The 55,999-nt window shown below is 68.1% G+C and carries 54 protein-coding genes (1 of these 54 cut by a window edge); 10 read left to right on the top strand and 44 right to left on the bottom strand.

Annotated elements, in window-relative coordinates; translation table 11 throughout:
* Window positions 1-404 precede the first annotated feature (404 nt).
* The 11 genes from ACQ3HB_RS16995 to ACQ3HB_RS17045 form a co-directional block, all read right to left on the bottom strand.
* The gene (locus ACQ3HB_RS16995; RefSeq protein ID WP_430921605.1) at window positions 405-2,276 is read right to left on the bottom strand and encodes an outer membrane protein assembly factor BamB family protein; all 1,872 of its coding nucleotides are present in this window, start codon (window positions 2,274-2,276) and stop codon (window positions 405-407) included.
* Window positions 2,277-2,375: 99 nt separating this feature from the next.
* Window positions 2,376-3,704 carry a tyrosine--tRNA ligase gene (gene tyrS / locus ACQ3HB_RS17000; RefSeq protein ID WP_430921606.1) on the bottom strand — a complete coding sequence of 443 codons (1,329 nt, stop codon included), beginning with the start codon at window positions 3,702-3,704 and terminating at the stop codon, window positions 2,376-2,378.
* Window positions 3,705-3,801: 97 nt separating this feature from the next.
* Window positions 3,802-4,419, bottom strand: a complete 618-nt coding sequence (locus ACQ3HB_RS17005; RefSeq protein WP_430921607.1) for a DNA-3-methyladenine glycosylase — start codon at window positions 4,417-4,419, stop codon at window positions 3,802-3,804.
* Window positions 4,420-4,462: 43 nt separating this feature from the next.
* Window positions 4,463-5,893, bottom strand: a complete 1,431-nt coding sequence (gene argH / locus ACQ3HB_RS17010) for an argininosuccinate lyase (protein WP_430921609.1) — start codon at window positions 5,891-5,893, stop codon at window positions 4,463-4,465.
* 80 nt (window positions 5,894-5,973) lie between these two features.
* The gene (gene argF, locus ACQ3HB_RS17015; RefSeq protein ID WP_430921611.1) at window positions 5,974-6,903 is read right to left on the bottom strand and encodes an ornithine carbamoyltransferase; all 930 of its coding nucleotides are present in this window, start codon (window positions 6,901-6,903) and stop codon (window positions 5,974-5,976) included.
* 44 nt (window positions 6,904-6,947) lie between these two features.
* Window positions 6,948-8,132, bottom strand: a complete 1,185-nt coding sequence (locus ACQ3HB_RS17020; RefSeq protein ID WP_430921612.1) for an acetylornithine transaminase — start codon at window positions 8,130-8,132, stop codon at window positions 6,948-6,950.
* Entirely contained in the window at window positions 8,129-9,034 is a 906-nt protein-coding gene (gene argB, locus ACQ3HB_RS17025) for an acetylglutamate kinase (protein ID WP_430921614.1), read from the bottom strand. Before argB ends, ACQ3HB_RS17020 begins: the two co-directional genes overlap by 4 nt.
* Window positions 9,034-10,200 carry a bifunctional glutamate N-acetyltransferase/amino-acid acetyltransferase ArgJ gene (argJ, locus tag ACQ3HB_RS17030; protein WP_430921616.1) on the bottom strand — a complete coding sequence of 389 codons (1,167 nt, stop codon included), beginning with the start codon at window positions 10,198-10,200 and terminating at the stop codon, window positions 9,034-9,036. The genes argB and argJ overlap by 1 nt, the downstream gene beginning before the upstream one ends.
* Window positions 10,197-11,240 carry an N-acetyl-gamma-glutamyl-phosphate reductase gene (gene argC / locus ACQ3HB_RS17035; protein WP_430921618.1) on the bottom strand — a complete coding sequence of 348 codons (1,044 nt, stop codon included), beginning with the start codon at window positions 11,238-11,240 and terminating at the stop codon, window positions 10,197-10,199. The genes argJ and argC overlap by 4 nt, the downstream gene beginning before the upstream one ends.
* Window positions 11,241-11,443: 203 nt before the next feature.
* Window positions 11,444-12,142 carry a response regulator gene (locus ACQ3HB_RS17040; protein ID WP_430921619.1) on the bottom strand — a complete coding sequence of 233 codons (699 nt, stop codon included), beginning with the start codon at window positions 12,140-12,142 and terminating at the stop codon, window positions 11,444-11,446.
* Window positions 12,139-13,506 carry a sensor histidine kinase gene (locus tag ACQ3HB_RS17045; RefSeq protein WP_430921621.1) on the bottom strand — a complete coding sequence of 456 codons (1,368 nt, stop codon included), beginning with the start codon at window positions 13,504-13,506 and terminating at the stop codon, window positions 12,139-12,141. Before ACQ3HB_RS17045 ends, ACQ3HB_RS17040 begins: the two co-directional genes overlap by 4 nt.
* A 151-nt stretch (window positions 13,507-13,657) precedes the next feature.
* On the opposite strand from ACQ3HB_RS17045, the gene ACQ3HB_RS17050 reads away from it, so the two are divergent.
* Together ACQ3HB_RS17050 and ACQ3HB_RS17055 are read left to right on the top strand one after the other, a co-directional pair.
* The gene (locus ACQ3HB_RS17050) at window positions 13,658-14,290 is read left to right on the top strand and encodes a hypothetical protein (protein WP_430921623.1); all 633 of its coding nucleotides are present in this window, start codon (window positions 13,658-13,660) and stop codon (window positions 14,288-14,290) included.
* 45 nt (window positions 14,291-14,335) lie between these two features.
* The gene (locus tag ACQ3HB_RS17055; RefSeq protein WP_430921624.1) at window positions 14,336-15,895 is read left to right on the top strand and encodes a helix-turn-helix domain-containing protein; all 1,560 of its coding nucleotides are present in this window, start codon (window positions 14,336-14,338) and stop codon (window positions 15,893-15,895) included.
* A gap of 224 nt (window positions 15,896-16,119) precedes the next feature.
* Here ACQ3HB_RS17055 and pheT read toward each other — a convergent pair whose 3' ends face one another.
* From pheT to infC, 10 genes are all read right to left on the bottom strand, one after another.
* A complete protein-coding gene (gene pheT / locus ACQ3HB_RS17060) occupies window positions 16,120-18,633 on the bottom strand; it encodes a phenylalanine--tRNA ligase subunit beta (protein ID WP_430921625.1) in 2,514 nt (837 codons plus the stop codon).
* Between the two features lie 2 nt (window positions 18,634-18,635).
* Window positions 18,636-19,676 (bottom strand): phenylalanine--tRNA ligase subunit alpha, encoded by a 1,041-nt coding sequence (pheS, locus tag ACQ3HB_RS17065; protein WP_430921627.1) that lies wholly within the window; start codon window positions 19,674-19,676, stop codon window positions 18,636-18,638.
* Between the two features lie 105 nt (window positions 19,677-19,781).
* The gene (locus tag ACQ3HB_RS17070) at window positions 19,782-20,660 is read right to left on the bottom strand and encodes an amino acid ABC transporter permease (RefSeq protein ID WP_430921629.1); all 879 of its coding nucleotides are present in this window, start codon (window positions 20,658-20,660) and stop codon (window positions 19,782-19,784) included.
* Window positions 20,657-21,304: an amino acid ABC transporter permease gene (locus tag ACQ3HB_RS17075; RefSeq protein ID WP_430921630.1), complete on the bottom strand. Its 648-nt coding sequence runs from the start codon at window positions 21,302-21,304 to the stop codon at window positions 20,657-20,659. Before ACQ3HB_RS17075 ends, ACQ3HB_RS17070 begins: the two co-directional genes overlap by 4 nt.
* A gap of 107 nt (window positions 21,305-21,411) precedes the next feature.
* Window positions 21,412-22,311, bottom strand: a complete 900-nt coding sequence (locus ACQ3HB_RS17080; RefSeq protein WP_430921631.1) for a glutamate ABC transporter substrate-binding protein — start codon at window positions 22,309-22,311, stop codon at window positions 21,412-21,414.
* 246 nt (window positions 22,312-22,557) lie between these two features.
* Window positions 22,558-23,277 carry an amino acid ABC transporter ATP-binding protein gene (locus tag ACQ3HB_RS17085; protein WP_430921774.1) on the bottom strand — a complete coding sequence of 240 codons (720 nt, stop codon included), beginning with the start codon at window positions 23,275-23,277 and terminating at the stop codon, window positions 22,558-22,560.
* A gap of 200 nt (window positions 23,278-23,477) precedes the next feature.
* Window positions 23,478-24,278, bottom strand: a complete 801-nt coding sequence (locus tag ACQ3HB_RS17090; protein ID WP_430921632.1) for a TrmH family RNA methyltransferase — start codon at window positions 24,276-24,278, stop codon at window positions 23,478-23,480.
* A 162-nt stretch (window positions 24,279-24,440) separates the two neighbouring features.
* Entirely contained in the window at window positions 24,441-24,830 is a 390-nt protein-coding gene (gene rplT, locus ACQ3HB_RS17095; protein WP_430921634.1) for a 50S ribosomal protein L20, read from the bottom strand.
* A 30-nt stretch (window positions 24,831-24,860) separates the two neighbouring features.
* Window positions 24,861-25,055, bottom strand: a complete 195-nt coding sequence (gene rpmI, locus ACQ3HB_RS17100) for a 50S ribosomal protein L35 (protein ID WP_056012069.1) — start codon at window positions 25,053-25,055, stop codon at window positions 24,861-24,863.
* Window positions 25,056-25,069: 14 nt separating this feature from the next.
* On the bottom strand, window positions 25,070-25,726 hold the full coding sequence (gene infC, locus ACQ3HB_RS17105; RefSeq protein ID WP_430921635.1) for a translation initiation factor IF-3: 657 nt from the start codon (window positions 25,724-25,726) through the stop codon (window positions 25,070-25,072).
* Between the two features lie 227 nt (window positions 25,727-25,953).
* Here infC and ACQ3HB_RS17110 point away from each other — a divergent pair, with 227 nt between their 5' ends.
* Complete coding sequence (locus ACQ3HB_RS17110) at window positions 25,954-26,328, top strand: DUF1844 domain-containing protein (protein WP_430921637.1); 375 nt, start codon at window positions 25,954-25,956, stop codon at window positions 26,326-26,328.
* Window positions 26,329-26,460: 132 nt separating this feature from the next.
* Here ACQ3HB_RS17110 and ACQ3HB_RS17115 read toward each other — a convergent pair whose 3' ends face one another.
* The 4 genes from ACQ3HB_RS17115 to hisB form a co-directional block, all read right to left on the bottom strand.
* Window positions 26,461-27,270 carry an SseB family protein gene (locus ACQ3HB_RS17115; protein ID WP_430921638.1) on the bottom strand — a complete coding sequence of 270 codons (810 nt, stop codon included), beginning with the start codon at window positions 27,268-27,270 and terminating at the stop codon, window positions 26,461-26,463.
* Window positions 27,254-28,000, bottom strand: a complete 747-nt coding sequence (gene priA, locus ACQ3HB_RS17120) for a bifunctional 1-(5-phosphoribosyl)-5-((5-phosphoribosylamino)methylideneamino)imidazole-4-carboxamide isomerase/phosphoribosylanthranilate isomerase PriA (RefSeq protein WP_430921640.1) — start codon at window positions 27,998-28,000, stop codon at window positions 27,254-27,256. The genes ACQ3HB_RS17115 and priA overlap by 17 nt, the downstream gene beginning before the upstream one ends.
* A 65-nt stretch (window positions 28,001-28,065) precedes the next feature.
* Window positions 28,066-28,704, bottom strand: a complete 639-nt coding sequence (gene hisH, locus ACQ3HB_RS17125; protein ID WP_430921642.1) for an imidazole glycerol phosphate synthase subunit HisH — start codon at window positions 28,702-28,704, stop codon at window positions 28,066-28,068.
* A complete protein-coding gene (hisB, locus tag ACQ3HB_RS17130) occupies window positions 28,701-29,309 on the bottom strand; it encodes an imidazoleglycerol-phosphate dehydratase HisB (protein ID WP_430921644.1) in 609 nt (202 codons plus the stop codon). Before hisB ends, hisH begins: the two co-directional genes overlap by 4 nt.
* Window positions 29,310-29,402: 93 nt before the next feature.
* On the opposite strand from hisB, the gene ACQ3HB_RS17135 reads away from it, so the two are divergent.
* The gene (locus tag ACQ3HB_RS17135) at window positions 29,403-30,707 is read left to right on the top strand and encodes a cysteine desulfurase (protein ID WP_430921646.1); all 1,305 of its coding nucleotides are present in this window, start codon (window positions 29,403-29,405) and stop codon (window positions 30,705-30,707) included.
* Entirely contained in the window at window positions 30,704-31,147 is a 444-nt protein-coding gene (gene sufU, locus ACQ3HB_RS17140) for a Fe-S cluster assembly sulfur transfer protein SufU (protein WP_430921648.1), read from the top strand. Before ACQ3HB_RS17135 ends, sufU begins: the two co-directional genes overlap by 4 nt.
* Window positions 31,148-31,283: 136 nt before the next feature.
* On the opposite strand, the gene ACQ3HB_RS17145 is transcribed toward sufU, so the two are convergent.
* Both ACQ3HB_RS17145 and ACQ3HB_RS17150 read right to left on the bottom strand, forming a co-directional pair.
* The gene (locus tag ACQ3HB_RS17145) at window positions 31,284-32,363 is read right to left on the bottom strand and encodes a histidinol-phosphate transaminase (protein WP_430921650.1); all 1,080 of its coding nucleotides are present in this window, start codon (window positions 32,361-32,363) and stop codon (window positions 31,284-31,286) included.
* 75 nt (window positions 32,364-32,438) lie between these two features.
* The gene (locus ACQ3HB_RS17150; RefSeq protein WP_430921651.1) at window positions 32,439-32,906 is read right to left on the bottom strand and encodes a LysM peptidoglycan-binding domain-containing protein; all 468 of its coding nucleotides are present in this window, start codon (window positions 32,904-32,906) and stop codon (window positions 32,439-32,441) included.
* A 269-nt stretch (window positions 32,907-33,175) separates the two neighbouring features.
* Between ACQ3HB_RS17150 and lexA the strand changes: the two genes are divergently transcribed.
* Window positions 33,176-33,868, top strand: a complete 693-nt coding sequence (lexA, locus tag ACQ3HB_RS17155; RefSeq protein WP_430921653.1) for a transcriptional repressor LexA — start codon at window positions 33,176-33,178, stop codon at window positions 33,866-33,868.
* A gap of 179 nt (window positions 33,869-34,047) precedes the next feature.
* Here the strand turns inward: lexA and hflX are convergent, their stop codons facing one another.
* The gene (gene hflX / locus ACQ3HB_RS17160) at window positions 34,048-35,625 is read right to left on the bottom strand and encodes a GTPase HflX (RefSeq protein ID WP_430921654.1); all 1,578 of its coding nucleotides are present in this window, start codon (window positions 35,623-35,625) and stop codon (window positions 34,048-34,050) included.
* A 41-nt stretch (window positions 35,626-35,666) separates the two neighbouring features.
* Here hflX and ACQ3HB_RS17165 point away from each other — a divergent pair, with 41 nt between their 5' ends.
* Window positions 35,667-36,308: a class I SAM-dependent methyltransferase gene (locus ACQ3HB_RS17165; RefSeq protein WP_430921656.1), complete on the top strand. Its 642-nt coding sequence runs from the start codon at window positions 35,667-35,669 to the stop codon at window positions 36,306-36,308.
* A gap of 180 nt (window positions 36,309-36,488) precedes the next feature.
* Here the strand turns inward: ACQ3HB_RS17165 and dapF are convergent, their stop codons facing one another.
* The 16 genes from dapF to dapA form a co-directional block, all read right to left on the bottom strand.
* Window positions 36,489-37,370 carry a diaminopimelate epimerase gene (gene dapF, locus ACQ3HB_RS17170; protein ID WP_430921657.1) on the bottom strand — a complete coding sequence of 294 codons (882 nt, stop codon included), beginning with the start codon at window positions 37,368-37,370 and terminating at the stop codon, window positions 36,489-36,491.
* Between the two features lie 64 nt (window positions 37,371-37,434).
* Window positions 37,435-38,349, bottom strand: a complete 915-nt coding sequence (miaA, locus tag ACQ3HB_RS17175; RefSeq protein WP_430921659.1) for a tRNA (adenosine(37)-N6)-dimethylallyltransferase MiaA — start codon at window positions 38,347-38,349, stop codon at window positions 37,435-37,437.
* A gap of 46 nt (window positions 38,350-38,395) precedes the next feature.
* Window positions 38,396-40,009, bottom strand: a complete 1,614-nt coding sequence (gene miaB / locus ACQ3HB_RS17180) for a tRNA (N6-isopentenyl adenosine(37)-C2)-methylthiotransferase MiaB (RefSeq protein WP_430921661.1) — start codon at window positions 40,007-40,009, stop codon at window positions 38,396-38,398.
* A gap of 41 nt (window positions 40,010-40,050) precedes the next feature.
* On the bottom strand, window positions 40,051-41,115 hold the full coding sequence (locus tag ACQ3HB_RS17185; RefSeq protein ID WP_430921663.1) for a regulatory protein RecX: 1,065 nt from the start codon (window positions 41,113-41,115) through the stop codon (window positions 40,051-40,053).
* Between the two features lie 135 nt (window positions 41,116-41,250).
* The gene (recA, locus tag ACQ3HB_RS17190) at window positions 41,251-42,354 is read right to left on the bottom strand and encodes a recombinase RecA (protein ID WP_430921665.1); all 1,104 of its coding nucleotides are present in this window, start codon (window positions 42,352-42,354) and stop codon (window positions 41,251-41,253) included.
* 301 nt (window positions 42,355-42,655) lie between these two features.
* Window positions 42,656-42,880 carry a DUF3046 domain-containing protein gene (locus ACQ3HB_RS17195; protein ID WP_430921667.1) on the bottom strand — a complete coding sequence of 75 codons (225 nt, stop codon included), beginning with the start codon at window positions 42,878-42,880 and terminating at the stop codon, window positions 42,656-42,658.
* Window positions 42,881-43,039: 159 nt separating this feature from the next.
* Window positions 43,040-43,351 (bottom strand): helix-turn-helix domain-containing protein, encoded by a 312-nt coding sequence (locus ACQ3HB_RS17200; RefSeq protein WP_422781353.1) that lies wholly within the window; start codon window positions 43,349-43,351, stop codon window positions 43,040-43,042.
* 210 nt (window positions 43,352-43,561) lie between these two features.
* The gene (locus ACQ3HB_RS17205; protein ID WP_430921668.1) at window positions 43,562-44,056 is read right to left on the bottom strand and encodes a CinA family protein; all 495 of its coding nucleotides are present in this window, start codon (window positions 44,054-44,056) and stop codon (window positions 43,562-43,564) included.
* Entirely contained in the window at window positions 44,053-44,673 is a 621-nt protein-coding gene (gene pgsA, locus ACQ3HB_RS17210) for a CDP-diacylglycerol--glycerol-3-phosphate 3-phosphatidyltransferase (RefSeq protein ID WP_430921670.1), read from the bottom strand. Before pgsA ends, ACQ3HB_RS17205 begins: the two co-directional genes overlap by 4 nt.
* A 2-nt stretch (window positions 44,674-44,675) precedes the next feature.
* Complete coding sequence (locus ACQ3HB_RS17215) at window positions 44,676-47,639, bottom strand: FtsK/SpoIIIE family DNA translocase (RefSeq protein ID WP_430921672.1); 2,964 nt, start codon at window positions 47,637-47,639, stop codon at window positions 44,676-44,678.
* 157 nt (window positions 47,640-47,796) lie between these two features.
* A complete protein-coding gene (locus tag ACQ3HB_RS17220) occupies window positions 47,797-48,288 on the bottom strand; it encodes a GNAT family N-acetyltransferase (RefSeq protein WP_430921673.1) in 492 nt (163 codons plus the stop codon).
* Between the two features lie 74 nt (window positions 48,289-48,362).
* On the bottom strand, window positions 48,363-49,637 hold the full coding sequence (locus tag ACQ3HB_RS17225; RefSeq protein ID WP_430921675.1) for an ABC transporter permease: 1,275 nt from the start codon (window positions 49,635-49,637) through the stop codon (window positions 48,363-48,365).
* A complete protein-coding gene (locus ACQ3HB_RS17230) occupies window positions 49,630-50,457 on the bottom strand; it encodes an ABC transporter ATP-binding protein (protein WP_430921677.1) in 828 nt (275 codons plus the stop codon). Before ACQ3HB_RS17230 ends, ACQ3HB_RS17225 begins: the two co-directional genes overlap by 8 nt.
* Window positions 50,454-51,434: a permuted SH3 domain-containing protein gene (locus ACQ3HB_RS17235; protein ID WP_430921678.1), complete on the bottom strand. Its 981-nt coding sequence runs from the start codon at window positions 51,432-51,434 to the stop codon at window positions 50,454-50,456. Before ACQ3HB_RS17235 ends, ACQ3HB_RS17230 begins: the two co-directional genes overlap by 4 nt.
* A gap of 301 nt (window positions 51,435-51,735) precedes the next feature.
* Window positions 51,736-53,412, bottom strand: a complete 1,677-nt coding sequence (locus tag ACQ3HB_RS17240; protein ID WP_430921679.1) for a ribonuclease J — start codon at window positions 53,410-53,412, stop codon at window positions 51,736-51,738.
* A 27-nt stretch (window positions 53,413-53,439) separates the two neighbouring features.
* On the bottom strand, window positions 53,440-54,417 hold the full coding sequence (dapA, locus tag ACQ3HB_RS17245) for a 4-hydroxy-tetrahydrodipicolinate synthase (RefSeq protein ID WP_430921680.1): 978 nt from the start codon (window positions 54,415-54,417) through the stop codon (window positions 53,440-53,442).
* A 130-nt stretch (window positions 54,418-54,547) separates the two neighbouring features.
* Here dapA and ACQ3HB_RS17250 point away from each other — a divergent pair, with 130 nt between their 5' ends.
* The 3 genes from ACQ3HB_RS17250 to ACQ3HB_RS17260 form a co-directional block, all read left to right on the top strand.
* Complete coding sequence (locus tag ACQ3HB_RS17250; RefSeq protein ID WP_430921682.1) at window positions 54,548-54,985, top strand: TlpA family protein disulfide reductase; 438 nt, start codon at window positions 54,548-54,550, stop codon at window positions 54,983-54,985.
* A gap of 20 nt (window positions 54,986-55,005) precedes the next feature.
* Window positions 55,006-55,578 carry a DUF4395 domain-containing protein gene (locus tag ACQ3HB_RS17255; protein ID WP_430921684.1) on the top strand — a complete coding sequence of 191 codons (573 nt, stop codon included), beginning with the start codon at window positions 55,006-55,008 and terminating at the stop codon, window positions 55,576-55,578.
* An 86-nt stretch (window positions 55,579-55,664) separates the two neighbouring features.
* Window positions 55,665-55,999, top strand: partial view of an OsmC family peroxiredoxin gene (locus tag ACQ3HB_RS17260; protein WP_430921686.1) — the 5' portion only. The gene runs 91 nt beyond the window's last position; 335 of the gene's 426 nt are visible here — the first part of the coding sequence; its start codon is at window positions 55,665-55,667; its stop codon lies off the right edge, out of view.

Consider the following 55,999-nt stretch of genomic DNA (forward strand, 5'->3'; position numbering starts at 1 on the left):
GGTTTTTGGCATTTGACATTGTGCACGCTGTTGAGTTCTCAAGGATCGGATGCTCCTGCCTTTGGCCATCACGACCGCCCTGCAGGGCAACTTCTCTAGCTTACCACTCTCGCTCGCCGTGTCAAATCGGGGCTGGAGAGGATCTGAACGACCACTCTCCGCCCGATCCTCAGCTGAGGAGGGGAAGTTTTAGCCTAGTCTTGAAGGAAGCGTTTCTCAAGTGTGGCACGGCCCGAATCTGGACTCAATGCTCACTGAGAGCTTCACTTTTGGCTGGGTATCAGTCCCGCTTGAGGCCGGGAAGCTCTTCCGCTTCCCGCACCTTTGGGGTGACGAGTGATTACTTTACGTGTGTCCCGGGTGCCCCGCAAATCCCAGACGCATCCCGGGCGTGTCGGGCTCGGTCACTTGGCCCCGAGGCCCAGAACGGCGGGCTTCTCGGAACCGGCGGGCAGCTGGGCGGCGACGGCGAGAGGCGTTCCGCCCCACGCGCTGAAGCCGTACTCGTCACCGGGTGCGTTGATCCGCCACTGACGATCGCCCGTCCGGACGTCGTATGCGACGAGTCGATCATCGAGCGTGAGGAACAACGTGCGATCACTGAACCCGACGAGACTTCCGTCTGCGGTGCTCGAGCGGTACCGCCCCTCCCCGGACCCGGCATCGATACCGGTGTACCCGCCATCGCCGTCACTGAGCATGATCATCTCGCCCACTGTGTATGCGCCGTTCCAGGTACTCGTGACATCGCTCTTCCACTCGACGCTTCCATCGGAGGGGTCGAGGCGCCGGACGTTCCCGCCGGCCTGATCGGCGACGACGAGCAGACCGGTCGTGTCCAGCACGACGGGGAGCGACTGCTTCGAGGTCCACGTCGGTTCGCCCGTGTTCTCGTCCACTCCACGGATCGTCGTCTCGTTCCCCGAGTAGTCGATCGCGATGAGGTGGTCTCCGACGCTCTGGTAGTACCAGTCGAGGTCGCCCTTCCAGGCGAGCTCCTTCCCCGTGGTGAGCGAGAAGACACGATCGTCGAAGAACAACTTGTCGCCGGCGACGACGGGACGCTCGCCCGGTTCGCCTTCGACCTCCCAGATCGGCTTCGTCAGATCGGTCGAGGCGTACCGGCCGACCTTGCCGGAACCGTCACGCGTCGACGTGATGAGCAGATCGCCCCCGAGCGTCGGGACGAAGCTCGACGGCGCCGAGAAATCGGGGAATCCGATGCCCTCGACGCTCGAGTGCGCATCGGAGCGGGACACGACCGCGCCGTCGGCACGACTGATCGAGACCATGAGGTCGCCCAGGCTCAGGACGATCGCCGCCGAGTCGGGCGGAGAGACGACGACGGGGGTGTCGTACGGATCGAAGTCGGTCGAGAGGTCCGTCACCCGGCGCTCCCACAGCTGCTTGCCCGACACCGTGTCGACGAGGCTCATGCGAGTCTCCCCCGCGGGCGACGACGTGGTCGTGCCGCTCGGACGGTCCGCGGACCAGACGAAGAGCGCCGATTCCGCGCCGACGGTGTACCCGTTGACGTACACGCTGGTCCCCGATGGAACGGCATCCGCGAGCGGGTTGTCGAGCTGCCAGTCCCCCACGGTCGGACGGTCCTGGATGTCGCGCAACAACACGAGTCCTTCGGCGTGGGCCGGCGCGACGGACGACGTCACGATGAGGACGACGGCGACGATCGCGGCGATGAGGGCGACGACCGCGCCACCGATGATCCACCAGAAGGTCCGTTTGGATCGCTGGTGCTGCGGTTTCGGCAGCGAATCCGGGTGCCAGTAGACGGGCCGCTCGCCGGTCTGCGTCTCCACGGGCGCGTCCGTCGGTGCTCCGGCGGCATTCGAGTCGGCGATGTTCGGGCCGGGCGCAGTCAGCACGGCGGGCTCCGGTTCCGTGGAGTTCGCCTCGGCAAGCGACGCGACGGCCGCGGCTCCCGTGACGATGGACGCCGGCGAGGCGGAGGCCGCGACCGCGGGACTCTGGGCTTCGGGACTCTCTGGCACGGAGGGCGCTTCAACCGGCGCGGACTCCTCTGGTGTCACGCCGTCAGCGCTGTCCTCGGACAGCGCCTCCTCGGGAGTCGGCCCCTCGGACAGCAGCTCCTCGGCAGTCGGCTCCTCGGTGAGGGCGTCATCGGTTGCGGCGACATCGTCGTCAAGGACGACATCGCCGCCCACGTCATCCGCGCCAGCAGGCTCGTCGGCGTCTGCAGCGTCCTCGGCCGCCGACTCGTCGTCGCGCGGCCGGGTGGGATCCGGCGTCACCATCGCACCACACGACGGGCACACGCCCGCGCGCGCGTCGACGATCTCGGTACCGCAGGCTTCACACAGCTGCACGCGGAACGACCCCCTTGGTCTCAGGACTCAGGACGTGGTGTTCGCCGGAGCCGCGGCCTCACTCGCGACGACTCCCGCGAGCGTGCGCTTCCCACGGCGGAGCACGGCGACTCCCCCGGTGAGGAATCGTCCGTCGAAGGTGCTCTCGGCATCCTCGATCTTCACGTTGTTGACCGAGACGCCGCCCTGGGCGATGGCGCGACGCGCTTCACCGAGGCTGGCGGTGAGCTTCGTGTCGACGAGGGCCTGGACGATCGTGGTCGACGCGTCCGCTGCGGCGTGGGGCAGCTCGAGGACGGCGGCTTGCAGCGTCGCCGGGTCGAGCGCGGTCAGATCGCCCTGGCCGAAGAGCGCTTGCGATGCCGCGATGGCGGCATCCGTCGCTTTCGTTCCGTGCACGAGCGACGTCACGGCGTAGGCGAGCTCGCGCTGCGCCTCCCGTTTGAACGGCTCGGCCGCGACTGCTGCTTCGAACCGCTCGATTTCGGTGCGATCGAAGAAGGTGAAGATCTTGAGTCGCTGCACGACGTCGGCGTCGTCCGTGTTCAGCCAGAACTGGTAGAACGCGTACGGACTCGTCATCGTGGGGTTCAACCAGATGGCGTTGCCCTCGCTCTTGCCGAACTTCGTTCCGTCGCTGTTCGTGATGAGCGGCGTCCCGATGGCGTGCGCGTTCCCGCGCTCCACCCGGTGGATGAGGTCGGTGCCGCTCGTGAGGTTGCCCCACTGGTCGCTGCCACCGGTCTGCAGGACGCAGCCGTAGCTCCGGTAGAGCTCGAGGAAGTCGAGGCCCTGGAGGATCTGGTAGCTGAACTCCGTGTAGCTGATGCCGGCCTCGGAATTGAGGCGGGCGCTCACGGCGTCCTTCTTGATCATCGTTCCGACGCGGTAGTGCTTGCCGATCTCGCGCAGGAAGTCGATGGCGGACAGTGGGGCCGTCCAGTCGAGGTTGTTGACCATGCGCGCGGCGTTGTCGCCTTCGAAGCTCAGGAGCGGCTCGATCTGGGCGCGCAGGTAGCCGACCCACTCCTCGACCGTGTCCTTCGTGTTGAGCGTGCGCTCGGCGGACGGACGTGGATCGCCGATGAGGCCGGTCGAGCCGCCGACGAGGCCGAGCGGCTTGTGCCCGGCGAGCTGCAGACGTCGGAGCACGAGGATCTGCACGAGGTTCCCGAGGTGCAGGCTGGGAGCGGTGGGGTCGAAGCCGCAGTAGTACGTGATGGGCGGACCGGCCAGGAGGGTCTTCAGTTCCGCGGCGTCCGTGGACACCTGGACGAGACCGCGCCAGACGAGTTCGTCCCAGACGTCGTCGAAGGTCGGATCGTTGTGTTGGGTTGCAAGAGCGAGGTTCGACACGCATGCAACAGTACCAGCGCCCGGCTGCGCGGTCGGGTCCGCCGAGCGGGCGACGCCGCACCGGTCGCCGTGTCGAACCGAGCCGCCCAACAACCCCTCAGTCGTCGGATTTGGGATGGCGTTTGTAGGGCGACACGCTGCGCTCGTCAGGCAGCCAGAACCGCCACGGGAAGGCCGCGCCACCACCCGGACCGCTCACGCCGGTCCGCGGTCCCGATCGGAACGGCAGCGGCTCGGGCGGAAGCGTGATGGAGAAGGGCTCGGCGGCGAGATCGGCACCCGTCTGGGACAGCGACACCCCGAGCGCGACGACGAGACGGGCCGGACCGCGGGCCAGATCACGATCCGTGGATCGCGGGCCGCGGCGCATGCGCGCGAGGTCGACGCCATCGACCACTTCGCCGCCCCGGAGGAGCACCGCGGAGGCCTGCCCACGCGGCGAGCACACGACGTTCATGCACGTGTGCATCCCATAGGTGAAGTACGTGTACAGATGCCCGGGCGGACCGAACATCGGCACGGTGCGCGGAGTCTGGCCGCGGTGCGCATGCGAACCGGGGTCCTCACCCGTCCCCAGGTACGCCTCGACCTCCGTCAGGCGGACGGCGACGACGCCCTCATCGGTGCGATGCGAGACGACCGCCCCGAGGAGGCGCGGAGCGACGTCGACCGCCGAAGCGGCCGTCAGCTCGTGCAGCGCTCCTCGGGACGTCATCGGATGGTCATCGCAGGATCACGCAGCGGCGGTCGCCGGCGACTCAGAGTCCGAGCGCGCCGGTCAGCTCGCCGACGCGGCCGACGATCGTGCGCAGCTGATCCTCGACGCGCTCCGGGGCGGTTCCGCCGGCGCCGACACGGCTGCCGATCGAACCGTCGACCGTCAGGACGCTGCGAACGGCGGGCGTGAGGTGTTCGGAGACCGAGGCGAGCGCTGCGTCATCAGGTTCGTGGAGGTCGAGCCCGCGCTCCTCGCAGTACCGAACGAGCGAACCGCTGATCTCGTGCGCATCACGGAACGCCACGCCCTGCTTGACGAGCCATTCCGCGACGTCGGTCGCGAGCGAGAAGCCCTGCGGCGCGAGCGAGCGCATCCGATCGGTGTCGAATCGCAGCGTCGCCACCATCCCCGTGAACGCGGGAAGGAGCACTTCGAGCGTCGCGACCGAGTCGAAGACGGGTTCCTTGTCCTCCTGCAGGTCGCGGTTGTACGCGAGCGGGAGGGCTTTGAGCGTCGCGAGCAGGCCGGTGAGGTTGCCGATGAGGCGGCCGGACTTGCCGCGCGCGAGTTCTGCGATGTCCGGGTTCTTCTTCTGGGGCATGATGCTCGACCCCGTCGAGTACCCGTCATCGAGCGTGACGAAGCCGAACTCGCGGGTGTTCCAGAGAATGATCTCCTCGGCGAACCGGGACAGGTTGATGCCGATGAGCGAGGTGATGAACGCGAACTCGGCGACGACGTCGCGGCTCGCGGTCGCGTCGATCGAGTTCTCGGTCGGCCGGTCGAGACCGAGTTCCGATGCCACGAGCACGGGATCGAGGCCGAGCGAGCTGCCGGCGAGGGCGCCGGAACCGTACGGCGAAGCGCTCGCGCGGGCCAGCCAGTCGCGCACCCGTTCGAGGTCGCGCGTCAGCGGCCAGGCGTGGGCGAGCAGGTGGTGCGAGAGGAGCACCGGCTGCGCGTGCTGCAGGTGCGTGCGGCCGGGCATCGCGGCGGCCGGGTGCGCCTCGGCCTGCGAGACGATCGCGTCGACCAGATCGACGACCAGACGCGAGATCGCCCGCGCGTGATCGATGAGGTACAGGCGCACGAGCGTCGCGATCTGGTCGTTGCGGCTCCGGCCGGCGCGCAGCTTGCCGCCGAGCTCCTTGCCCGCGCGCTCCACGAGCCCGCGTTCGAGCGCCGAGTGCACGTCCTCGTCATCCTGGGCGGCGACGAACGCACCGCTCCGCACGTCCTCGTCGAGCACGTCGAGTGCGCGCAGCATCCCGTCGAGCTCCGCGTCGTCGAGATAGCCGGCGGAGGCGAGCGCCTTGGCATGTGCGCGCGACCCCGCGATGTCGTATCCCGCGAGCACCCAGTCGAAGTGCGTCGACTTGCTGAGACGGGCGAGCTCCGGCGACGGTCCCGTCGTGAAACGGCCGCCCCAGAGGGCTCCCGACTCTCCCGCTCGGTTCTGCTGTTCGGTCACGAGGTCACTCCTGGTCCTGGAAAACGGTTGTGGTGCTGATCACGACGCATCGGCGCAGCGATCGGATGTGGTCGCGGCGCTCAGGCCGCGTTCTGTTCGAGCAGCCAGACGAGCAGCGCCTTCTGAGCGTGCAGACGGTTCTCCGCCTCGTCCCAGATGATGCTCTGCGGACCGTCGATGACATCGGCGGACACCTCGAAGCCGCGGTCGGCGGGGAGGCAGTGCATGAACACGGCGTCTTCCTGCGCGAGCGACATGAGCGCCTGGTCGACGCGGTACGAGCCGAACGTGGCGACGCGTGCCGCCTTCTCGTCCTCTTTGCCCATCGAGACCCACGTGTCGGTGATCATGACGTCGGCGCCCGCGGCGGCTTCGGCCGGTTCGGTCGTGACGAGCACGGATCCGCCGGTCGTCGCGGCGATGGCTGCTGCATCGACCACCACGGCATCGGACGGCGAGAACTCCGCCGGCGCAGCGATGCGCACGTGCATGCCGGCGGTCGCGCCGCCCAGCAGGTAGGAGTGCGCCATGTTGCTCGCGCCGTCGCCGAAGAAGGAGAGCGTGAGGCCCTTGAGTGATCCCTTGTGCTCGCGGATCGTGAGCAGGTCGGCGAGGATCTGGCACGGGTGGAAGTCGTCGGACAGCGCGTTGACCACGGGGACCGTCGTGCCCTGGGAGATCTCCTCGAGGCCGGACTGGGCGTAGGTGCGCCACACGATCGCGGCGACCTGGCGTTCGAGCACCCGGGCGGTGTCCGCAGCGGTCTCCTTGCCGCCGAGCTGGCTGCTCGCCGTCGAGATGATGAGCGGCGATCCGCCGAGGTCGGCGATGCCCACCGCGAACGAGACGCGGGTGCGCGTCGAGGACTTGTCGAAGATGACGGCGACCGTCTGCGGGCCGGCGAGCGGCTTCTTCGAGAAACGGTCGAGCTTCAGTTCGGCGGCGAGGTCGAGGATGTGCGCCTGCTCCGCCGGGGAGAGGTCGTCGTCGCGCAGGAAGTGGCGGGTCATGGTGGAAGGATCCGTTCGTTGTGGGAGGAAGTCGGTGCGGGGAGTCAGACGTCGACGGCGGCGAGGGCCGCGCGGAAGAGGGTCGTGAACTCTTCGATCTCGGGGTCGCCGATGATGAGGGGCGGGGCGATGCGGAGGCTCGTCGCGTTGGGTGCGTTGATGATGAGTCCTCGTTCGAACGCCGCGGTGGATATCTCGGCGGCGACGGGACGCGAGAGCGCGACGCCGATGAGGAGGCCGCGGCCTCGCACCTCGGTGATGAGCTCGGTGCCCAGCGAGCGGAGGAAGTCGCTGATCTCCGCGCCGCGCTTCACGGCGTTGTCGAGCAGTTCAGCACGCTCGATCTCCTCGAGGACGGCGTTGGCCGTCGCGGTTGCGAGCGGGTTGCCGCCGAACGTGCTGCCGTGCTGGCCTGGGCCGAACAGTTCGGACGCCGCACCGAAGGTGATGAGCGCACCGATCGGCATGCCGCCGCCGATGCCCTTCGCCACGGTGATCGCGTCCGGCACGATGCCGTCGTGCTGGAACGCGAACCACTCGCCCGTGCGACCCGCGCCCGTCTGGATCTCGTCGATGATGAGGAGCACGCCGTGCTGCTCGGTGAGCTCGCGCGCCTTCGCGAGGTAGCCCTCCGGCAGGTAGAGCACGCCGGCCTCGCCCTTGATCGGTTCGATGACGATGGCCGCGACGGTCTCGTCGATCGTCCGTTCGAGCGCTTCGATCGTGGTCTCGATGTGCTCGACGCCGCCGGGCAGCGGTTGGAACGCCTCCTGCAGGGCGGGCTTGCCGGTGAGTGCGAGCGCGCCCATCGTGCGGCCGTGGAACGAGTTCTCGAGCGTGATGATGCGCGTCCGCGAGCCGTCGCCGCGGTTCAGGCGCGCGAGCTTCATCGCGGCTTCGTTCGCTTCCGCACCGGAGTTCGCGAAGTAGACCCGGCCGGACTCCCCCGCGCCGGCGAGGCGCTTGAGCCGTTCGGCGAGTTCGAGCTGCGGCGGGGAAGAGAAGTAGTTCGAGACGTGCGCGATCGTGCCGGCCTGCCGGGTGATCGCGTTCACGAACGCCGGGTGCGCGTGCCCGAGCGCGTTGACCGCGATGCCGGCGAGGAAGTCGAGGTAGCGTGTGCCCTCGGCGTCCCAGACGTGGCAGCCCTCGCCGCGCGTCAGCATCGCGATGGGTGTGTTGAAGGTGCGCATCATGTCGCGCTCGACGCGCGTCCGCCAGTCGGTCATGAGTCCTCCGGGACCACTTCGGTTCCCGAGCCGTTCTGGGTGAACACCTCGAGCAGGATGGAATGGGGTGTGCGGCCATCGATGATGGCCGCCTTCGCGACGCCGCCGTCGACGGCGTCCAGGCACGCGCGCATCTTCGGGATCATGCCCGATTCGAGCGATGGCAGCAGCTCGCGCAGCTCCGTCGTCGTGATCTGGGAGACGAGCGATTCGCGGTTCGGCCAGTCGCTGTAGAGGCCCGCGACATCGGTCAGGATGACGAGCTTCGCGGCGCCGAGGGCGACGGCGAGTGCCGCGGCGGCCGAGTCCGCATTGACGTTGAGCGTCTGGCCCGGGTGGTCGAGGTCCGGCGCGATCGAGGAGACCACGGGGATGTTCCCGGACGCCAGGTATGCCTCGACCGACGACGGATCGACCTCGACGACGTCGCCGACGAGACCGATGTCGACCGTTTCCCCGTCGACGACGACGCTGCGACGGCGAGCCCCGAACAGTCCGGCGTCCTCACCGGACAGACCGGCGGCGAGCGGACCGTGCTCGTTGATCCGGCCGACGAGCTCCGGATTCACCTGGCCGGTCAGCACCATCCGGACGACGTTCATCGCCTCGGGGGTCGTGACGCGGTACCCGGCCCGGAACTCGCTGTGGATGTCGAGCCGTTCGAGCATGGCGGAGATCTGCGGGCCGCCGCCGTGGACGACGACGGGACGGAGCCCCGCGTACCGCAAGTAGACCATGTCCTCGGCGAACGCCTGGGCGAGCTCCTCGCTCACCATCGCGTTGCCACCGAACTTCACGACGATGATCTGGTCGTGGAACGCCTTCAACCAGGGCAGCGACTCGATGAGGGTCGCGGCCTTCGTGGCCGCCTCCTCTGGCGAATTCTCGCGATACTCGGCCATCAGCTGGAGTACGCGCTGTTCTCGTGCACGTAGTCGTGCGTGAGGTCGTTCGTCCACACGGTCGCCGTCTCAGGTCCTGCGTGCAGGTCGATGAGGACGTGCACGGCGCGAGGCGCGAGGTCGACGAGCTCGCGCGGCTGGTCCGGCTCGCCCGCCGTGCAGACCTGCACGCCGTTGATGGCGACGTCGATGCCGTACGGGTCGAACTCGGCCGAGGTCGTCCCGACCGCCGCGAGCACCCGGCCCCAGTTGGGGTCGTTGCCGAAGATCGCGGCCTTGAAGAGGTTGCTGCGGGACACCGCTCTGGCGACGTCGACGGCCTCGTCCTCCGAATGCGCGTTCGCGACCTCGATCGCGACGTCGTGCGCGGCGCCCTCGGCATCGGCCTGCAGCTGGAGCGTGAGGTTCCGGCACACCTCCGTCAGCGCTTCCGCGAACTCGTCGACCGTCGGGGTGACGCCGCTCGACCCGGAGGCGAGGAGCGCGACCGTGTCGTTCGTGGACATGCAGCCGTCGGAGTCGAGCCGGTCGAAGGTGACACGGGTCGCGCGGCGGAGGGCCGCATCGAGCTGTTCGGATTCGAGCACCGCATCGGTCGTGATGACCACGAGCATCGTCGCGAGCCCGGGGGCCAGCATGCCCGCGCCCTTCGCCATGCCGCCGACGGTCCACCCGCCGGTCGACACCCGCGCCTGCTTCGGTGTGGTGTCGGTGGTCATGATCGCCTGGGCCGCCGCGAGGCCGGCGGCTTCGCTCGCACCGTCCTCGGTGGTCGCGCGAGTCGCGTCCCAGACGCCGGCCTTGAGCTTGTCGAGGTCGAGCTGGTCGCCGATGAGGCCCGTCGAGCAGACGAGCACGTCACCCGAGGAGACCTCGAGGCGTTCCGCGACCGCTTCGGCCGTCGCGTGCGTCGTCTGGAACCCGATCGCACCCGTGTAGCAGTTCGCGCCGCCCGAGTTCAGGACGATCGCCGAGACGATCCCGTCGGTCATGACCTGCTCGCTCCAGAGCACGGGGTTCGCCTTGCAGCGGTTGCTCGTGAAGACGGCCGCCGCGTTCTGGATCGGGCCGACGTTGTGGACGACCGCCAGGTCGAGCCCGCCCGAGTTCTTGAGCCCGCATTCGACACCCGCCGCGACGAATCCTGCTGCTGCTGTCACACTCACGGTGCCACTCCATTCACACTCAGTCCGGTCGTCTCGGGGAGTCCGAGCGCGAGGTTCGCCGATTGGATCGCCGCTCCGGCGGTCCCCTTCACGAGGTTGTCGACGGCGGTCACGACGACCACCCGTCCGGCGGCCTCGTCCACCGCGAGGCCGATGAGGGCCGTGTTCGCTCCGAGGACGTCGGCCGTCCGCGGGAAGGAGCCGTCGGGCAGGAGCTGCACGAACGGCTCGTCGGCGTACGCCGTCTCCCATGCTGCGCGGACCTGGTCCGGCGTCGTGCCCGGCACGATGCGAGCCGTGGAGGTGGCGAGGATGCCGCGCGACATCGGCACGAGCACCGGCGTGAACGAGATCGACACCCGCTCGGCGCCCGCCGCCCGCAGGCCCTGCGCGATCTCGGGGATGTGCCGGTGGGTGCCGCCGACCGCGTACGGGTTGGCGGAACCGAGGATCTCGCTCGCCAGGAGGTTCACCTTGAGGCTCTTGCCAGCGCCGGACGGGCCGACGGCGAGGACCGAGACCAGGTCGAGCGGCTCGATGACGCCTGCCGCGATGCCGGGCGCCAGGGAGAGCGCGACCGTGCTGGCGTTGCAACCGGGGGCGGCGATGCGCGTGGCGCCGACGAGCGCATCACGTCCTTTGCCGGTGCCGACGGGCAGTTCCGGGACGCCGTACGTCCACGCGCCGTAGTAGTCGCCGCCGTAGAACGCGGCCCAGTCGGCCTCGTCGGTCAACCGGTGGTCTGCACCGCAATCGATCACGAGGGTCTCGGCCGGGAGCGCCGCGGTGAACTCCCCTGACTTGCCGTGCGGCAGGGCGAGGAAGACGACGTCGTGTCCGGCGAGCGCCTCTGGCGTCGTGGGGCTGAGAGTCAGATGACGGAGGGACCGCAGGTGCGGCTGGACGGCGATGAGCGGCTGACCCGCGTTCGCGTTGGCCGTCACCGTCCTGACGTCGAAGTCGGGGTGGTCGGCGAGCAGCCGCAGCAGCTCGCCTCCTGCGTAGCCGGACGCTCCGGCTACCGCTACAGAGAAAGACATGGCTCTACCTTATTGAGTGGACGACGATGGTGGATTCGGCGACTCCCGGTGCGGTCCGGAGCGTGAGGGATCACGGCTCCGGGAACCAGGGTCGCCTATCGTCGCTCCGCGGTAGTGCGGGTCTGGACGTCACGGCGGAGGGCGCGGAGCAGAAACGCCCGCGAAGAACCCTGTACCTGGAAACGTGCCATGGCGAGAGCGTACTATGCGGGAGGCGTGCCGAGCGAATCGCGGGCGATGCCGGCCCGGTGCGCGATGATCGCCGCCTGCACCCGGGAGGCCACTCCGAGCTTCGCGAGCACGCGCGAGACGTGCGTCCTCGCGGTCGCCTCGGAGAGGACGAGCGTCGCGGCGATGTCCGCGTTGCTGAGGCCGGCCCCCATGAGCGAGAGCACCTCGGTCTCCCTCGGCGTCAGCTGGTCGAGTCCGCGGAACGACTCCCGCGGCACGGGCACGGGCGCCGGCGCCTCCGGCACGAGACCGGACGTCAGCCGTTCGATGACCCGACGCGTCACCTCCGGCGCGAGGACCGCCTCCCCCGCGTGCACTCGTCTGATCGCGTCGACCAGAGCGCCGGAGGAGACCGTCTTCACGAGGAACGCGCTCGCCCCCGCGGCGAGCGCCTCGTCCACGTACCGGTCGATCGCGAACGTCGTGAGGATGATGACGCGTGGGCCGCCGCTCTGCGCCACGAGTGCGCTCGTCGCCTCGACCCCGGACATGCGCGGCATCTGGACGTCGAGGAGCACGATGTCCGGGCGGACGCGCGCCGACAGGTCGACGGCTTCCACACCGTCGCCGGCCTCCCCGACGATCACGATGTCGTCGGCGTCGTCGAGCAGGACCCGGAGGCCCGCGCGGACGGCCGAGTGGTCGTCGGCGAGCAGCAATCTGATGGTCATCGGGAGGCCTCCGCCTGGTCGGGTTCGGTTCGGTTCCGGGTCGATCCGGAGGGCGACTGTTTCCGCCCGTCGGCCATGGGGATGCTCGCGCACACGCTCCATCGGCCGTCGGTCGCACCGGACGACAACGTCCCTCCCGCGATCCTGGCGCGTTCGGCGAGCCCGACGAGACCGACGCCACCGGACAGCGAGGTCTTCACTGCATCGACCCCCATCACCGTGCTGCGGGCATCGCCACCGCTCCTTCTGACCTCGCCCCCGGTGCCCCGAACGGCGCCTCTGACGCCGGTTCGCCCGCTCGGCGGCATCGCGTTCACGACGAGGATCCCGAGATCGGAGCCGTCGGCCGTGATCGTCAGCTCGGTCCGAGCCCCTGGAGCGTGCTTCGCGACGTTCGTGAGGCACTCGACGACGATGCGGTAGCCGATCGTCGAGGGGACGGCGGGGAGCGCCGCGAGCTGGTCCACGGGCGGAGCGTCCACCTCGACGTGCAGCCCGTTGGCCCGCGCGACCTCGAGTGCCCGGTCGAGGTCGGTGAGCGAGCCGGGGGCGCCCGGATCGGTCGCGCCCGCCACCGAGTCGTGGCCGTCCGCGCGGAGCACGTCGATCATGACGCGCATGTCCGCGAGCGCCTCGACGCTGCTCAGGCGGATGGCCTCCATACTCCTGCGCAGGCGTTCGACGTCTGTCGACGACCGCTCGAGGGACGCGCTCGACTGCATCGCGATCGCGGAGAGGTGCCCGGCGATCACATCGTGGAGGTCACGGCTGATGCCGAGGCGTTCCTGAATGATCGCGTCGTTGCGGAGGGCGTCCGCGGCCCGCTCGATCGTGTCGGCCCGTGCGCGTTCCCGCTCCGCCTCGAGCCTCGGCGAGCGCACCGCCCTCCCCCACCACACCGAGGTGGCGCAGAGCAGCGGGAGCGTCGCCGCGGCCGCACCGACGATCGCGTCACCCCACACCACCGAGAAACCGAGACTCAGCAGGATTCCGACGCCGCCGAGGACGATGCCGGCGACGTCGATCCAGCGGGCCGGTGAGTACAGCGCCGCCGCGTACAGGAGATCGGCGAGGAAGATGATGGTCGCGAGGCTCGAACTCCCCGTCGTCAGTCCCTCCACCAGTACCACCGCGGCGCCCGCGAGCAGCATCGTCTGCGGGCGCCGCTGACGGAACAGGTGGATCGCGACGAACACGGCCAGAACGACGAACCCGACCGCGAGCGGAGGGGACTCGAACCCGCGGTTCCACTGGATGCGCAGACCTGCCGCGGCGCCCAGGAACCCGAGCAGGGCACAGCACACCGTGGCGAGGCCCACACGGTGCGCGCGCACGAACCCGCCGATGGATCGCTCGTGTGCCATTCCCCCATCCAATCAGCGGAGGCCCCCGTACGCGAGCGCCGAACGGACGAGACGCCCTACGCAGTTCTGCGTAGCTCGCCCGATGCGACCGCTCTCGGAGATCGGCCGCACTGCGGATGTGCGGAGGGAACGCCTCCCGGAGGATCGAAGCATGGACGCATTCACGGAACTGTTCGGCTCGAGCCCGCTCATCTGGGCCATCCTCGGCGCGGAGGCGGCGTTCTGGATCCTGCTCTTCGGCGGCCTCGCCGTCCGCTACCTGTTCAAGCAGCGCCGTCTCTCGACGATCATGCTCATCGGCGTCCCGGTCGTCGACCTCGTGCTCCTCGCCCTCACCGCGATCGACCTCGCCGGCGGCCAGGAGCCCAACTTCAGCCACATCCTCGCGGCCGTGTACCTCGGCTTCACGATCGGCTTCGGCCACGCGCTCATCACGAAGACCGACCGCTGGTTCGCGTACAAGTTCGCCGGTGGCCCGGAGCCCGTCAAGCAGCCGAAGTCCGGCCCCGCCTATGTCCGCAACGCGTGGCTCGAGTGGCGCCGCCTCGTCATCGCCTGGGCGATCGCCGTCATCGTCATCGTCGCGATGAAGGCCTTCTCCGGCTGGTCGGTCCCGACGTCGATCGCCGAGGCGAACAACGACCCGATGTGGGGTATGGCACTTCGTCTCACCCTCATCGTCGGCGTCTGGCTCGTCGCCGGGCCCGTCTACGCCACCTTCTTCCGCAACACACCTACTAACACCACAGCGGGGGTAGACGCCGCTCGAATGTCGGGAAAATAGCGCGCTGAGGGAGGTCCTATCTCATATCTGAGATAGAGTGCGAACATGGCAGACACCACGACAGTCGAACGAACCGACGCGACAGCACCGCTCCGTCAGGTCGGCGCCCTCATCAGAGGCGCCCGCCAAGGACGCAAACTCACCCAGGCGCAGCTCGCCGAACGAGTGGGCACCAGCCAGAGCGCGATCAACCGCATCGAGCAGGGCAGCCAGAACATCAGCATCGACCTCCTCAGCCGCATCAGCACGGCGCTCGACTCCGAGATCGTGTCGTTCGGGGAGCAGAAGAAGAACTCGCACCTGCGCGTCCAGGGCGGGACGCAGCTCCACGGCAGCATCGCGGTGCGCTCCAGCAAGAACGCCTCGGTGGCGCTCCTGTGCGCAGCGCTCATGAACCGCGGGCGCACGACGCTCCACGGCATCGCCCGCATCGTCGAGGTCGACCGCATCATCGACGTGCTCCGCAGCATGGACGTCTCGGTCACCTGGTCCGCGGACGGCAACGACGTCGAGGTCGTCGTGCCGGAACGCCTCAAGCTCGACGCCATCGACGAGGACGCCGGACGCCGCACCCGCAGCGTGCTCATGTTCCTCGGTCCGCTCCTCGGCCGGTACAACAGCTTCTCGCTCCCCTACGCCGGCGGCTGCGACCTCGGCACGCGCACGGTCGAACCACACCTCATCGCCCTGCGCCCCTTCGGTCTCTCGATCGAGGCGACTGGCGGCTGGTACGAGGCGAGCGTCGCGCCGGACTCCCTCGAGGAGATCACCGTCGTCCTCACGGAACGCGGCGACACCGTCACGGAGAACGCGATCATGGCCGCCGCGGTCCGCGACGGCAAGACGGTCATCCGCAACGCGAGCCCCAACTACATGGTCCAGGACCTGTGCTTCTACCTGGAGCTCCTCGGCATCACCGTCGAGGGGATCGGCACCACCACCCTCCGCATCCAGGGCCGCTCCGTCATCAACGAGGACGTCGACTACTGGCCGAGCGAGGACCCGGTGGAGGCCATGAGCCTCCTCACCGCCGGCATCGTCACTGGCTCGGAGATCACGGTCACGCGCGTCCCGATCGAGTTCATGGAGATCGAGCTCGCGACACTCGGCGAGATGGGGCTCACATACACCCGCACGCCAGAGTACGCGGCGGCCAACGGCAAGACGCGGCTCGTCGACGTCACCGTGCACCCGTCAGAGCTGCACGCTCCGATCGACAAGATCCACCCGATGCCGTTCCCCGGCCTCAACATCGACAACCTGCCGTTCTTCGCGGTCATCGCCGCATGCGCCGAGGGCGACACGCTCATCCACGACTGGGTGTACGAGGGTCGCGCGATCCACCTGACGGACCTCACGCGCCTCGGCGCAAACGTCCGGCTGCGCGATCCGCACCGCCTCGACATCTCCGGACCGACGCACTGGTCCGGCGCCGAGGTCAGCTGCCCGCCTGCCCTGCGCCCTGCGGTCGTCATCCTGCTCGCGATGCTGGCGGCGAAGGGCACGAGCGTGCTCCGGAACGTCGACATCATCGCACGCGGCTACGAGCAGCTGCAGGAGCGGTTGATCTCGCTCGGTGCGTCGATCGAGACGTTCCGCGACTGACGCGACCGCATCCGCGGGCCCGGCACCACGGCGCCCCGCACCACGAGGATGTTCACAACTCAGGACGGCTCCGGCGCGTCGCCGCCGACACGCCGTCGCGGGACCGCGACACGCCGCGGCGCTCCTGAGTTGTGAACACCCGACACGGCCGCAGCGCACGTCGGACCCACACGAGAACGGCCCCGAGCAGACGCTCGGGGCCGTTCTCGTGTGCGGGGTGCGCGTCAGTCGCGGACCGTCGCGCCGAAGCGCTCGGCGGCCAGCGCTGCGCCGGCGAGCTTCGCGTCGCTCGCCTCCGCCGCGGTCAGCGTGCGGTCGGCGGCACGGAAGCGCAGCGCGAAGGTGAGGCTCTTCTCCCCCTCGGCCACGCCCTGCCCGCGGTAGTCGTCGACGAGCTGGATGTGTTCCAGCAGCTCGCCAGCGCCCTCACGGACGGCGGCGAGGACGTCGCCGGCAGCGGCATCGGCCGGGACGACGATCGACAGATCCTGCGTCGCCGCGGGGAACGTGCCGATCGTGGTCGCCTCGACGGGCTTGTCGCCCAGTTCGATGAGGCGGTCGAGGTCGAGCTCGGCGACGGCGACGACACGCGGCAGGTGCGCCTCCTCGGCGATCGCCGGGTGCAGTTCGCCCGCGTAGCCGACGTGGTGTCCGTCGACGAGCAGTTCGGCCGTGCGTCCCGGATGGAACGCCTGGTGTGAACCCTGCTTGACCTCGATCTCGACGCCGAGTGCGCGAGCGACGGCGTGCACGGCGTCGAGGGCGTCGGCGATCCCGACGGCCACGGCGGCCTGTCCCGGCTGCTTCGGCGTGCTGTTGCCGAAGGCGAGTACGGCGACGTGGTGCGGCTGAGGCGGAACGCCGTCCTCCAGCTCGCGCAGCTGCTCCTGCGTCGGCAGCGCGGCCCCGGCGGGCAGCGTCTCCTGACCGTAGGAACCGTGGCGCGAGGGACGGAAGACCAGCCCGATCTCCGAGATCGACACGTCCGTCATCCCACGGGAGAGGTTGCGGTGCGCGACCTCGAGCAGGCCAGGCAGAAGCGAGGTGCGCAGGAACGGCGATCGGGCGTCGAGCGGGTTCGCGAGCTTGATCGCGGGGACCTCTCGCACCTCCGCGGAGCCGTAGCGGTTGTTCGCTTCAGCCGTGACGAACGGGTACGCGAGCACCTCGGTCGCCCCGGAGTATGCCAGCGCGTCAGCCGTGCTGCGACGCAGACGCTGCGAACGCGTGAGTCCGCGTCCGGGAGGCGCGACGGGCAGGATCGACGGGATGCGATCGTAGCCGAGGATACGGGCCACTTCCTCTGCGAGATCCGACTTGTCCGTGATGTCGGGACGCCAGGTGGGCGGCGTCACGAGCAGCCCGTCATCGGTCTCCTCGATGCGTCCGCCGACTTCTGCGAGGGCGCCGCGCGACTCCTCATCGCCGAACTCGACGCCCACGAGCCCCGTGATGTAGCCGTTCGGCAGAAGGATCGGTTCGCGGTCCGGTGACGCCTGGTAGACGGAGCCGACGCTGTCGGGCGTCCCACCGGCGAGGTCGACGAGGAGCTGGGTGACCCGGCCCGCAGCGGCGACGGCGACCTGCGGGTCGACGCCGCGCTCGAAGCGCTTGGACGCCTCGCTCGGCAGCTTGTGCCGACGGGCCGTGCGCGCGATCGACACGGAGTCGAAGTTCGCCGCCTCGATGAGGACGTTGCGGGTCTCTGCGCCGATCTCGGTCGACTGCCCTCCCATCACGCCCGCGAGGCCGATGGGACCGGACTCGTCCGTGATGAGGAGGTCCTCCCCGTGCAGCGTGCGCTCCTGCTCGTCGAGCGTGACGATCGTCTCGCCGTGCACTGCACGACGGACGGTGAGGCCCCCCGACAGCTTGTCGAGGTCGTACCCGTGGATCGGCTGGCCGAGTTCGAGCATGACGTAGTTCGTGATGTCCACGATGAGCGAGATCGACCGGATGCCGGCGAGTTTCAGACGCGCGACCATCCACGGCGGCGTCGGCCGTGTGGGGTCCACGTCGCGGACGACGCGCGTGACGAAGACGGCGGAGCCGACGCGGCCACGGATGGGCGCCTGATCGTCGATCGTGACGGTGAAGCCTTCGAGCGCGCCCGTGAACGCTTCCGGCACGGCCGATGCGGGGTCGCGGAATGCGGCGCCCGTCGCGTGCGAGTACTCGCGGGCGACGCCGCGGATCGAGAACGCGTACCCGCGGTCCGGCGTGACGTTCAGCTCGACCGCGGTGTCGTCGAGACCGAGCAGCGCGATGGCGTCGGTGCCGACGGGCGCGTCGACGCCGATCGTCGACAGGCGGAGGATGCCGTCGTGGTCGTCTCCGAGACCGAGCTCACGGGAGGAGGCGATCATGCCGTCCGAGACGTGACCGTAGGTCTTGCGCGCGGCGATCGGGAACGGCCCGGGCAGCACGGCGCCAGGAAGCGTCACCACGACCTTGTCGCCGGGGAAGAAGTTGCCCGCGCCACAGACGATGCCGCGGACGGCGTCGTCGGCATCGCCCTCGGCGACGCGCACCTGGCACCACCGGATGGTCTTGCCGTTCGACTGCGGTTCCTCGACGAATTCGAGGACCTCGCCGACGACGATCGGACCCGTCAGCTCGAAACTGTGCAGGTCCTCCTCTTCGAGCCCGACGCGGACGAGCGCCGCGTGGACGTCCTCCGGAGTGGTTCCCGGAGCGAGGTCGACGTACTCGCCGAGCCAGCTGAGTGGAACACGCACGATCAGACCACCATTCCGAATTGCTGGGAGAAGCGGACGTCGCCCTCCACCATCTCCCTCATGTCCTGCACGCCGTCGCGCAGCATCAGGCCGCGCTCGACTCCCATGCCGAAGGCGAACCCGGAGTAGACCTCCGGGTCGATGCCGGCCGAGCGGAGGACGTTGGGGTTGATCATGCCGCAGCCGCCCCACTCGATCCAGCGCGGGCCGTCCTTGAACGTGGGGTGCCAGAAGTCGAGCTCGGCGCTCGGCTCCGTGAACGGGAAGAAGCTCGGACGCAGGCGCACTTCGGCGTCGTCGCCGAAGACGGACTTCACGAAGTGGTCGAGCGTCCCGCGGAGGTGCGCCATCGTCAGGCCCTTGTCCACCGCGAGGCCCTCGAACTGCATGAAGACGGGGGTGTGCGTCGCGTCGAGCTCGTCGGTGCGGTAGACCCGGCCCGGCGCGAGGACGTACACGGGAAGTTCGCGCTCGAGGAGCGACCGTACCTGCACGGGCGAGGTGTGGGTGCGCAGCACGAGGTGCGACTCGGGCGGCTCCACGAAGAAGGTGTCCTGCATCGCGCGGGCGGGGTGGTCCGCGTCGAAGTTGAGCGCGTCGAAGTTGAACCACTCGCTCTCGACCTCCGGACCCTCCGCGATCTCCCAGCCCATGCCGATGAAGATGTCGGACACGCGGTCCTGGAGGAGGGTCAACGGGTGGCGCGCACCCGGCTGACGACGCGACGGCACCGCAGTGACGTCGATCGTCTCGGCTGCGAGGCGGGCTTCCGTCTCCGCCGCGACGATCTCGGTCTCCCGGGCGGCGATCGCCTGGGAGACACGACCGCGCGCCTGGCCGACGAGCTTGCCGAGAGCGGCCTTCTGGTCGGCGGGCGCACTGCGGAGCGATCCGTTGAGCGTCGCGAGGGTCGAGGACTCGCCGGCGTGAGCCGATCGAGCCGCTTTGAGGGCCGTGGAGTCGGTTGCAGCGGCGACCGCTGCGAGCGCGGACTCGACGGCTGCGTTCACCGTTTCCGGAGTGATGGGGGTTGCGTCAGACACGAGAAGCAAGTCTACCCAGGTGGGCGGCGGGGCGGGCGGAGCGGAGGCCCCGAGCCGGTTTCGGTTCGGGGCCTCCGGCTGCAGCAAGGATGCTCTCGGGCGAGATCACGCCCGCTGTTGCGCGATGACCTGCGTGTCCGTCACCTCGAGCGTCGTGTCGAGTCTCGCTCCACGCACCCGGGGCGACCGCCTCGTCCGGATCTCGACCCACTTCGCGATGCCGGAGAGGATGAGGCAGAGCACGATGTAGATCGAACCCATCACGATGATCGACGGGATGATCGGGCTGCCGTACAGCGCCTGCGAACCGAACTGCTTCGCGAGGTACAGAAGCTCCTGGTAGGTGATGAGGAAGCCGAGCGCCGTGTCCTTGAGGGTGACGACGAGCTGCGCGATGATGACGGGCATCATCGCCCGGATCGCCTGCGGGAACAGGATGATGCGCATCACACCGGACTTCCGGAGCCCGATCGCGTAGCCCGCTTCCTTCTGGCCTCGCGGGAGCGACTCGATGCCGGCCCGGAAGATCTCGGAGAACACCGCGGCGTTGTAGAGCGTGAGGCCGACGACGACGGCGATGAACGGGGTCACCTTCACCCCGAGCGGCGGCAGCCCGTAGTACATGAGCATCATCAGGATGAGCACGGGGACGGCTCGGAAGAACTCGATGAAGATCGTGAACGGAACGCTGACGATCTTGTGGTCGGAGAGCCGGCCGATCGCGAGCACGAGCCCGAGGACGAGACTGAGCACCGCAGCGACCGCGAATGCCGAGAGCGTCGCGCCCGTCGCCTGCAGGATCTGCTCCCACACGCGCGGGAAGGTGAAGAGCTTCCACTTCGATGCGGTGAACTGGCCGGTCTCGATGAAGCGGTAGACGATGAACGCGAAGATCGCCACAACGACGATCACGGTCGCGAGACCGATCCAGCGGTAGCGGACGACGGCTTTCGGGCCGGGGGTGTCGAACAGGACGGAGCTCATCGCGCCACCTTCCATTTCTTCTCGAACGCTCGTTGAGCGAGCGAGAGCAGCGAGACGAGTGCGACGAAGATCAGCGCGACCCACAGGAGCCCGATGAGGAGCGGTTCACCGCGCTCGGACAGGTTCGCTCGGATGGCCCCGGCTTCTGCGACGGAGAACCCTGCGGCGACGGTGGTGTTCTTGAGGAGCGCGATGAGCACGCTGAAGAGGGGCGGCAGCACCGCCCGGAACGCCTGCGGGAGGATGATCAGCGTCATGGTCAGACCGAAGGGCAGGCCGATCGCCCTGGCCGCCTCCGCCTGGCCGAGGGGAACCGTGTTGACGCCGGAGCGCAGCACCTCGGCCACGTACGTCGCCGTGTAGAGGCTGAGGCCGATGATCGCGAGGGTCGTGTAGTTGACGTCCGGCAGGCCGAGCTTCGGGTAGCCGAACGCGAAGAAGAAGAGGATGAGGGTCAGCGGGGTGTTGCGCACCGTGTTGACGTACAGCGTGCCGAAGAAGCGCATGGACGGGACGGGCGAGACCCGCATCGCCCCGACGATCGTGCCGAGGATCAGGGCGAAGAACCCCGAGACGACGAACAGCAGGAGGGTGTTCTTGAACCCCGTGACGAAGAGGTCGAGGTTGTCGAGGAGGACGTTCATGTCCAGCGCGCCTTTCCGAGATGGTCGCCCGATGCTGGAAGCAGGGGCGGAGTCGACGGGACAGCTCCCCCGGACGGCCGCTGGTCGGCGGCCGCCCGGGGCGCTGCTTAGTAGTCGTCGACCTTCGGCTGCGTCACCTTGGTGCCGGAGGCGCCGAGGGTGGAGTCGTAGATCGCCGTCCAGGTGTCGCCACCATCGGTGAACATCGTGTTGATGAAGTGCCGGAGGGCGTCGTCGCCCTTCGGCAGGCCGACGCCGTACAGCTCGGTGCTGAACGGCTTCCCGACGACCTTGAGCGTGTCGGGCGATGCCGACGCATAGCCGATGAGGATGGCCTGGTCGGTCGTGACCGCATCGGCCTTGCCATCGGTCAGGGCTTCCACGCACTGCGAGTACGTGTCGAACTCGACCGTCTTCGTGTCCGGGAAGTTGTCCTTGATGTTCTGGATCGGCGTGGAGCCTGTCGCAGAGCAGACCGTCTTGCCGGCGAGATCGTCCTCGGACGTGATGTCCTTGTTGTCGGACGCGACCAGCAGACCCTGTCCGGTCTCGAAGTACGGGCCGGCGAAGTCGATCTGCGTCTTGCGCTTGTCGGTGATCGAGTAGGTGCCGACGTAGTAGTCGATGTCACCGTTCACGATCGCGGATTCGCGGTTCGCGCTCGGGATCGCCTTGAACTCGATCTTGTCGGCGTCGAAGCCGAGCGATGCCGCGATCCACGTCGCGATCTGGATGTCGAATCCACTGCGCTCCCCCGTCGCCGCGTCGAGGTAGCCGAGTCCCGGCTGGTCCTCCTTGACGCCGATCCGCACCTTGTCGGCGGACTTCATCTTGTCGAACGTGGGGCTGCCTTCGAGCGTGACGTCCTTCGCGACCTCGAAGGTGGGAGCGCTGTCGCTCGATCCTTCGGTCGATCCGGGGCTGCCTGCGTCGCCGCTCGAGCAGCCGGCGAGTGCGAGGGTCACGGCTGCGACCCCTGCGGTAATGAACATGAGCCTCTTGCGCATGTTTTCCTTCCTTCCTTGGTGCCCTGTGTCGGGCCGATCGGTTGGTGAGGTCTGCCGCGGGCGATGGCCCATGGCAGGAGTTGTGCGGTCGGGTGTTCGGGTGTCTCGGGGCTTCGGTGGTCGGTGAACTGGTCGGTGAACTGGTCGGGCGGGGCGGCGGGTCAGGCGGGGCGGCTGGTGGGACGGGGTCGTGGGTTGACCGGCAAGCGGTTCAGTTCGGGCGGCTGTTCCGCCGACGCGGCGGCGTCAGTGCGTCAGGAGCTTCGAGAGGAAGTCCTTCGCGCGGTCCGTCTCCGGTTTCGTGAAGAACGTCTCCGGGTCGGTGTCCTCGAGGATCTCGCCATCGGCCATGAAGACGACGCGGTCGGCGGCCTTCCTGGCGAAGCCCATCTCGTGCGTGACGACGATCATCGTCATGCCCTCGCTTGCGAGCTGGACCATCACGTCGAGGACCTCGTTGATCATCTCGGGGTCGAGCGCCGATGTCGGCTCGTCGAAGAGCATGACCTTGGGCTTCATGGCGAGCGCACGGGCGATCGCGACGCGCTGCTGCTGGCCGCCGGAGAGTTGGGCGGGCAGCTTGTCCGCCTGCACGCCGACGCCGACGCGTTCGAGGAGCACCTTCGCGGCCTCGTCGGCATCGGCGCGCTTCTGCTTGCGGACCTTGATGGGACCGAGCGTCACGTTCTCGCGGATGGTCTTGTGGGCGAAGAGGTTGAACGACTGGAAGACCATCCCGACGTCGGCGCGCAACTCGGCGAGCTGCTTGCCTTCCTCTGGAAGCTTCTTCCCGTCGATGCGGATCTCACCCGAGGTGATGGTCTCGAGCCGGTTGATCGTGCGGCAGAGGGTCGATTTCCCTGACCCGGAGGGTCCGATGACGACGACGACCTCACCCTTGTTGACGGTGAGGTTGATGTTCTTCAACGCCTGGAAATCGCCGTAGTGCTTGTCCACGTTCTGCATGACGACGAGGGGTTCGCCATGATCGGCGACGATGGGGTTGCTCGTCGTTTCGTAGGGATTGCGCTGCGCGGACGGGTTGACCGGTTCGGAGTTCGGCACTGTTGGCTCCATGGCCCCCACGTTAGGGGAACGGAACCGCCGAGCACCGTTTTGTCACATGACGGTTACACGTTTGTGACCGAATCGGCAACGGATGTTGCTCAAGCGTGCTGGGCGAACGCACTCTCGAAGACGCACACGGACGCGGCAGTCGCAAGGTTCATGCTCTCCGCATGGCCGTAGATCGGTACCGTAAGTGCACGGTCCACAACGAGCAGCTGCTCGTCGGTGAGCCCGCGAGCCTCATTGCCGAAGACCCAGGCCGTCGGCTGGGCGAGGATGCCCTCCGAACGCGCGACCAGGAGGTCGTCGCCCTTCACATCGGCGGCGAGGACCTGGAGTCCGGCGCCGCGGGCGCGCTCGACGACCGAGGAGAGCTCTGCATCCACGGCGACGGGCAGGTGGAAGAGGGAACCGGTCGTGGACCGGACCACCTTCGGGTTGTACAGATCGACCGTGCGACCGCTCAGGACGACGGCGTCGGCCCCCGCGGCATCGGCGGCGCGGATGATCGTACCGAGGTTGCCCGGGTCCCGGACCTCCTCGAGGATCACGACGAGCTTCGGCTGGCCGGCGAAGATGTCCTTGACCGAGGTCGGGAACTGGTGCGCGACCGCGACGAACCCCTGCGGCGTGACGGTGTCCGCCATCGACTCGAGGACCTGCTCGGTGACGAACTCCACCTCGATGTCCGCGTCGGCCGCGGCCTGGGCGATGTCCCCGTAGCGTTCGAGCGCCGTCGGCGTCGCGAAGAGGTCGACGACCAACTGGGGTCGGTAGGTGAGCGCCTCAGAGACCGCTTGGGGTCCTTCGAGGAGGAACAGGCCGGTTTCCAGTCTCGCCGGGCGTTTGGCGAGCTTGGCTACGGCACGGACGCGTGGTGAACGCGGATTGTCGAGCACGATCCCAGTCTAGGCCGAGGGCGCCCTGCCCGACGAATGCCGGAGAGTCCTGAGCAGGAAAACACGGTGGCGCCCCTGGGAGAACACGAACGGCCCGGTTCCGCAGGGGAACCGGGCCGTTCGAAGTGTTGCCGTCCGCAGAGGACGCAGGAGTCGTGACGACTACGCTGCGGTGACCTTGGGAGCCGAGGTGTCGGCGGGCAGGGCTGCCTTGGCAGCCTTCACGAGCGTCGTGAACGTCGCTGCGTCGTTGACCGCGAGGTCGGCGAGGATACGACGGTCGACCTCGATGCCGGCAAGGCTGAGACCCTGGATGAGGCGGTTGTACGTGAGGCCGTTGGCGCGCGATGCAGCGTTGATGCGCTGGATCCACAGGCGACGGAAGTCACCCTTCCGTGCGCGACGGTCACGGTACGAGTAGACGAGCGAGTGCGTGACCTGCTCTTTGGCCTTGCGGTACAGGCGCGAACGCTGTCCGCGGTAGCCGGAGGCGCGCTCGAGGATGACGCGACGCTTCTTGTGAGCGTTGACCGCCCTTTTGACTCTTGCCATGTTCTGTGTGTTCCTTCGGTGTAGCGGTCGTTAGCGACCGAGCAGCTTCTTCATGACCTTGGCGTCGGCCGGAGCCAGCACCTGGTCCTGGTTCAGGCGACGGGTACGACGGCTGGACTTGCTCTCCAGGTTGTGGCGCATACCGGCCTGCTGCTTCATCAGCTTGCCGCTGCCGGTGACCTTGAATCGCTTCTTGGCCCCGGAGTGGGTCTTCTGCTTCGGCATTCGATTCCTCTTTCTTATCGGTTCTCGTCGGCAGATGACTCTGCCTCAGCGGTCTCGACGGCTTCCGGCTCCTCGGCCGGACGCGCCTTCGATGCCGCACGGTGTGCGTTGGCCTCGGCCTTGGCTTCCGCTTTGTTCTTCAGCGGGCCGATGACCATGACCATGTTGCGTCCGTCGACGGTGGGGGTGGATTCGATGGTTCCGAATTCCGACACGTCTTCGGCAAACTTGCGGAGCAGGCGTACGCCCTGCTCTGGACGGGACTGCTCGCGGCCGCGGAACTGGATCATGGCTTTCACCTTGTCACCGGTCTTGAGGAAGCCCTCAGCCCGCTTGCGCTTGGTCTCGTAGTCGTGAGCGTCGATCTTGAGGCGGAAACGAACCTCTTTGAGGATCGTGTTCGCCTGGTTGCGCCGGGCTTCTTTCGCCTTCTGCGCAGCTTCGTACTTGAACTTGCCGTAGTCCATGATCTTCGCGACGGGCGGCTTGGAATTGGGTGCGACTTCGACGAGGTCGAGGTCAGCTTCCTGCGCGAGGCGAAGGGCGACCTCGATTTTGACGACGCCGACCTGTTCTCCGCCTGGGCCGACGAGACGGACCTCCGGGACGCGGATACGGTCATTGGTACGGGGATCGCTGATGCGGAACTCCTCTACTGGGTGGGTTGCCACACGCCCGAATGGATATCCGCACGTGACGAAAGTGGATCAACACACACCCGTACCCCCGAACAGAATTCGGTGAGTACACACACCCTTGCTACCGAACGTGAAACACGTCTGGCGGAGCGTGACAACCCGGTAACCTTGTCTAGCGGTCAAGCGCGGGTGGGAGAATCTCCTCTTTCGTACCGGAACCAAAGTCCCGGAGCACCGCACAAGACTACCAGAGGATTGACGTGAACGACAGCACTACTCCGCACACTTCCCCGTACGACGATGACGACGAGACGTTCCAGGCCACACGAGACATCGCGGAGGTGCCTGCGGTGGAGGTCATCACGACCGCAGCGGTGCACCTCATGAGCGCCGCTGCGATCAAGTGCGGCCTCGCCGACGACCCGGATCAGCAGCTCGATCTGGATGAAGCGCGCAAGCTCATCAACGCGCTCGCGGGCCTCATCACGGCCGGTGCGCCGGAGATCGCCGACATGCACGCGCGGTCGTTGCGCGACGGTCTGCGGTCACTGCAGCTCGCCTTCCGTGAGGCGTCGAGCATCCCGGACCCGATCGGTCAGGGGCCCGGCGAGAAGTGGACGGGTCCCGTCAACTAGCTCCGCCGTCCTCCCACCCCACCCCACCCCACCCAAACCTCCGTTTTCGTGCAAGAAGTGCCCTCGAAAAGGGTCGTATTGCACGAAAACGGAGGTTTGGGGTGTGCAGGGCGGGCTCAACCGGCGGCGGGATCAGGCCGCGGAGAGCTTGACGGCGAGCGAGTCGACGCGGGTCGCGATGACCTCGTCGGCGGCCCAGCGCTGCGCGAGTCGCGCGAGCACGGCGTCCAGTTCCGTCTGCGTCAGTCCGGCGAGGAGTCGCAGGCCGATGACGAGCTCGGACGCAGCGAGTCGCGCACCCGGGTCTCCGGCGGAGAGGTCCACGCCCACGACCGCCAACTCGGACTCGATCGACCGCTCGAAGGCCTCGATGACCGAACGGTCCGCATAACTCGGCGTCCATGGCAGTGACTGCGCGATCGCCCAGAGCGCCGGGCGACGGATCGCGAACTCGGTCGGACTCGTGGGGTCGAGGACGACCACGTCGGTCTGCTCGCTCGCCGCCGCAAGCGCGACTCGAACACCGTCGGCCGGGATCGGCCGCGCTTTCGCGTTCCACGACGACATCGCGTCCACCGAGCTGAACACCGGCAGGACGGTGCGCCCGTCGGGGCCGTCGACCGTCACGATCGAGAGCTCCTGCGACTTGTCGACGAGCTCGCCGTGATGATTCTCCCCCGCTTCGCCCAGGTGGGCGACGAGTGGGATGAGGAGCCGCGATTCACGGAACGCGTCGACGACCTCTGCTTCCCCGACCTCGCGCGCTTGGAACCGGCGGATGGCTTCGATCAAGCGCTCTGGAGCGCTACCGTCGTCCGTCGAGGGAGGAGTGGACGGGAAGCTGCGTCCGGCCCACGGCTGGCCCGCGGAGTCCGCGTGGTTGCCGTGGTCGTGACGTGCTCCGGTCGGTTCCTCCCGACCGGGATCAGTCGGACGCGACATCCAGCGCCTCGGCGAGGGTGAACGCGCCCGCGTAGAGGGCCTTGCCGATGATGGCACCCTCGAGGCCCTTGGGGACGAGCGCGCGAAGCGCCGTGAGGTCGTCGAGGCTCGACACGCCGCCGGAAGCGACGACGGGGCGGTGCGTGCGCTCCATGACCTGTTTGAGGAGCTCGATGTTGGGGCCCTGCAGCGTGCCGTCCTTCGTGACGTCGGTCACCACGTAGCGCGCGCAACCGGCCTGCTCGAGGCGGTCAAGCACGGTCCAGAGGTCGCCGGCGTCCTGCGTCCAGCCACGGGCGGCGAGCGTCGTTCCACGAACGTCCAGCCCGACGGCGATCGCTTCGCCGTACTGACCGATGACGTTCGCGGCCCACTCGGGATTCTCGAGCGCGGCGGTGCCGAGGTTGATGCGCTTGGCACCGGTCTCGAGGGCCTGCTCCAGCGAGGCGTCGTCGCGGATGCCGCCGGACAGCTCGATGTTCACGCCGCGGGTCTGCTTGATGACCTTCTTGAGGATCGAACGGTTGTTGCCCCGGCCGAACGCCGCATCGAGGTCGACGAGGTGGATCCACTCGGCGCCCTGGTCGGCCCAGTCCATGGCCGCGTCGACGGGGTCGCCGTAGTTGGTCTCCGTGCCGGCCTCACCCTGGGTGAGGCGGACGGCCTTTCCTCCGGCGATGTCGACCGCGGGGAGCAGCACCAGTCCGGGGGTCGTGTTGAACTCGCTCATCACTCACTGTCTCTCTTGGATGCGGCCGGATCGTCGCACCGGCACAAGCACAAGATCCTAGTCCTCTAGAGGGTGCCGAGCCAGTTGGAGAGGAGGCGGATGCCGGCCGTGCCGGACTTCTCCGGGTGGAACTGCGTCGCGGAGAGCGGACCGTTCTCCACTGCGGCGAGGAACGGGGTTCCGTGGGTCGCCCAGGTCAGGCGTGGTTTGGGGAACGGCGGCATGACGTCGAGCGTCCAGTCCTGGGCACCATAGGAGTGCACGAAGTAGAAGCGTTCGTCTGCGATGCCCTCGAACAGGACCGATTCCGGATCCGAGTCGACCGTGTTCCAGCCCATGTGCGGGATGACGGGCGCGTCGAGCCGTGTGACGGCTCCTGGCCATTCTCCGAGGCCTTCCGACTCCACGCCGCGCTCGACGCCGCGCTCGAAGAGCACCTGCATGCCGACGCAGATGCCGAGGACGGGACGGCCGCCCGCGAGGCGGCGGTCGATCAGTTCGTCTCCGCGGGAGGCCTTGAGCGCATCGATGACGGCGCTGAACGCACCGACACCGGGCACGACGAGGCCGTCAGCATTCTGCGCGGCCGCGCGGTCGCCCGTGAGCTCGACATCGGCCCCCGCCAGCTCCAGGGCCTTGACGGCGGAGTGGACGTTGCCGGAGCCGTAGTCGAGGACGACGACGCGTGGGCGAGCCGAGGTCACAGGGCGCCCTTGGTCGACGGGATGCCGGTCACGAGCGGGTCGAGCGCCTTCGCCTGGCGGAACGCGCGCGCGAACGCCTTGAGTTCCGCTTCGGCGATGTGGTGCGGGTCGCGGCCGGAGAGCACGCGGACGTGCACGGTGAGCGCCGCGTTGTACGCGATCGCCTCGAAGACGTGGCGGACCATCGAGCCGGTGAAGTGTCCGCCGATCAGGTGGAACTCGAAGCCCTCTGGCTCGCCCTCGTGCACGAGGTACGGGCGACCGGAGATATCGACGACGGCCTGCACGAGAGCCTCATCCAGCGGCACGAGCGCGTCGCCGTAGCGCGAGATGCCCGACTTGTCGCCGAGCGCCTGACGGATCGCCTGACCGAGAACGATCGCGACGTCCTCGACCGTGTGGTGCACGTCGATCTCGATGTCGCCTTTCGCGCGCACCGTGAGGTCGGTGAGCGAGTGCTTCGCGAACGCCGTCAGCAGGTGGTCGTAGAACGGAACGGAGGTGTCGATGTGGCTGACGCCCGTGCCGTCGAGGTTCAGTTCCAGTTCGATGCTGGATTCACTCGTCTCGCGCTGCAGACGGGCGGTGCGCTGCTGGGTGCTCATGCGGCCAGTCTATCGGCGGCGGACGCGGGATCGGCATCCGTCACACGGGTCGCGAAGCGGATGGATGCACCTATCGTTGAAGGTGAGGTGACCATGACCAGAACCATCGACCACACCACGTCCCCGCTCGATCAGCACGAGATCGAAGCGATCCGGACGCGGTTCCCCCTGCTCACGAGCGTCGTCAACGGACATCCGCTCGTCTATCTGGACTCCGGAGCGACCTCGCAACGACCGGAATCGGTCATCGACGCGGAGGCCGACTACGCGAGGCGGTCGAACTCCGCCGTGCACCGCGGTGCGCACACGCTCGCCGCAGAGGCCACCGAACTCTTCGAGCAGGCCCGCGAGCGGGTGGCGACGTTCATCGGCGCGGACCCGCGGGAGGTCGTCTGGACGTCGGGCGCCACCGGCGCCCTCAACCTCCTCGCCTACGCGATCGGCAACGCGAGCGCCGGCCTCGGCGGTCCGGAAGCCGATCGGTTCCGGCTCAGAGCGGGCGACGAGATCGTCGTGACCGAGGCCGAGCACCACGCGAACCTCATCCCCTGGCAGCAGCTCGCGGCGCGCACCGGCGCGGTCCTCCGCTTCATCCCGGTCGACGACCACGGGATCATCGATGCCGACGCCGCGGCCGGCATCATCGGGGAACGCACGCGCATCGTCGCGTTCGCCCACGTCTCGAACGTCACTGGCGCAATCGCGCCCGTCGAACGGTTCACCTCGCTCGCGCACGCCGTCGGCGCCCTCGTCGTCCTGGACGCGTGCCAGTCCGTACCGCACCTCCCCATCGACGTGACCGAGCTCGGCGTGGACTTCCTCGTCTTCTCCGGCCACAAGATGCTCGGACCCACCGGGATCGGCGTCCTCTGGGGCCGCCGCGCACTGCTCGACGCCCTGCCGCCGTTCCTCACGGGCGGATCGATGATCCAGACCGTGACGATGGAGGGAGCCACCTTCCTGCCCTCGCCGCAGCGGTTCGAGGCCGGGACACAGCCCGTCTCGCAGGCCATCGCTCTCGCAGCGGCTATCGACGTGCTCGGCGCCTACGGGATGGACCGCATCCACGCGACCGAGTCCGCCTACGGTCAGCGACTGGCCTCGGGCCTCGCAGCCATCCCGGGCGTCCGGCTCATCGGTCCCCGCCCGGGCGACGAACGCGTCGGACTCGCGGCCTTCGATCTGGAGGGCGTCCACGCCCACGACGTGGGGCAGTTCCTCGACGACCAGGGCATCGCGATCCGCGTCGGCCACCACTGCGCGCAGCCGCTCCACAGAAGACTCGGCCTCACCGCATCGACACGAGCGAGCACCTACCTCTACACCACGGAAGCGGAGATCGACGCGTTCCTCGAATCGACGAGCCGGGTCGCCGCGTTCTTCGGAGCCGAGCGATGAGCGGCCTCGAGAGCCTGTACCAGCAGCTCATCCTCGACCATGCGAAGGAGCGCCACGGCTTCGGCCTACACGACGGCGCCGCAGCGGAAGCGCATCAGCTGAACCCGACGTGCGGCGACGAGGTCACCCTGCAGCTCCACCTCGCCGCCGACGGCGAGCACCTCGAATCGATCGCCTGGGAAGGCCACGGCTGCTCGATCTCCCAGGCATCCACGTCATGCCTGTCCGATCTCGCTCCCGGACTCACGATCGCGGAGCTCACCCAGCTCGCAGACGAGTTCAGAGAGGTCATCCGGTCACGCGGCAAGCTGGAGTTCGATGAGGACCGCTTCGGGGACGCCGCGGCCTTCAGCGGTGTTTCGAAGTACATCGCGCGCGTGAAGTGCGCAATGCTCCCCTGGGTCGCCGCGGAGGAAGCCGTGACGAAGCTCCCCGCCTGAGCGACGCTCGACGGAACGTGACGAGCCCGGCTGCGCGATTCGCTCAGGCGGGCTCGTCCCGTTGCACCGCGGTTCGATGAACGTGAGCGGACCGTCGTGAGCGGACCGTCGTGAGCGGTCAGCGGTCAGCGGGCGGTCAGCGGGCGGTGACGGAGGCCAGGGCTTCGAGGAACGCTGTCGTCTCCGCCTCTGTCCCTGCAGTCACCCGCAGGTGGTTCGGGATGCCGACGTCACGGATGAGGATGCCACGAGCGAAGAGCTCCTCGAAGACCGCGTTCGGATCGTCGACCCCGCCGAAGAGGACGAAGTTCGACCCGCTCCGGTGCGGCTGGTAGCCGAGCGCTTCGAGCTCGACCACGAGGCGATCGCGCTGGCCGCGGATGTCGTCGACCATCGCGAGCATCTCCGCGGAGTGGCGGAGCGCCGCCGTGGCCGCCGCCTGGGTCAGAGCGCTGAGGTGGTAGGGCAGCCGGACGAGCCGGAGGGCGTCGATCACGGCAGGGTCGGCCGCGAGGTAGCCGACGCGGACGCCTGCGAATGCGAACGCCTTGCTCATGGTGCGCGAGACGAGGAGACGCGGACGGCCTTCGAGGAGCGTCAGCGCGCTCGCCTCTCCGTCGGGCGCGAACTCGGCGTACGCCTCGTCGACGACGACGATTCCGCTCGACGCCTCGTAGACGGCCTCGATCGTCTCGAGGGAGAGCGGCGTGCCCGTCGGGTTGTTCGGCGAGCACAGGAAGATGACGTCCGGATCCGATTCGCGCACCTGGGCTGCGGCCGTCTCCGGGGAGAGCTCGAAATCGGCGTCTCGGGTCGCTGCGATCCAGGTGGAGCCGACGCCCGCGGCGAGCAGCGGATACATCGAGTAGGTCGGGGTGAACCCGAGCAGCGAACGGCCGGGTCCGCCGAACGCCTGGAGGATGTGCTGCAGGACCTCGTTCGATCCGTTTCCGGCCCACACCTGTTCGGCGGTCACGCCGTGGCCGAGGTAGCGGGCGAGCGACTCGCGCAGTTCGGTGAACTCGCGGTCCGGGTACCGGTTGACGGTCAGGACTGCGGCGGCAAGGGAGGCGACGATGTCGTGTGCGACGTCCTCAGGGATGGGGTGCGTGTTCTCATTGACGTTGAGGGCAACGGGCACGTGGGCCTGCGGAGCGCCGTAGGGGATCTTCCCCCGAAGGTCGTCGCGGATGGGGAGGTCGTCGAGAGCGGTCACCCGTCAATCGTACCGACTACACCGCCGCAGACCGGCGAAACAGCCGTCTCATCGACCGACGCATCGACCGGCTGCTCAGCTCGCGTACTGCTGCGGGATGGCGAGACGCTGCCCCGGCTCCACACGAGCGGTGGACAGCTGATTCAGGTTCATGATCTCCGCGATGACATCCCTCGGGTCCGCCGACGGCGCGATCGACTCGGCGAGCTCCCAGAGGGACTCCCCCGGGTCGACCGTCACGTAGGTGAACTGGACGGACTGACCGGCTACCCCGGGCCCCGACGCCGCAGCGGATCCTGCGCCGACGGACAGCACGGCTACGGCGACGACGAGCGGGAGGGCTGCGAGCACGGTGAAGACCACGCGGCCTCGTCGTGTGAGACGGAGTCGCGAGTGCGACAGTGCCGTGCGTGAGGGCGTCGATGCGGATCCGGGCACGGCCCGTGCGGACATCGCTTGTGTCGGCATCGCTTGTGTCGGCATCGCTTGTGTCGGCATCGCTTGTGTCGGCATCGACGGGAATCCGATGAGTGCTGCAGTCATGACTACCTCCAAGTGCTCGTCTGCAGGAAGTGCGGGTCTTCCTGACGAGGTTTCGCATCCGGTGTTCGGCCAGGAGCACCGGATGCGAAGCTATGTTCCGAATATATCTTCGATTGTTCGAATGTTCAAGCACGTCTTCGGATCTATTTCCTCGAAAACCTGCGACACGCTCGAACGAATGTTTGTCTCTGGCACTCGGGTTGGATACAGTTTCGAGTGTTGGAACGAGTACACCAGCACCCACTGACACTGGTCCGGGCAGGAGCGACATGGCAGCGAACGGTAGGAGCGACGGGGCTCAGGAACGAACGGGCACACGCCGGAGGAAGAGCCTGAGCGACAAGCAGCTCGCCATCCTCGACGTGATCCAGCGCGCCGTCGCATCCCAGGGGTACCCGCCGAGCATGCGGGAGATCGGCGACGCGGTCGGTCTCGCCTCCCTGTCGAGCGTGACCCACCAGCTCAACCAGCTCGAACTGAGCGGGTACCTGCGTCGCGACCCCAACCGGCCGCGTGCGCTCGAGATCCTCATCGATCTCCCGAGCGCCGTCGAGGGCAGCGTCCCGGAGACGGCCCCGCCCGTCGGCGACGCAGCCATGGTCCCGCTCGTCGGCCGCATCGCAGCCGGCATCCCCATCACCGCTGAGCAGCAGGTCGAGGAGATCTTCCCACTCCCCCGCCAGCTCGTCGGCAAGGGCGAGCTCTTCATGTTGAAGGTCGTCGGCGAATCGATGATCGACGCCGCGATCTGCGACGGCGACTGGGTCGTCGTACGCGAGCAGAAGACGGCGGAGAACGGTGACATCGTCGCGGCCATGCTCGACGAGGAGGCCACGGTGAAGGTCTTCCGCCAGCGCGACGGCCACACCTGGCTGCTCCCGCGAAACTCCGCGTTCGAACCCATCCTGGGCGACCACGCCGACGTCCTCGGCAAGGTCGTAGCCGTTCTTCGCAGCGTCTGACGCGGGCGGCGCCCCGCACTCGGGCCCCGAACACGACGAAGGGCCGGATCAAGTCGATCCGGCCCTTCGTCGTTGCTCCGCCAGCTAGGCGTTCGCTGCGACCCGCCCACGCACGTCGCGCCTGGATTCGATGATGTTCTTGATCGATGCCGTGGCACGCAGCTGCAGGATCAGCCGATTCAGGCCGTCGGCGCGACCTCTGCCGGATGGGCTGCGAGGAGCTCGCGAGCGGCGGCGGGCGCGACCGCGAACGGTTCGAGCAGCGCAGCGATCTCGTCGTTCACGAACGCGTGCACGATCGTGCCGTGCTCGTCGTACGCCGTCTCGACGACCTTGCCGCGCTCGTGCAGAATCGTCACGAGGTCGCCGCGTTCGTAGGGCACGAGGACGTGCAGCTCGCGGCTCGGCGAGGGCAGCACTGCCTCGATGCGCTCCATGAGCTCGTCGATGCCGGCGCCCGTGCGGGCCGAGACGAAGATGCCGTCCGGTTCGAGCCCGCGGAGGACGAGCAGTTGCCCGTCGTCGACGAGATCGGACTTGTTGAAGACGACGAGTTCGCGGATCCCGCGTGCGCCCACCTCGCCGATGACGTCGCGGACTGTAGCGATCTGGCCGGCGGGGTCGGGGTGCGACGCGTCGACGACGTGCACGATGACATCGCTGTCCGCGACCTCCTCGAGCGTCGAACGGAACGCCTCGACGAGCTGGTGCGGCAGGTTGCGCACGAAACCGACGGTGTCGGCGAGCGTGTACTCGCGGCCGTCGGAGGTCACGTTCCGGCGCACCGTGGCGTCGAGGGTCGCGAAGAGCGAGTTCTCGACGAGGACGCCGGCCTTCGTGATGCGGTTCAGCAGGCTCGACTTGCCGGCGTTCGTGTACCCGGCGATCGCGACCGACGGCACGGTGTTCCGCTTTCGGTTCGCGCGCTTGGCCTCGCGGGCGGGCTTCATGGCGACGATCTGCTTCCGGAGCTTCGCCATCCGGGTGTGGATGCGACGGCGGTCGAGTTCGATCTTCGTCTCACCCGGGCCGCGCGAGCCCATGCCGGCTCCGGCGCCGCCGACCTGTCCACCGGCCTGACGGCTCATGGACTCACCCCAACCGCGAAGGCGGGGAAGCAGGTACTCGAGCTGCGCGAGTTCGACCTGGGCCTTGCCCTCACGGCTCTTGGCGTGCTGACTGAAGATGTCGAGGATGACGGCGGTGCGGTCGATGACCTTGACGCCGACCGCGTCTTCGAGCGCGCGGCGCTGGCTGGGCGCGAGTTCGGAGTCCGCGACGACGGTGTCCGCGCCGAGCGCCTTCACGATGTCGCGCAATTCGAGCGCTTTGCCGCGGCCGAGATAGGTGCTGGGGTCCGGGTGCGGACGCCGCTGCAGCATGCCGTCGAGCACGACCGCACCGGCGGTCTCGGCGAGGGCCGCGAGTTCGCGCAGCGAGTTCTCCGCCTCGATGAGCGATCCCTGCTGGTAGACGCCGATGATCACGACGTTCTCGAGCCGCAACTGGCGGTACTCGACCTCGGTGACATCCTGCAGCTCCGTCGAGAGTCCGGCGACACGCCGAAGGGCCTGTCTGTCCTCACGATCGAACTGCTCGCCGTCGTCGGAGGTGCCGCCGGCCGTGTTCTGCGCCTGCAGAGCCGCTGCGTTGCTGCCGAAGAGGGAGTACCCGGACGACTTCGATGCGGCGCTCGACAACACCCGATCGACGACGTCGTCGGTGGTGGGCTGGATCGATTCGTCTGGTTTCGTCATCGCATTAACCCTACTTCCTTACTCTCCGGTACGTTTCCTGTATGGCACAAGAGCACTATTTCACTCCTGAACCCGGCAGCGAGTTGAAGCTCCGCCCCATCAGCGTCTCCCTCGGCGGGGTACAACGTCAGTTGTCCTCCGCGAGCGGCATCTTCAGCCCCGACCACATCGACACGGGCACCCAGGTGCTCCTCGCCAACGTTCCGACGCCCCCGCCCGGTGGCAATCTGCTCGACATCGGGTGCGGCTGGGGGCCCATCGCGCTCTCCCTGGCGCTGGCGTCGCCGCACGCCACTGTCTGGGCTGTTGACGTCAACGAACGTGCCCTCGAACTCACGCGCATGAACGCCGAGCGTCTCGGCCTCACCAACGTCAACGCCGTCCTGCCCCAGGATGTTCCCGATGACCTGGTGTTCCGTACGATCTGGTCCAACCCGCCCATTCGCATCGGCAAGGACGCACTGCACGAGCTGCTCATGCACTGGCTGCCCCGGCTCGACGTGGATTCGGACGCGTGGCTCGTCGTCCAACGGAACCTCGGCTCCGATTCGCTCCACCGATGGCTCGAGAACGAGCTGCCTGCCGAGTTCCAGGTCACGCGCGATGCCATCGGCAAGGGCTACCGCGTGCTCAAAGCGCGCCGACGCTCGGCGAACGCCGTCGACGACGAGCCCACCGACTGAGCCAGGCGCTTCCTGCGACGCCCAGCCCCACCGCTCGCGCAGTCCGTGCCTGTTCACAACTCAGGACGGGCGCGGCGTGTCGCGCGCGAAAGGCCGCGCGGCGACGCCGACACACCGCAGCGCTCCTGAGTTGTGAACACCAGGAGTGCTGAGGCTCCGCCCGATCGTGCGCGCTGGACCTCAGGCGAGGGTGATGGATCCCGAGTAGACGAGCGTCGCCGGGCCCGAGAGCGAGACGTGCTCCCCGTCCTCCGCAGGGAACATGCGAACGCCGAGCGTCCCGCCGGCCACCTCGACGCGCCAGTCGTTGGGTGCTGCTTCACCGGCCCAGTAGCGGAACGCGAGTGCTGCGGCCGCGGTTCCGGTGCCACAGCTGAGCGTCTCACCGCTCCCCCGCTCGTGGACGCGCATACGGATGCGTGCGATGCCGTCCGAGACGAGCGGGTCGCCGGGGACGACGAGTTCCACGTTCGCGCCGTGCTCGGGAGCAGGATCGAGCTGCGGGACGTACGTGAGGTCGGCCTGCTCCAGCTCTGCGTCGTCCGCGACGGCGACGACGATGTGCGGGTTCCCGACGTCGATGCCGACCCCGGGGCGAGCGACGGGCAGTTCCTTGATCCGGACGAGCGTTTCGCGCTCGTCGAGCTGCCACCGGCCGAGGTCGACCGTGTAGCCGACGGCAGCGGTCTGCACGTCTCGGACGCCGGCACGGGTGCCGATCGCGATCGTCTCGCCGCGGCCGAGCGTCGCGTGGCCGCGCTCGATCAAGTAGTGGACGAACACACGGATGCCGTTGCCGCACATCTCCGCGATCGACCCGTCCGCGTTGTGGTAATCCATGAACCACTCGGCGTCGGCGTCCTCCGCGAGTGCGGCGGCGCCGGCTTCGAGCTTCGAGGAGCGGACCGCGCGGATCACGCCATCGGCGCCGATCCCGAAGTGGCGGTCGCAGAGCGCCGCGATCTGGTCCGCGCTGAGCGGCTGTTCACCGTCCGGGTCGGAGTACAGGACGAAGTCGTTGCCCGTGCCGTGGCCCTTGGTGAAGTGCAGTGTGAACGCCATTCGACCAGTCTAAAGGGCCGTGATGAACGGTTCAGGCCTGTCGGATCGCACCCGCTCCGACGACTCAGATCCCCGCGGCCGCAGCGGCCAGATCCACCAGGTGCGGTTCGGCTGCGTCGATCCAGACGCTGTCCGGCGATCGTTTGAACCAGCTGACCTGGCGCCTCGCGTATCGCCTCGTCAGCCGTTGCGTCTCGGAGATGGCTTCCGTCTCCGTCATCGTGCCGCGGATCTGCTCGGTCGCCTGCGCGTACCCGATGGCGCGTTTCGCCGTCGCCCCGTCCTCGAGGCCCTGCTCGAGGAGTCTTCTGGTCTCGTCGACGATGCCGTCTCGCCACATCTCCTCGACGCGTGCGTCGAGACGCGCCACGAGTTCCGGTCGCGGGACGCTCAGCGCGATCGTCCGGAGCGGACGCCACGGCACGGGCGCCTCCGGCAGCTTGGCGCCGTGGCCTGATTCAGCGAGTTCATGCACTTCGAGCGCGCGGACCACCCGACGGCCGTTGGCTGCGTCGATGCTCGCAGCAGTGATCGGATCCGCCTCACGCAAGCGGGCGAAGAGTGCGCCGACGCCCTGGGAGACGAGTTCGCCTTCGAGGCGTTCCCGGAGCGCTTGATCGCGCGCGGGGAATCGGAAGTCGTAGACGACGCTCGAGACATACAGACCGGAGCCACCGACGATGATGGGGGTCGCACCGCGGGCGATGATCTCGTCGATCGCGCTCCTGGCGACCGGCTGGTACCACGCGACCGATGCCTCCTCCGTCACGTCGAGCGCGTCGAAGAGGTGGTGCGGCACGCCGCGACGCTCGCCCTGCGGGAGTTTGGCCGTGCCGATGTCCATGCCACGGTAGAACTGCATCGCGTCGGCGTTCACGATCTCCGCCGAACCGCCCGAGGCGATGATGCGTTCGGCGAAGTCGAGCGAGAGGTTCGACTTCCCCGTGCCCGTCGCGCCGACGATCGCGATGAGCGTCATGCTGCCACGTTCGAGAACGGGAGGACGACCGCGGATTCGCGGAGGGTCACCGGCGTTCGCCGTCCGACGGATCGTAGATCGGCATCGTGCCAACGCCGGGGACCGTCATCGAAGGAGCGCCGACGCGGAGTCCCGGCAGTCCGAGCGACACGCGAGCCGGGCCGTCGGACGGGCCGGTCGAAGTCGGAACGCCGCAGGACTCCGCCTGCGCACGATCCCAGGCATCTCCCGCGCGAGTCCGCCGGATGTCGAGCGCGGAGCCTTCTTGGGCGTCCGCGATCAGGTGGAACGGAGCCGCCTGCGTGATCGTCACGGTGACGACGTCACCGGGTCGTGGGATGTCGGAACCCTCCGGAACGTCGAAGTGCACGAGGCGCGAGTCCTCCGCACGGCCGCTCAACCGGTGCGTCTCGGCGTTCTTCTTGCCTTCGCCGACGGCGACGAGCAACTGCACGGTCCGGCCGATCTGCTTCTGGTTCTCCTCCAGGCTGATGCGGTCCTGCAGCGCCATAAGTCGTTCGTAGCGTTCCTGCACGATGGCCTTCGGCACCTGTTCCTCCATCGTCGCCGCAGGGGTTCCGGGGCGGATGGAGTACTGGAACGTGAACGCCGTCGCGAACCGAGCGGCCTCGACGACGCGGAGGGTGTCTTGGAAGTCCTCTTCGGTCTCGCCGGGGAATCCGACGATGATGTCGGTCGAGATCGCGGCGTTCGGGATCTTCGCGCGCACCTTGTCGAGGATGCCGAGGAACTTCGCCGATCTGTACGAGCGGCGCATCGATTTGAGGATGCGGTCCGAACCCGACTGCAACGGCATGTGGAGCTGCGGCATGACGTTGGGCGTCTCCGCCATGGCGTCGATGACGTCGTCGGTGAAAGCGGCGGGGTGAGGACTCGTGAAGCGGATGCGCTCGAGGCCGTCGATCTCACCGGCCGCCCGAAGAAGCTTGCCAAACGCCTGGCGGTCGCCGAACTCGACGCCGTAGGAGTTCACGTTCTGGCCGAGGAGGGTGACCTCGATCGCCCCGTCCTCGACGAGCGCAGTGACCTCGGAGAGGATCTCTCCAGGCCTGCGGTCCTTCTCTTTCCCGCGGAGCGCTGGGACGATGCAGAAGGTGCACGTGTTGTTGCAGCCGACGGAGATGGACACCCAGCCGCTGTAGCTGGAGTCGCGCTTCGTGGGCAGCGTCGAGGGGAACGTATCGAGTGCTTCGAGGATCTCGATCTGCGCTTCGTCGTTGTGGCGGGCGCGTTCGAGCAGGCTCGGGAGGGACCCCATGTTGTGGGTGCCGAAGACCACGTCCACCCACGGCGCCTTCTGGAGGATGACGTCCTTGTCCTTCTGAGCGAGGCAGCCACCGACGGCGATCTGCATACCGGTGTGCCGCTTCTTAACGCTGGCGAGGTGGCCGAGGTTGCCGTACAGCTTGTTGTCGGCATTCTCGCGGACCGCGCACGTGTTGATGACGACGACGTCCGGCTCGGTTCCGTCGGCCGGGACGTACCCGGCGGCTTCGAGCGAACCGCTCAGGCGCTCGGAGTCGTGGACGTTCATCTGGCAGCCGTAGGTGCGCACTTCGTAGGTGCGCACGTGCCCCTCGGCGTCGATCGCGGCGTCGGACGGATCGATCACGGTGGGGCTCTCGAGGATGCTGCTCATGGTGCGCAAGTTTACTCGACGGCAGCGGAGCGATCCGTGGGTCAGCGGAAGCTGACGCCGGAGCGCTTGGTGCCCGAGAGCGCCTGCTTGCAGGCTTCGCGGACGATCGACGACCCGTACCCACGACGTGACAGATAAGCAGTGAGGCGCCGCTCGGCCGTGGCAGCGTCGTAGCTGCTCAGCTGCCCGGCGCGTTTCCGGGCGACGACGAGGGCCCGCTCGAGTTCGTCGTCGTCGTCGATGGCCTCGAGTGCGACCTGGATGATCGACTGGTCGATGCGCTTCGATGAGAGTTCGCGAGCGATGACGGAGCGGGACTGGCCTTTGCGCGCGTGCAGCGACTCGACGAGTTGCTCGGCGAAGGCCGCGTCGTCGAGATAGCCGCGGCGACGGAACTCTTCGAGGAGGTGCTCGACCTCGTGCGGTTCGGCGTCGTTCCCACGGAGCACCTCGGCGACCTCCCACTCGGAGTATGCGCGACGCGCGAGCTTCCGGACGACCAGCAGATCGAGCTCCGCCAGGCGAACGGCCGGGTCGACCGGTTCAGGCTCGGACGCTTCGAATTCGTCATCGCCCGGTTCGACGGCGGAACTCTCGACGAACGTGACCGGGCGCTTCACCGGAAGAGCACGAACGCCGTCGGGTACGACAGGCGAGCCCGATGTCCGGGACGTCCCGCGCGCATCTCCCGACGCCGCCGCTTCAGGGGCGGAACGCGCTCCCTGGCCGGCATCGATCTCGGCGATGGCATCGCGCGTCTTCTGAACGAACTCGCGGTCTTCGTCGCGTGGCTCTGCGGCCCAGCCCTCGTCGTCGGTGGTCGCTGCGCGTCCGTTCCGGCTCGTCGGCGTGATCGGCGCCGCGGGCTCCGGCGCAGGCGAGGCGACGGGCTCGACAACATGGAGCGGAGGCCGAGAGGCCGAGCGCGTCCCGGTCGCAGAGCGTGCCGAACCAGCGGCCGATGTGGATGCGGGGGCAGCGCCCCCTGCCGAGGCACCGGCCGTTCGACGAGACGCGCGCGCGCCGTCAGGACCGACGCCCGGGAAGTAACTCACCGTGGCGCCCGAAGGAACCTCATCGTCGCCTGGTCTGAATTCGACGGCCATGATGGCCTCCTTGCTGCTCGCAAATGCTGCATGCTGGGTTCGCTCGATGACGGCACCGGGAACACCGATCGTTCGCCCGGTTCCCGGTCGTTTCGTCGGCCGCGCCACAGGGCGCGGCCGACGAAACGGGACGGACTACGCGCTGCGCTTGGCCGGAACCTTCGGTTCGGCGACCTCGGCCGGAGCCGCTGCTGCAGTGGCCGCGTCGGCGGCGGCAGCCGCTGCCGCAGCAGCGACACCCGCCGCACCGATGCCGAGCTTGCCGAGGATCTTCTCTTCGATCTCGAGGGCGATGTCCGGGTTCTTCAGCAGGAAGTTGCGAGCGTTCTCCTTGCCCTGACCCAGCTGGTCGCCTTCGTAGGTGTACCAGGCGCCGGACTTCTTGACGATGGCGTGCTCGACGCCGAAGTCGATGAGGCTGCCTTCACGGGAGATGCCGACACCGTAGAGGATGTCGAACTCGGCCTGCTTGAAGGGCGGCGCCATCTTGTTCTTGACGACCTTGACGCGGGTGCGGTTGCCGACTGCGTCGGTGCCGTCCTTGAGCGTCTCGATGCGACGGATGTCGAGGCGGACCGACGCGTAGAACTTGAGCGCCTTACCGCCGGCGGTGGTCTCGGGGCTGCCGAAGAACACACCGATCTTCTCGCGGAGCTGGTTGATGAAGATCATGGTCGTGTTGGTCTGGCTGAGCCCACCAGTGAGCTTACGCAGCGCCTGCGACATGAGGCGGGCCTGGAGGCCGACGTGGGAGTCGCCCATCTCGCCCTCGATCTCGGCGCGCGGCACGAGTGCTGCGACGGAGTCGATGACGATGAGGTCGATGGACCCGGATCGCACGAGCATGTCAGCGATCTCGAGCGCCTGCTCACCCGTGTCGGGCTGTGAGACGAGCAGGGCGTCGATGTCGACGCCGAGCTTCTTGGCGTACTCGGGATCGAGCGCGTGCTCCGCATCGATGAAGGCGGCGATGCCGCCGGCCTTCTGTGCGTTGGCGATGGCGTGCAGCGTCAGCGTGGTCTTACCCGAGGACTCCGGGCCGTAGATCTCCACGATGCGGCCGCGGGGAAGCCCGCCGATGCCGAGCGCGACATCCAATGCGATGGACCCGGTGGGGACCACCTCGACGGGGGCGCGTTCGTCGCTCCCGAGGCGCATCACCGAGCCCTTGCCGAACTGACGGTCGATCTGGGCGAGCGCGGTCTCGAGGGATTTTTCGCGTTCTGCTGGACTTGGCATGTCGTTCTGCTCTCTGCTCGGTGTCGGTGTGCCTATAGGCTGTCGGCGCTCTCCGCGGATGCGGTTTGCGATGACAAGGCATCGGTCCTTCGTGGTGATTCCGACGGTACGCGCAACCACCGACATGCATCGGGAAACGGAGCGAACTGTGGAGAACCGGCCACGATCGGCCTCTGTTGAGGAGCGTAACACTCGTAGAACGAATGTTCGAGCCGCGGGCTCCGGCGTGTCGAAGGCGCGTTCGGCAGCACCTTCTCCAGTGCGCTCCCACGGCGTCTCACGAGCAGGGTCGACGAGCGGATCAGGCCTTCGGCAGGTTCCGTCCGACGCCGTGCCAGCGGGAGGCGGGAACGTCCGTCGCGCGGCAGAGAGCCACCCACACATCACGAGCAGGCACGCCGGCCGAGAGTGCCTCCTCGGCGGTGCGCCCCCCGACCTCGCCGAGCACGAGGTCCCCGGTCAGGACTGCTCCGTAGGCCGCGCCGTACTCTTCCGCGACGGCGATACGGAACTCGCTCAGTTTCATGCTTCCACCGTATCGCGCGCCTCAGCGACCGATTCACCCGTCACGCGGTCAGGTTCACCCGAGCGGCGGACGGAAGCACGCGAGCCACGGGTAGATGCCCGAGGACAGACGAAACGCCCCAGCGCGATGTGCGCCGGGGCGTTTCGGAAATCTGCGATGTCAGTGGATGACGAGTTCGGCATCCACTTCGCTGACCAGTTCGTCCGGAACGGTGTCCGGAATGGTGGGCGACAACCCTTCGATCACTGCGAGGCGATCTCCGACCTCTCGCATGATGACCGAGATCGGGGTGTCGAGAGCATCTGCAACGGATGCCAGAATCTCGCTCGACGCCTCTTTCTGCCCACGCTCGACCTCGCTCAGGTACCCGAGCGCAACACTCGCTTTGCTCGCGACCTGGCGCAACGTGCGGCCCTTCTGCAAGCGGAAGTCCCTGAGTACGTCGCCAATCTCTTGACGGACTAGAACCACGTGACCCTCCCTCTGTGCCAGATCAACTGTCGAACCTCGTTGTGGATGGATAACACTACATCCAACCCTTGCGGAAACTCTAACGAGAATCACTGGACTTTTCTTGTGAATCACCGTTCTGTAACGAGATGGAAACCGCGTCTATTCCTGTGTCGTCGCTGTGAGCCGGAAACCTGAGGTGGAGCTGGGAGTCACGCCCGGAGCCACGATTCAGCGCAGTTCCTCCGCGAGCGCCCGCACGGCGGCTTCGACGGTGGCGCGCTGGATCTCCTGGCGATCACCATCGAGTTCGAGGGCGACGACCCGTCCGCCCGCGCGGGACACGATGCCGACGAAGACGGTGCCGACGCTCTGGCCGTCCTGGGGGTCCGGTCCGGCGACGCCCGTCGTCGCGATGCCGATGTCGGCGGGCAGTCCGTCGATCGCGACTGCTCGCCGCACGCCGTCGGCCATCTGGAGGGCGACTTCCGGGTGGACGGCTCCGCGAAGGGCGAGGAGGCCGGCATCGACCTCGAGGAGCGAGTGCTTGAGTGGCGTGGCGTAGGCGACGATGCCGCCGAGCACGGCCGCGGAAGCACCCGGAACGCGGATGAGTTCGGCGACGAGCTGACCTCCGGTGAGCGACTCGGCGACACCGATCGTGAGCCGCGCCGCCGTGAGTTCCGCGATCACCGACGCTGCGACGGCAGCCGTGTCGTCGGTCATCGCGACTCCGAACCGCCCGCCGCGCGCGTCGCTCTGGACCCGCGCACCGCGGTGATCACGTAGTCGATGCCGCTCGCGACGGTGAGGACGAGAGCGGCGGCCATGAGGACGCCGTTGACCCAGAACACCCAGTCGCCGAAGATCCGATCGAACGGAATGAGGGCGGCCGAGATCGCGACGGCCTGCACGACGGTCTTGAGCTTGCCCATCCATGCCGCCGCGACCACGTGGTCGGAGACGACGATGAAGCGGTGCACGGTGATGCCGACCTCGCGAACGAGGATCACGATCGTGATCCACCACGGCAGCTCACCGAGGATCGAGAGGGCCACGAGCGCTCCACCGGTGAGGACCTTGTCCGCGATGGGGTCGAGGAGCTTGCCGAGGTCGGTGACGATCCCACGGCTCCTGGCGATGTGACCGTCGATGCCGTCGGTCGCGATCGCCACGATGAACAGGGCCGCGGACCACCAGCGGAGTGCGCCGTCCGCGCCGTCGTCCGCCAGCACCATCCAGATGAAGATGGGCGCCATGATGATGCGCGCGACGGTGATCGCATTCGGAAGATTCCAATTGGACGATCTCGCGGGTGCCGCAGACGCTCCGGATGTCGTCATGACTACTCCCTGCCGGTGAGACCCCAGGCGTCTTCGTCCGAAGCGCCCTCGACCTCAGGATAGTCGGCGAACTGGGCTGCCACCGGGTCGTCCCCGTACGGGTCCTCCGAGGATGCCGACTCCGGCGAGTGCTGCACGCCATCGGCGAGCATGCCGCCGGCTCCGACCCCAGCAGCACCGGCGGACGCCGACGCATGCTGCTGCTGCTGCTGCTGCTGCTGCTGCTGCTGCTGCTGCGAGGATGCTGCCGCAGCGGCCTGGTCGTCCTCACCGCGCAGTCGCGCGAGGACGCCCGACAGCTGCTCGGCGGTGACGAGGACGTCGCGGGCTTTGGAGCCTTCGGACGGGCCGACGATCTCCCGAGCTTCCAGGAGGTCCATGAGGCGCCCGGCCTTGGCGAAGCCGACGCGGAGCTTGCGCTGCAGCATCGAGGTGGAGCCGAACTGCGTCGACACGATGAGCTCGGCGGCCGCGAGGAGCAGCTCGAGGTCGTCGCCGATGTCCGCGTCGATCTCCTTGCGCTCCGCAACCGCCTGGACGTCCTTGCGGTACTCGGGGCGAGCCTGGTTCGTGACGTGCTCGACGACCCTCTGGATCTCGCTCTCACCGACCCACGCGCCCTGCACGCGCACCGACTTGGAAGCGCCCATGGGGAGGAACAGCGCGTCGCCCTGGCCGATGAGCTTGTCCGCTCCCGGCTGGTCGAGGATGACTCTGGAGTCCGTGACGCTTGTGACCGCGAACGCGAGGCGCGACGGCACGTTGGCCTTGATGAGGCCCGTGACCACGTCGACCGACGGACGCTGCGTGGCGAGGACGAGGTGGATGCCGGACGCGCGGGCGAGCTGCGTGATGCGGACGATCGAGTCCTCGACGTCGCGCGGCGCGACCATCATGAGGTCGGCGAGCTCGTCGACGACGACGAGCAGGTACGGGTACGGCTTGAGGACGCGCTCACTGCCCTGGGGCAGCACGATCTCGTTACCGACGACGGCCTTGTTGAAGTCGTCGATGTGCCGGAATCCGAAGCTCGCGAGGTCGTCGTACCGCATGTCCATCTCCTTCACGACCCACTGCAGCGCTTCCGCAGCCTTCTTGGGGTTCGTGATGATGGGAGTGATGAGGTGCGGCACGCCCGCGTACGGGGCGAGCTCGACGCGCTTGGGGTCGATGAGGACCATGCGCACGTCGGCGGGCTTGGCGCGCATGAGGAGCGAGGTGATCATGGAGTTCACGAAGCTCGACTTGCCGGAACCGGTGGAACCCGCGACGAGCAGGTGGGGCATCTTCGCGAGATTCGCGACGACGTAGCCGCCGCCGACGTCCTTGCCGACGCCGATCGTCATCGGGTGGCTCGAGCCCGTGGCCGCGGCAGACCGCAGGACATCGCCCAGGGTGACGATCTCGCGGTCCGTGTTGGGGATCTCGATGCCGATGGCGCTCTTGCCGGGGATGGGCGAGAGGATGCGGACCTCGTTCGAGGCGACCGCATAGGAGAGGTTCTTGCTGAGCGCCGTGACGCGCTCGACCTTGACGCCAGGGCCGAGCTCGATCTCGTACTGCGTCACGGTCGGACCGCGGGAGAACCCGGTGACCTTGGCGTCGACGCCGAACTGGTCCAAGACGTTGGTGATGGCGGCGACGGCTTCGTCGTTGGCCGCACTGTGCGTCTTGGCGGGGGCGCCGGCCGACAGCGTGCCGGCGGACGGCAGCCGGTACGGGGCCTGCGGCTGCACCTGGCTGAGCGGGCGAGCACTGAAGTCGATCTGGTCAGGAGCACCCTGCAGGAGCGGGTCGAGCGGGTCCAGGGCGTCGATGACCTCGGTCGCGCCCGGCGTGCTGTCGTCGTGCAGACCGGTCTGCGGACGGATCTCGCCGGTGTTGAATCGCTTGACCGCGTTCTCGGCCGCTTCGAGGTCGCCGAGCAGTTCCGTGCCGTAGTCGGGCTGGGACGGGACGACCTTGGTGGGCGCCTCGATGGGCGAGTCGAAGCCGCCGGAGGGCCCCGTGAAGCCGAGGACGTCCGTGAGCTCGTCCGCGATGACAGGGCCGTCGAACTCCGGGTCCTCCTCGCGCTGGCTGGAGTTGCGGCGCCACCACGGCAGCACGGCGGGTTCGTCGTCCGGTTCGTCGAGGGCGTCGATGGCCTTGGTCTTGGCCTCACGGGCGGCGACGCGCTCGTCCTCCGTGGCGACTTCGGTGCCGAACATCCACGCCGTGAACTCGCGGAACCGCTCGGGGATCTTGTTCGGCGGCGTCTTGGTGACGATGAAGAGGCTCAGCAGGATGATGAGGGAAATGACGATGGTCGCGCCGATGGGCGTGATGAGGAACGCGAGCGGGGCGCCGAGCACCCACCCGAGCAGGCCTCCGGCCTTGGCGAGCGCCGGCAGGCCGTCGCTCGGATTCGGCTGGCCGCCGTGGACGTGGCACAGCGCGGAGATGCCGATGAGCAGGAGTCCGAGCCCGATGCTGATGCGCCCGTTGTCGTCCACGGAAGCCGGGTGTCGGAACAGCCAGACGGCGAAGACGATCATGATGACGGGCAGGACGAACGCGACGCGGCCGAAGAGGCCGCCGAACGACCAGGCGTCGAAGTTCTGGGCGATGGGGTCGGTCGCACCGAACCACTCGACGATGGCGCCGACGATCGCGAGCAGGAAGAGCAGGAATGGGAAGCCGTCCCGGCGGTCCTCCTTGGCGATCCGTTCCGGTCCGAGGGCGCGGACCGCTCCACCGACGCCGTGCGCGAGGCCGAGCCAGACGGCGGTGAACACGCCGCGCTTCTCCTCGACCGGGAACGCAACGGTCTTCTGCTGTGACGTGGAGCTCGTCTTGGCTCCCGCCTTGGGGACTGCTTTGGTGGTCGCCTTGGTCCCCGCGGACACGCCCGATGCGCGCGACGATGAGCCGCTCCGCGTCGTCGTGCTGCGAGAACGGCTGGTCGATTTGGTGCTTCCGGCCATGCGTTCACGGTACTCGCAGCCACTGACGATGCCGCGGAAGCGCGCGGGGTGTTCGGATCACGGCCATTCCGGGGGTTCCCGGCGAAGTCCGGCGGTGTCCGAGATCGCGGAGCCGGCAGGCTCGCCGACCGGCCGCGTGGGCACGCCGGGCACCGCCTCAGCGCAGGTTGCGCACCATCGTGTCGCGTGAGCCGCGCTGTTCGAGCGTCGCGAAGCCCTCCGTGCGGTACAGGGCGACCGCGTGGTTGTCTCGCTCGACGCTGAGGCTCAGGCGTTGATGACCGGCGGCCCGCGCCTGATCGATCACGGCTCGCAGGAGTGCCCGCCCGACGCCCTGCGCCCGCCACTGGTGGTTGACGCCCAGGATGAGCTCCGGCACGCCCGGCGCCACGAAGCCGTACCCCGGCGTATTCGCCGGGAACAGCCGGAACCAGCATGCTCCGACGGACGCACCGTCGGCGTCGATCGCGAGCGATCCTGCGTCCCCCGGACGCTTCCATCCGCGCACGTAGCGCTGGTGCAGCGGATCGGCGAGGACGACGACGCGCTGGCGGACGGCGGACGCGTTCCAGTTCGCCGCCTCCACCACCATGTCGGTGAGGACGCGGACGTCAGCACCCGAGGCCTCCCGGATCGTGTACACCGCCATGACGTGATGCTAGGGCATCAACATCTCGGACGGATCACGACCTCGGAAGGCCGTCCGGTGCCTCGCCGCACGGCTCAATACCGGATGGCGTCGATCACTTTCACCCGCACGGCGACGAGGGCGGGCAACAGGCCCGCGATCGCGCCGACGGCGGTCGCGCAGACGAGACCGAGGATCGCCGCATCGATCGGGAACGGCGGGAACTCGGTCACGATCCCCTGGCCGATCTGAGCCTCGATGAACGGGTTCTTGACGACGGCGACGGCGAGCATCACACCGACGATCCCGGCGAGGAACGTCGCGACGACGCTCTCCATCATGACGGCGAAGAAGACTCTCGGAGCCGTCGCGCCGAAGCTGCGACGGATGCCGATCTCACGCACGCGCTGCCGCACGGTCACGAGTGACAGATTCACGAGTCCGAGGGCGCCGAGCAGGAGGATGAGCCCCGCGATCGCCCCCACCACGATCTTGAGGGACAGCAGCGGGTCCTCACCGAAGCCGGCGAAGTCCATCCGGTTGACGTTCACGGCTGCGGCGGAGCCGAGCGTCGCCTTGAGATCCGACTGGACGCGTTGCAGGAACGCGTCGGCGTCGCCCTGCGGGATCCACAGTTCGAAGGTCGGCTGTCCGCCGCCAGGACCGCCGTAGCTCATGGGTCCGCCCACCATGCCGCCGCCACCGCCGGACTGACCACTCGTCGTCTTCGTGAGCGACGCCGCGGCCTCCGGAAGGAGGTACATGCTCGGCATCGTGTCGTAGTCGCCCGTCGAGTAGACGCCGATCACCACGGCGGTCTGGGCGGTGTCGCCCCAGAGCTGCACCGTCGGGTGGGTCTCGATCGGCGGCGAGCCGAGCCGTTGCCACACGATCTGATTGACGACGAGGGCGGGCGCGAACCGCTCCCGGTCGTCCTCGGTGAACCAGTCGCCCTCAGTGACGCGGATGCGGTGCATCGTGCCGTAGGCCGGGTCGACGACCGTGGCCTGCACAGGGACCGTGCCGTCGACGAATTGCGTCGAGACCTGCGTCTGCTCGCTGCGGGACACGTATGAGATGTCGTAGCGGTCCGCGAGCTCGGTCACCGCCGTCTCGACCTTCTTCTGGTCGAGCTGCTCCTGGCCGGCGGACGATGCCGAGACGCTGAGCGTTGCCGGCCTTCCGCCGTAGCGCTCGGTCGATTCCGTCTGCGCCTGGCCGGCGACCGCGGTGAGCCCCACGATGCTCGTGAGCGCGCACACGGCCACCGCGACCCCGATGAGCGACAGGATGACGCGCCCGCGGTGGATGCGGAGTTCCTGCGATGCCTCGACGATGGCGCCGACGATGCCGCTGAGGAATCTAGACATCGGACGCCACCTCCGTCGTGCCGGCCGCGGCTGATCCGGGCATGGATACGGGCTCGGACCTGGAATCGGATCCGGATCCGGAGACAGACGCCGACACCGATGCGAGTTCCGGCGCGCCGAGATGCGCGTACGCGTCGGTGTCGAGGGAGGTCAGGACGCCGTGGTCGAGGCGGTAGTGGGTATTCGAGAGCGCCGCGATCGCCGCGTCGTGGGTGATCGTGACGAGAGCCGCGCCGGACTGCTTCGCCACCTCGTCGAGGAGCGACATGACGCTCGTCCCCGTCTCGACGTCGAGGGCTCCCGTCGGTTCGTCGGCGAGGATGAGCTGCGGGGTCCGCACGAGCGCACGGGCGATGGCCACGCGCTGCTGTTCGCCACCGGAGAGCTTCGACGGCATCGAATCCGCCCGGTCCCCCAGTCCGACGCGCTCGAGCATCTCGCGGGCGATCTGCGTCCGGCGCCAGAACGACCGCCCCGAAGCATAGAGCAACGGCGTGGTGACGTTCTCGAGGGCGGTCCGGCCGGGAAGCAGGTTGAACTGCTGGAAGACGAAGCCGATGCGAGCGCCGCGCAGGCGGTCCCTGGCTCCGGCTCCCAGGCGTTCCGCAGGGGTGTCATCGAAGGACAACCGGCCGGAGGTGGGGCGATCGAGGAGCCCGAGGATGTTGAGCAGCGTCGACTTGCCGGAGCCGGAGCGGCCGACGATGGACACCCGATCCCCGCGATCCACCTCGAGGTCGACGCCGTCGAGGATCGTGAGCGGCGACGCGTCCGGGATCTTCACGACGCGTGTGACCTCGGAGAGCGTGAGCAGGCTCATCCCTGGCCCGCGCAGTAGAAGCTGCCGTCCGGCGAGGCTTCGCAGCCCTCCGGGACGTTCGGGGCGGCGCCGGGGACGAACTGGAGGATCTGGTCGCCCTCTGCCACGCCGTCGACGATCTGCACCTGTTGGCCGTCGTTCAGCCCGAGCGTCACCGGGCGTTCCTCGTTCGTCCCGTCCTCCTTGACGAACCAGACCTTGCCGGTGCCCGCGGAGCCCTTGACCGCGGTCGTGGGCACGACGAGCACGTTCTCGGCGGTGCCGCCCGCGAGCTCGATGGTGGCGCTGAGCCCCGCGAAGACCCGGACGTCGCCTGGAACCGCGCACGAGACGGTCGAGCCGCTGCCGGAGCCGCCGCCGGATCCGGGGTTCGATCCCGTGCCCGGATTGCCCGTGGTGTCGTCGTTCGTGTCGGTCGAGGGCGTCTTGATCGCGACGCCTCCGCACGTGAACGGCGCCGGTCCCCCGTTGATCGTGACGGTCGCCTCCGCGGGCACCGTGAGGAGCCGGTACTGCTTGTCAGCGCTGAGCGCCCCGCTCACCGAGAACGTCGAGGGCGAGACCTGCGCGACCACATCGCCGATCTGCACGGCCTGGTTGTGGATGAACTTGACGTTCGAGACGATTCCGGCGACCGGTGCGAGGACGCGGACGAACACCGTGCCGCCCGTGTCCGTCGTGGTCTTGACGTCGAGGATGGGGTCGCCCTCGTCCACAGCGGTGCCCTTCGGCGCGAAGACGTCGTCGACGGTGCCTGCCGCGGTCGACTTCGCGGGTTGCGCCGGATCGGCTGAGACCGATGCGTCGACCGTGACCGTGTTGACCACCGTTCCGAGGCCCACGGGGATCTGCGGCTCGACGAGGCTGCCCGTCGGGACGGCCGGCGTCTGGTCTGTCTGGGTGTCCGGGAAGAAGGCCACCTTCACGAGTGCGACGGCGATGGCCGCGAACAGCAGCAGCCTCAGAACAGGGAACACCCAAGTACGGACAACGCCCACGCGGAACCTCCGGAATCCACCGTGGTCGGGCGACGCACGGTCATAGGAGCCTCCAAGCTAGCAAGGATGGTGCATCCGAAACCTCATTCCACAGGATGAATTCCATGATCCGCGAGTCCGACATTTTTGTGCCCGGAGTTCCTCCTCGTCATGAAATCGTTGCCATCCGCGCGACGGCGGGCGAGGCACCGAAGAACTCCGGACATCGCGGAGACGCCGAAGGCCGAGTGCGGCATGATGCCGGCACTCGGCCTTCGGACGATGGATGAATCGACGTCGCTTACGCCTCGATGACGAGCGGCACGATCATCGGACGACGGCGGTGCGAGGTGTTGACCCAGCGGCCGACCGTGCGGCGGATGACCTGGGAGAGCGCGTGCGTGTCGCGGACGCCGTTGGACGCGGCCTCGGCGAGAGCCTTCGCGACCTTCGGCTTGACGTCGTCGAAGACGCGGTCGTCCTCGGCGAAGCCCTTCGCGTGGATCTCGGGGCCGGAGATGATGTGACCCGTCTGCGAGTCGACGACCACGACGATGGAGATGAAGCCCTCCTCGGCGAGGATGCGGCGGTCCTTCAGATCGGCGTCGGTGATCTCGCCGACCGTGGAGCCGTCCACGTAGACGAGGCCGACGTCGAGCTGCCCGACGACCTTCGCCACGCCGTCGCGCAGGTCGATGACGATGCCGTCCTCACCGATGATCGTGCGTTCGGCCGGGACGCCGGTCTGGATGGCGAGCTTCGCGTTGGCCGTGAGGTGGCGGTACTCGCCGTGCACGGGCAGCACGTTCTTCGGCTTGAGGATGTTGTAGCAGTAGAGGAGTTCGCCGGCGGCGGCGTGGCCGGAGACGTGCACCTTCGCATTGCCCTTGTGGACGACGTTGGCACCGAGCTTCGTCAGGCCGTCGATCACGCGGTAGACCGCGTTCTCGTTGCCCGGGATGAGGCTCGAGGCCAGGATCACGGTGTCGCCGGGTCCCGGCTCGATCGCGTGGTCGAGGTTCGCCATGCGACTGAGGACGGCCATCGGCTCGCCCTGCGAACCCGTGGACATGTAGACGATGCGATCGTCCGGGAAGTCCTTGGCCTTCTTGTAGTCGATGAGCAGGTTCTCGGGGACGTTCAGGTAGCCGAGATCCGCTGCGATGCCCATGTTGCGGACCATCGAACGGCCGAGGAACGCGACGCGGCGGCCGTGCTTGTGGGCTGCGTCGAGGACCTGCTGCACGCGGTGCACGTGGCTCGAGAAGCTCGCGACGATGACCCGTCGCTGCGAGCCGCCGATGACCTGGTCGAGGACCGGACCGATCGAGCTCTCGAGCGGGGTGAAGCCGGGGACGTCGGCGTTGGTCGAGTCGACGAGGAAGAGGTCGACGCCCTCTTCGCCCAGGCGGGCGAAGGCGCGGAGGTCGGTGAGGCGGCCGTCGAGCGGCAGCTGGTCCATCTTGAAGTCGCCCGTGGCGAGAACCGTTCCGGCGTCGGTCTTGATGGCGACGGCGAGGGCGTCCGGGATGGAGTGGTTGACCGCGACGAATTCGAGGTCGAACGGGCCGAGCTGCTCGTGCTGACCCTCCTTGACGGTGAGCGTGTACGGCGCGATGCGGTGTTCCTTGAGCTTCGCCTCGATGAGCGCGAGCGTGAGGCCGGAACCGATGAGCGGGATGTCCTGGCGGAGCTTCAAGAGGTACGGAACGGCGCCGATGTGGTCTTCGTGACCGTGCGTGAGCACGACCCCGACCACGTCGTCGAGCCGGTTCTTGATGGGCCCGAAGTCCGGGAGGATCAGGTCGACTCCTGGCTGGTGCTCCTCCGGGAAGAGCACGCCGCAGTCGACGATCAGGATCTTGCCGTTGATTTCGAAGCAGGTCATGTTCCTGCCGATCTCACCGAGACCGCCGATCGGGATGACGCGGAGCGTTCCCGGTTCGAGGACTGGTGGATCGATGACGGTATTGGGCATGTATGCCCCCCTCTGAGTTGTGCGTGTTTAGCGCGTGGTGCCCGCGACCTTCGGCAACGCGCCGCCGGCGGCGGCATTGCGGTCGGGGCGGAAGTTGCTGAAGTCGACGCCCGGGATGTCCTTGACCAGGTCGATCTCGTCCTCGATCTGTGCGGCTTCCCATTCTTCGGGACCGACGAGCGGGAGACGGACGCGTGGGCTCTGGATCCGGCCGAGGCCGTGCAGGATGTACTTGGCGGCGACGGTGCCGGGAACGTGGGTCATGACGGCGCGGACGAGCGGCTCGAGCTGCTTGTGCGCGGCCGTCGCGGCGTGCAGGTCGCCGCTGTTGACGGCGTCGATCATGTGACGGTACGGCGTCGGCGCGATGTTCGCGGTCACGCCGATGAGTCCGGTGCCGCCGATCGCGAGCGTGGGCAGCGCGTTCGAGTCGTCGCCGGCGAAGTAGAAGAGGTCCGTCTGGTTGAGGACCCGGCTGACCTCGCTGAGATCGCCCTTGGCGTCCTTGACGGCGAGGATGTTGGGGTGCTTCGCGGCGCGCAGGATCGTCTCGTAGGTGATCGGGATGCCCGTGCGGCCCGGGATGTCGTACAGGATGACCGGGAGATCCGTGGAGTCCGCGATCATCCGGAAGTGGGTGAGCACACCGGCCTGGGTGGGCTTGTTGTAGTACGGCGTGACGATCATGTTGCCGTCGGCACCGGCCTGCTCGCTCTTCTTGGCGAGCTCGATGGCGTGCGCTGTCTCGTTGGAGCCGCCGCCCGTGATGATCTTGGCGCGCCCTCCGGCGACCTCCTTGCCGACCTCGACGAGCTTGATCTTCTCCGGGTCGGTGAGGGTGGACGTCTCGCCGGTGGTGCCCGTGACGACGATGCCGTCGGCTCCGGCGGTGATGACGTCGTCGATGTGCTTCTCGACGCCCTTCCAGTCGACTTCACCGTCAGCGGTGAACGGCGTCACCAGGGCGACGAGGACTTGACCGAAGGGGTTCTCTGCACGCGACACCCCCCTAGGCTAGCGGGTTTCGGATCATCGGGTCACCGCCCTCCCCAGGTGTTCGCCGAGAGGACGCTCGAGCGTCACGGTGCGTCACAGTTCACTTCCGGCGCTCACGCGAACCTAGAATCAGCGCACCATGAACGCCCTCGGAGCAATAGCCGTGATCCTCGCGCTCGTCGTCCTGGCGACGGCGATCGGGCTCTGGTGGCGCGCCGGGAACGGCCGAGCTGCGACGCCGCGGAACGAGGCGGTCGTCACCTGGTCGGACCTCGGCACGGAGCAGCCCTTCGGCACGACCGGCACCGTCGTGCAGTTCAGCACCCGCTTCTGCGCCAAGTGCCCGGGGACGAGACGACTGCTCGGCGAGCTGACCCGAGACCGGCCAGGACTCGAGGTCGTCGACGTCGACCTCACCCACCGCGCTGATCTGGCCGACCGCTTCCACATCCTCCAGACGCCCACGATCCTGCTGCTCGACGCCGACGGCATCGTCCGCACCCGCATCGCCGGCGCTCCGGACCGAGCGGTCGTCACGAACGCGCTCGCCGAGCTCAGCCCCATCCGATCCGCCTGAATCGTGCGAAGGAGCACCTGATGTCCGCACCGCAGACCCACCGGACCGAACCGGCCGCACCCGCAGGAATCGACCCGAGGAGCCCCCGGTTCGGCGCGGGCATCACGGCCGTCCTGCTGCTCGTCGTGATCTTCCTGGGACTCGTCGGGCTGAGCGCAGCGCAGACGCCGAACGGTCAGACCGTCGGGGCGGCGACCGTTGGCGAGCGAGCGGGTGACCCGGCATTCATCCTGCTCGCCGTCATCGCCGCGCTCTTCGCCTGGGGAGCGTTCGCCGGCGTCAAACGACACCCGTACGGCTGGCTGTTCAAGCGCTTCGTGCGTCCCCGCCTCGGTCCGCCCGCTGAACTGGAGGCGCCGGAACCGCCGACCTTCGCCCAGGGCGTCGGCCTCTTCGTGGTGGTCATCGGGCTCGCGCTCCACCTCGCCGGCGTGCCGCTCGCGCTCGTGATCGCAGCCGGTGCGGCGTTCATCGCCGCGTTCCTCAACTCCGTCTTCGGGTACTGCCTCGGCTGCCAGCTCTACCTCCTCCTCGTCCGCGCGCGCGTGATCAACAGGGTCTCCACAGGCTCCGCGCCAGGGGGTGTCTCCTGAACCGGATCGGATTAGGCTGACTTCCGAACGGACCCTGTTCACGCGCCGTCGCACCTCGCGCGGCCGAACGACGATGGAGGCCACTCATGGCGGTAACGAGCGAAGCAACGACAGTCTGGACCGGAACGCTCTTCGAGGGCTCCGGCCACGTGAGCCTCGACTCGTCGGAAGCCGCCGAGTTCTCGGTCGACTGGAAGGCCCGCTCGGAGGGGTCCAACTCCGTCACGACGCCCGAGGAACTCCTCGGCGCGGCGCACGCCTCCTGCTTCTCGATGGCGTTCGCCAACGCCCTCACCGAGGCGGGCTTCCCGCCGGAGCGCATCCAGTCGACCGCCGCCGTCTCCTTCATTCCCGGCACGGGCATCACGGGCAGCCACCTCCTCGTGAGCGCCGTCGTCCCGAACATCTCGGAAGCCGACTT

The organism is Plantibacter lichenum, assembly GCF_050587525.1.
Taxonomy (GTDB): Bacteria; Actinomycetota; Actinomycetes; order Actinomycetales; family Microbacteriaceae; genus Plantibacter.

Excerpts from the sequence above, each read along its gene's own strand:
- ACQ3HB_RS17220 (WP_430921673.1), bottom strand. The coding sequence starts at position 48,288 with ATGGCGGTGTACACGATCCGGGAGGCCTCGGGTGCTGACGTCCGCGTC.
- ACQ3HB_RS17205 (WP_430921668.1), bottom strand. The coding sequence starts at position 44,056 with ATGACCGACGACACGGCTGCCGTCGCAGCGTCGGTGATCGCGGAACTC.
- ACQ3HB_RS17165 (WP_430921656.1), top strand. The coding sequence starts at position 35,667 with ATGGCACAAGAGCACTATTTCACTCCTGAACCCGGCAGCGAGTTGAAG.
- ACQ3HB_RS17225 (WP_430921675.1), bottom strand. The coding sequence starts at position 49,637 with ATGTCTAGATTCCTCAGCGGCATCGTCGGCGCCATCGTCGAGGCATCG.
- ACQ3HB_RS16995 (WP_430921605.1), bottom strand. The coding sequence starts at position 2,276 with ATGGTGACGCCGGATCCCACCCGGCCGCGCGACGACGAGTCGGCGGCC.
- recA (WP_430921665.1), bottom strand. The coding sequence starts at position 42,354 with ATGCCAAGTCCAGCAGAACGCGAAAAATCCCTCGAGACCGCGCTCGCC.
- ACQ3HB_RS17250 (WP_430921682.1), top strand. The coding sequence starts at position 54,548 with ATGAACGCCCTCGGAGCAATAGCCGTGATCCTCGCGCTCGTCGTCCTG.
- ACQ3HB_RS17195 (WP_430921667.1), bottom strand. The coding sequence starts at position 42,880 with ATGAAACTGAGCGAGTTCCGTATCGCCGTCGCGGAAGAGTACGGCGCG.
- hflX (WP_430921654.1), bottom strand. The coding sequence starts at position 35,625 with ATGACGAAACCAGACGAATCGATCCAGCCCACCACCGACGACGTCGTC.
- ACQ3HB_RS17040 (WP_430921619.1), bottom strand. The coding sequence starts at position 12,142 with ATGACCATCAGATTGCTGCTCGCCGACGACCACTCGGCCGTCCGCGCG.
- ACQ3HB_RS17050 (WP_430921623.1), top strand. The coding sequence starts at position 13,658 with ATGGACGCATTCACGGAACTGTTCGGCTCGAGCCCGCTCATCTGGGCC.
- sufU (WP_430921648.1), top strand. The coding sequence starts at position 30,704 with ATGAGCGGCCTCGAGAGCCTGTACCAGCAGCTCATCCTCGACCATGCG.
- ACQ3HB_RS17020 (WP_430921612.1), bottom strand. The coding sequence starts at position 8,132 with ATGACCGACTGGCGGACGCGCGTCGAGCGCGACATGATGCGCACCTTC.
- ACQ3HB_RS17080 (WP_430921631.1), bottom strand. The coding sequence starts at position 22,311 with ATGCGCAAGAGGCTCATGTTCATTACCGCAGGGGTCGCAGCCGTGACC.
- argC (WP_430921618.1), bottom strand. The coding sequence starts at position 11,240 with ATGTCTTTCTCTGTAGCGGTAGCCGGAGCGTCCGGCTACGCAGGAGGC.
- ACQ3HB_RS17045 (WP_430921621.1), bottom strand. The coding sequence starts at position 13,506 with ATGGCACACGAGCGATCCATCGGCGGGTTCGTGCGCGCGCACCGTGTG.
- ACQ3HB_RS17215 (WP_430921672.1), bottom strand. The coding sequence starts at position 47,639 with ATGGCCGGAAGCACCAAATCGACCAGCCGTTCTCGCAGCACGACGACG.
- ACQ3HB_RS17070 (WP_430921629.1), bottom strand. The coding sequence starts at position 20,660 with ATGAGCTCCGTCCTGTTCGACACCCCCGGCCCGAAAGCCGTCGTCCGC.
- hisB (WP_430921644.1), bottom strand. The coding sequence starts at position 29,309 with ATGAGCACCCAGCAGCGCACCGCCCGTCTGCAGCGCGAGACGAGTGAA.
- ACQ3HB_RS17255 (WP_430921684.1), top strand. The coding sequence starts at position 55,006 with ATGTCCGCACCGCAGACCCACCGGACCGAACCGGCCGCACCCGCAGGA.
- dapF (WP_430921657.1), bottom strand. The coding sequence starts at position 37,370 with ATGGCGTTCACACTGCACTTCACCAAGGGCCACGGCACGGGCAACGAC.
- argF (WP_430921611.1), bottom strand. The coding sequence starts at position 6,903 with ATGACCCGCCACTTCCTGCGCGACGACGACCTCTCCCCGGCGGAGCAG.
- ACQ3HB_RS17115 (WP_430921638.1), bottom strand. The coding sequence starts at position 27,270 with ATGTCGCGTCCGACTGATCCCGGTCGGGAGGAACCGACCGGAGCACGT.
- pgsA (WP_430921670.1), bottom strand. The coding sequence starts at position 44,673 with ATGACGACATCCGGAGCGTCTGCGGCACCCGCGAGATCGTCCAATTGG.
- ACQ3HB_RS17240 (WP_430921679.1), bottom strand. The coding sequence starts at position 53,412 with ATGCCCAATACCGTCATCGATCCACCAGTCCTCGAACCGGGAACGCTC.
- rpmI (WP_056012069.1), bottom strand. The coding sequence starts at position 25,055 with ATGCCGAAGCAGAAGACCCACTCCGGGGCCAAGAAGCGATTCAAGGTC.
- miaB (WP_430921661.1), bottom strand. The coding sequence starts at position 40,009 with ATGAGCAGCATCCTCGAGAGCCCCACCGTGATCGATCCGTCCGACGCC.
- argB (WP_430921614.1), bottom strand. The coding sequence starts at position 9,034 with ATGGCCGAGTATCGCGAGAATTCGCCAGAGGAGGCGGCCACGAAGGCC.
- ACQ3HB_RS17055 (WP_430921624.1), top strand. The coding sequence starts at position 14,336 with ATGGCAGACACCACGACAGTCGAACGAACCGACGCGACAGCACCGCTC.
- rplT (WP_430921634.1), bottom strand. The coding sequence starts at position 24,830 with ATGGCAAGAGTCAAAAGGGCGGTCAACGCTCACAAGAAGCGTCGCGTC.
- ACQ3HB_RS17135 (WP_430921646.1), top strand. The coding sequence starts at position 29,403 with ATGACCAGAACCATCGACCACACCACGTCCCCGCTCGATCAGCACGAG.
- lexA (WP_430921653.1), top strand. The coding sequence starts at position 33,176 with ATGGCAGCGAACGGTAGGAGCGACGGGGCTCAGGAACGAACGGGCACA.
- ACQ3HB_RS17085 (WP_430921774.1), bottom strand. The coding sequence starts at position 23,277 with ATGCAGAACGTGGACAAGCACTACGGCGATTTCCAGGCGTTGAAGAAC.
- ACQ3HB_RS17075 (WP_430921630.1), bottom strand. The coding sequence starts at position 21,304 with ATGAACGTCCTCCTCGACAACCTCGACCTCTTCGTCACGGGGTTCAAG.
- miaA (WP_430921659.1), bottom strand. The coding sequence starts at position 38,349 with ATGACGCTCATCGCGATCGTCGGCGCGACGGGCACGGGGAAGTCGAAC.
- ACQ3HB_RS17005 (WP_430921607.1), bottom strand. The coding sequence starts at position 4,419 with ATGACGTCCCGAGGAGCGCTGCACGAGCTGACGGCCGCTTCGGCGGTC.
- ACQ3HB_RS17150 (WP_430921651.1), bottom strand. The coding sequence starts at position 32,906 with ATGACTGCAGCACTCATCGGATTCCCGTCGATGCCGACACAAGCGATG.
- ACQ3HB_RS17230 (WP_430921677.1), bottom strand. The coding sequence starts at position 50,457 with ATGAGCCTGCTCACGCTCTCCGAGGTCACACGCGTCGTGAAGATCCCG.
- priA (WP_430921640.1), bottom strand. The coding sequence starts at position 28,000 with ATGAGCGAGTTCAACACGACCCCCGGACTGGTGCTGCTCCCCGCGGTC.
- ACQ3HB_RS17185 (WP_430921663.1), bottom strand. The coding sequence starts at position 41,115 with ATGGCCGTCGAATTCAGACCAGGCGACGATGAGGTTCCTTCGGGCGCC.